The following is a 55,839-nucleotide window of genomic DNA, read 5'->3' on the forward strand; positions in this document are numbered from 1 at the left end:
CGCAGAACCTCCGGCTGGAGGAGGCCGATCTCCGCGGCGCACGGGTTGACCCGACGTTTTGGACGACGGCGGCGCTGCGCGGGGCGAAGATCGACATCGACCAGGCGCTCTCGTACGCCGCCGCCCAGGGGTTGGACATCCACGGCGGCTAACTAGCCGCCCTTGAGTCGAATCTTCCAGCGCACCAAGGTCAGATAGCCGACGCAGATCGCGCCTTGGAAGGCCATGTTCGACCACCACGTGCCTGCGGTGTGCTTCCAATGCTCGTCTTGCGGCGTCAGTGGACCGGGTACGAGTCTGATGAGATCGATCGTCGATGCCGTCGACGCAAAGCCCCACCGGGCCGGGGTGACCCATGACATCTGGTCGAGCACGATGCGACCGGTTACCGGGATCATGCCGCCCTGGAACACCAGTTGCGACATGATCGCGATCACCAATAGCGGCATGATCTGCTCGTTCGACTTGGCCAGTGCCGAGAGCGCCAAGCCGACCATGGCCGCGCCGATACAACAGGCCGCGACGTCGACGTACAACTCGATGGACCGGTTGGGGATTACCGCGCCGCTGGTGACGGCCCCAGCGCCCCAACCCTTTCCGATGATGTTGATGAAGACGACGACTGCGGACTGCAGCAGCGCGAATCCGGCGAAGACGAAGACCTTGGCCAGCATGTATGCGGTCGTGGACAACCCGACCGCCTGCTCGCGAAGGAAGATCGCCCGCTCGCCGATGAGCGCTCGGATCGTCAGCGCGGTGCCCATGAAGATGGCACCCACGTTGAGCAGCACCAGAATCTGTCCTGGCTCGTTCGGCGCTTCGCCGCCCTTGATCGCGGGGACGGGTACGCCGAAGCCGACGTCTCCAGGCACTGACAGTGACAGTGCGCCCATGATGAACGGCAAGAACGCGAGAAAGATGAAGTAGCCGCGATCCGAAATGATGAGTCGCATCTGGCGGCGAGCAATCGTCGAGAACTGTTTTCGCACGCTGGTGCGGACGGGCGAGCCCAGATCCTGAGGCGCCTGTGTCGCTGGCGGCGGCGGCGGTGGCCCGTGGCGCTCGAGGAAGCGCCGCTTTGCACCGTCGGGGTCGCCCGCGACGCCAGAGAAGATGTCGGCCCAGTTGGTGGTCCCGAGTTCGGCACCGATCTGGCTCGGCGCACCGGAGAACGCCGTCTTGCCGCCAGGCGCCAGCAGGAGCACCTGGTCGCAGACGTCGAGGTAGGTCAGTGAGTGCGTCACGACGAGCACCACGCGGCCGGCGTCGGCCAGCTGGCGCAGCATCGTCATGACCTGGCGGTCCAGCGCGGGGTCGAGACCCGACGTCGGTTCGTCGAGGATGAGCAGCGACGGGCCGGTCAGCAGTTCGAGTGCGACGGACGCGCGTTTGCGCTGACCGCCGGAGAGCCTGTCGACGCGGGTGTCGAGGTGTTTGGTCATCTCGAGTTCTTCGAGCACCTCGTTGACGACCTGTTCGCGGTCGGCCTTGCTGGTGTCGGGGGGCAGCCGGAGTTCGGCGGCGTACATCAGTGCCTGGCGGACGGTGAGCTCGCCGTGCACGACGTCGTCCTGCGGCACCATCCCGATGCGGGAGCGGAGCGAGGCGTACTCGGCGTGGACGTCGTGCCCTTCGAACCACACCGTGCCGGTCGTCGGGTGGGTGTACCCGGCGACCAGTCGGGCGAACGTCGACTTGCCTGCCCCCGACGGTCCGATGATGGCCGTCAGCGTGCCTGGGCGCGCCGCCAGCGAGATGTTGTCCAGCAGCGTCTTGTTGCCCTCGATGGTCCACGTGACGCCGTACACGTCGAGGCCGCCGGTGCGGGTGGCGGCCGCGGACTCGTTGCGCCGGGCCAGCGTGCCGCCGGCGAAGACGAGGTCGATGTTGCCGATCGTGACGACGTCGCCCTCGCGCAGCATCGCCGAGTCGACCCGCTGGCCGTTGACGAACGTGCCGTTGATGCTCTTGTGGTCGCGGATCTCGGTGCCTGAAGGGCCGGGGATCAGCGTCGCGTGGTGCCGTGAGGCGAGTACGTCGGGGATGACGATGTCGTTGTCGGTGGCGCGGCCGATCTTGACTCCACCGGCCGGGATCTCCGCCCGGCCCGGCCGCAAGATCTTGAGCATGCTGGTCGCGAGATTGCCCTGGTTGGGCTCGGCTGCGCGCGGCACGGCCGCCGGACCCATCTGGGTGGCCGCGGGTGACGCCGCCGGATATCCGCCCGAGGTGGCCGGAGGGTGATACGCCGCGGGTCCACTCGGCGGCGGGTAACCCTGGGGGCCGCTTGGTGCGTAGCCCTGGGGCCCGCTCGGATGAGGCTGCGGCCCGCTCGGTCCCGTCGGGTAGCGCGGCTGCTGGGCCGACGGGTACACCGGCTGATTGTGGGACTGCGGCGGTGGTGCCTGCGGGTAGGCCGGCGGTGGTGGTGCCGTGGGAAATGATGCGCTGGGCCGCTGGGCGATTGGCACCGATGCAGTCGGCGGCGGTGTGCCTGCCGACCCTTGGTGGCGCCCGACCTCGAACGTCAGCCGCGGACCGTCGGGATTGCCGATGTTCAGGCCGAGCCCATCGGTGATGTCAACCGTCGGGACGCGCTGATTGTGGACATACATGCCGTTGAGGCTGCCGTTGTCGACGGCCATCCAACGACCCTGATCGAAGCGCAGCATCAGGTGTGCTCGGGAGATCAATGGGTGGGCGACGCGGACGTCGGCGCGCAGATCGCGCCCAACTACTACGTCGTTGCCGGGGGCGAAGGTGCGGGCAGACCCGTCGTACTGGACGGTCAGCGCGGGCGGGGCGGGGCGCGTCATCGAAACTGACTCTATCGGGTTGGGTGGCGCCCGTGCCGGTAGTACGGGCCGTTGGCACGCATCAGCCGGGGGAACCGGTGACCACGCAGTGGGTGTGGCTGTAGATGGTGGGCATGCACTTGTTGCAGTGCGTGCACGCCGAACGCACTGAGTGCGCGTCGCCGTCGGCCTTGATGCGGTTGATCAGATCGGGCTCGGCGAGCAGCGCCCGACCCATCGCAACGAAGTCGAAGCCCTCCGCCATCGCGAGGTCCATCGTGTCGCGATTCGTGATGCCGCCCAACAAGATCAGCGGCAACTTGAGTTCGGCGCGGAACTGCTTGGCCTGATCCATCAGATACGCCTCGCGATAGGGATACTCGCGCAGGAACTTCTTGCCCGTCATCCGGATGCCCCACCGGAGCGGGGGCTTGAACGCGCCCGCGAACTCCTTGATCGGGGCGTCGCCGTGGAACAGGTACATCGGGTTGACCAGAGAGCTGCCTGCGGTGAGCTCGAGCGCGTCCAGGCCGCCGTCCTCCTCCAGCCACTTGGCCGTCTGCAGGGCTTCCTTCAGTGGGATGCCGCCGCGCACGCCGTCGGACATGGTGAGTTTCGCTGTCACCGCGATCTGATCGTTGACGGCCTCGCGCACCGCCATCACCGTGCGGCGCGCGACCTTGGCCCGATTCTCCAGCGAGCCGCCGAACTCATCGGTGCGACGGTTGATCAGCGGGCTCAGGAATGAGCTGGCGAAGTAGTTGTGGCCGAGATGAACCTCGACCGCGTCGAAGCCAGACTCGATCGCCAGGCGCGCGGCGTTGGCATGCGCGGCGACGATGTCGTCGATGTCGTCGCGAGTGGCCTTCTTGGCGAACCGCATGGACATCGGGTTGAAGAACCGCACCGGCGCATACGCCGTCGCCTTCGTCGTGCGGGCATTGGCCACGGGCCCGGCATGGCCGATCTGCGCGCTGACGGCAGCGCCCTCGGCGTGGATGGCTGCCGTGAGCTTCTGCAGCCCGGGGATGGCCTCGGGACGCCACCAAATCACGTTGCCCTCGGTGCGTCCCCCTTTTGTAACCGCCAGGTAGGCGACGGTCGTCATGCCGACACCGCCCGCTGCGGGGAGCCGGTGGTAGGTGATCAGGTCGTCCGTGACGAGCGCGTTCGGGCTCGAGGCTTCGAACGTCGCCGACTTGATGATGCGGTTGCGCAGTTTCACCGGACCCAGCTGAGCTGGGCTGAAGACATCGGTGAACACTTTGGGCTGAGTGTCCATAGGGGGAGCCTGCCACAATGGCTGTCGTGGGAGCGATCACTTTGGACGGCAAGGCCACGCGCGACGAGATCTTCGTCGACCTCAAGGAGCGCGTCGCGAAGTTGATCGCCGCAGGGCGGACGCCCGGCCTTGGCACGGTGCTGGTGGGCGACGACCCTGGATCGCAGGCCTACGTGCGGGGCAAGCACGCCGACTGCGCGAAGGTCGGCATCAACTCGATCCGCCGCGACCTGCCCGCCGACATCAGCCAGGCGCAGCTCAACGACACCATCGACGAGCTCAACGCGAATCCAGAGTGCACCGGTTACATCGTGCAGCTGCCACTGTCGAAGCATCTCGACGAGAACGCCGCGCTGGAGCGCGTCGACCCGGCCAAGGACGCCGACGGTCTACATCCGACCAACCTCGGGCGCCTGGTGCTCAACGAGCCCGCGCCGCTGCCGTGTACGCCGCGCGGCATCGTGCACCTGCTGCGCAGGTTCGAGGTGGAGATCGCGGGCGCACACGTGGTGGTGATCGGGCGCGGCGTGACGGTGGGCCGGCCCCTCGGGCTGCTGCTCACCCGCCGCTCGGAGAATGCCACGGTGACGTTGTGCCACACCGGAACCCGGAACTTGCCCGAGTTGGCGCGCCAAGCCGACATCATCGTCGCGGCAGTGGGGGTGCCCCACATGGTGACGCCCGACATGGTGAAGCGAGGGGCCGCGGTGGTCGACGTCGGCGTGAGCCGCGACGCTGACGGAAAGCTCGTCGGCGACGTGCACCCCGGCGTGTGGGACGTCGCAGGCCACGTGTCTCCGAACCCCGGCGGCGTCGGACCGTTGACGAGGGCGTTCCTGTTGACCAACGTGGTCGAGCTCGACGAGGCGAAACTCGCGTGACGCCAAGAGAATTCGCGCACAAGGTGTTCAAGGGCCAGTGGCCGATCCTGGCGGTGGGTGTGGTGCTCCTCATGGCGTTCGGATTGGTGGTGGCGGGCTACTGGCGCCGCGGGGCGCTGGTGATGGCCATCGGTGTGGGGATCGCCGCGGCGATGCGGCTGACCCTGGCCGACGATCGCGCCGGCTTGCTGGTGGTCCGGTCCAGGACCATCGACTTCGCCACCACCGCTTCGGTCAGCGCGGCCATGCTCTACATCGCGTGGACCATCGACCCGCTGGGCACCAGCTAACGCCGCAGAAACCACCAGGGCGATATTGTCGTGGAACGGGCAGGCGTTGCTCGATGAGTCGAGTCAGTGTGAGGCGGAGCGGACATGGCGGTGGCCAAAGCGCCATCAGCGCGCGAGGCGAAGCGCTTGCAAACCCGAGCGCGGCTGATGGGTGCGGCCATCTCCGAGTTCAAGCGATCGGGCATGGCAGAGGCCGACGTGGGGTCGATCGTGGCCGCCGCCGGGGTCGCACACGGCACCTTCTTCTTCCATTTCCCCACCAAGGAACACGTCCTGCTCGAGTTGGAACGACGCGAAGAAGACCGGATCGCTAAACAATTCGGCCAGTTCCTCGAGTCGAACGACGAGCTCGCCGCGGCCTTGGACGAATCCGTCCGGCTAGTCCTGGACTTGGAGCGTCGACTCGGCGAGATACTGTTCAAAGACTTTCTGGCACTGCACTTTTCGCAGACGCGCCCCGCCGCCGAAGGCGGCCAGGACCACTCGCTGATCGTGCTCCTCGCGACGCGTATCGAGCACGCCAGGCAAAGCGGAGACCTCGATCCCGAGCTCAACTCGATGAGCAGCGCGGTCATCTTTCTGCTGGGGCTCTATGCGCTGGCGATCACCACGAACGACCCGGCGCGAAGCGACTTGATCACCGACCACGTCAAGCGAACGCTGCGCAGCATGGCGGTGCCCGGGCGGTAGGCGGGGCGGGCCGCTCGGCGGCTGTCGATCGGTGCGGGCGGCGGGTCCGGGTAGTGCTTGTCGATGCACTTCTTGGATGACTATAGTCAGCCAACGAGTCGTTCGGCGGGCGTCGTGGGAAGCCGCGACTGCGCCGACCCCGCCAGGAGGAGCCATGAACTTGCCGACGCGCAACCTCGGTCGCGACGGACTATCGCTCGACGAGCACATGGAGGTATCGCAGGCCGCACAACGTCAGGCCGATAAGTGGCTAATCTCCGGCAGCTTGCTCATTGGCACTGCGGCCCTTGGCATCTTCGGCCTACCGCTGTTCTTGCGCGGGGTCTGGCTGTTGCGGCGCGCTCAACGCAACGGGCTCTCGGTCCGGCCGATGATCGTGACTCTGATCGGCTACCTCGTCATCATCGACGCTGCCATCAACACCGTTGGGTGGGCGCTCGATCTGGTGGGAAACCACACCCTGCTGGCGCGCGTGCTGCTGAACGGGTGGGGCAACATGTTCGACGCCGGCTACTTCTGGCATTTCAACGAACTGTGGATCGGCGGCGCGGCAGGTCCTGGCGAGAAGGCCTACGAAGTGGGACTGATCCTCACGGTGTTCACCATGCGAATCGCTGCGGCGATAGGGTTTCTGCAGATGAAGCGGTGGGGCCAGCAGTGGATGATCGTCACCTGCTGGATGGGCGTGGTGATCTGGACCGCATACGTATTCAACATGACGATGTTCGCCGACGTCCGGTTCGCGGGCGTGGTCTTTCCGGTTGTCGGTTGGTGGCTCTATGACATCTTCTACATCACGCCCTTCCTTGCGATTCCGTATCTCCATACGGTCAATCGAGAACTGTTCTCCGACTGAGTGATTGGTGATCAGCGCAGAATGTTCATTGACTCCAGTCAGTCAATCCGTTACAAAGGACTGACCATGACGCCACAGGTGAAGGCACCCCGAACTCCGTCAGGTCCCGTCAACGAAGAGGTCAGGCAATGGATTACATCTGGGAGATCCTGCGGTACGTCGCCGCGTGGGGCGGCACCGGGCTCATCATCTGGTTCTGGTACTGGATGTTTTCCAACATCGGCACCTTCTGATCGACACGACGGCGCGTCGGACGGGCACCCGTGATGGCTGACCTCACCGAGGCGACCGCCCTTGCAGTCGAGCGCAGCTGCTCGCTGGCGGCTGTCGCGCTCAGCGCAGAGCGTCGCGAGGGCGTGCGCCTGGTGACCGGTCAACGCCGCGGGTTCAGCCTGAACTCGACAGGCTCGTTCGTCTACGTCCCCTATCCGCTCCCACAACGTGACTGGACGCGGCGAACGTTGACATGTGGCATCGCACTCCAGTGTTCGCCGTCGAAGGACCGACTGGCCGAATATCGATTGAACGAACTCACTGGTCGTGAACTCCAAGCGCTCACGATGGTGGAAGCGACCGTCGCGCTGGGATGGACAGCCGCGAAGTGGCCAGGCCTGATGCCCGAGTTCGGCAGGGTGGTGCCCGACCTCGAGGTCGCGGACGGCGACGTGGACGCCACCGCGATGATCAACCGGGCGATCGAACTTGCCCAGACGCGCGAGGCGCTCATCGAGCACCCACTGCTGGGCCGATTGGCTGCGGCCCACACCGCGCCCGTCGGGTTGGCGGACAAACTGCGCCAACAGTTCGGCAGGATGCCATGGACAACCACGCAGAAGCGGATGCCGCGGCCGTACTCGGTTCCGGTCGGCGGCGACGGCGGGGTGCGCAACCCAAACCTTCCTCCGCCAAGCAGGCCGGAGGACAACGACTTCGACGTGACACCGGACCACCGGCCCGGTATTCCGTACCCGGAGTGGAACGCGTGGACGAAGCGCTTCCTGCCCGACCACGTCGCCGTGCTCGAGCGGGCCAGGGACGCCCGCGTCGGCGACGCGGTGACCACGTCGGCCGAGCTCCGAAAGTGGTTCGAGGAGCCCACTCACCGCGCGATGACCACCCGCCAGGAGGACGGCTCCGATCTCGACGTCGACCAGTACGTGCGCCATCACCTCGACGTGAGGACGGGGGAGGCGGCCGAACCACGGGTGTTCCGCAACCTGCTACCGAGTAGTCGTGACGTCAGCACGGCGCTGCTGCTCGACGGAAGCTCGTCGTTGGGGGTCCACGGGGGTCGGGTCTTCAAGCTCGAACTGGCCTGCGCCGACGCGCTGTCCCGGGCGATGACGCACGCCAGGGAGCGGCACGGCATCTTCGTCTTCACCGGCAATACACGGCACCGCGTTGAAGTGCGCTGCCTCAAGGACTTTCGCGACAGACGGTTCGTGCCGCCGAGTGGGCTTGGCCTTGCGACCGGCGGGTACACCCGACTTGGTGCGCCCATCCGTCACCTGACCAGCCGGCTGCTGGCGCAGCCGTCAGAGCGGCGATTGCTAATCGTCATCGGCGACGGCTTGATCTCCGACGAGGGTTACGAGGGCCGTTACGCGTGGGCCGATGCCGCTCATGCCGTCGAGGAAGCCAACGACGCCGGGGTATCGCTGTACTACGTCGGCGTGGGTCCGACCCGGGTCGACCCATTGCCGGAGGTCTTCGGACCCCGCCGGTCCCAACGCATTCGACGCGTGGAGGACCTTCCCCGCGTACTGGCCCACGTCCACCGTGAGTTGGTGGACGCATGACGGGAACGACACCGACGATGGACACCTACTATTCCAACGGCAACGAAGTCCGGCTCTTCGAGCAATCCTTCGGCCGCAAGCTGCCCGTAATGCTCACCGGCCCAACGGGATGCGGTAAGACCCGATTCGTCGAGCACATGGGTGCGCTGCTAGGCAGGCCCGTCGTCACCATCAGCTGCCACGACGACCTGACGAGTTCGGATCTCGTCGGACGCTTCATGGTGACTGGTGGTGACGTCGTTTGGGTCGACGGCCCGCTGACCAAGGCCGTCAAGGCCGGCGCGATCTGCTATCTCGACGAGGTCGTGGAGGCCCGTCACGACTCGCTCGCGGTTCTGCATTCGCTCACCGACCACCGCCGCACGCTGTACCTCGATCGAGCAGATGAAGTCGTGCGGGCGCCAACGGAATTCATGCTGGTGTGTTCGTACAACCCGGCCTACCGCAGCTCACTGAAGGAGCTCAAGCCGTCGTTCCGGCAGCGGTTCGTTACGCTGCCGATGCGTTATCTGCCGCCCGACCGCGAGGCCGAGGTGATCGTCGCCGAGTCCGGAGTGGAGCTGGCCGTGGCCCGGCGACTGGTGCGCTGTGCCGTCGCCGTTCGCACGGCGGACGAAGCCTTCCACTTCGAGCCGCCGTCCACTCGCGTGCTGGTCACGTCCGCCCAGCTGATCGCCGCGGGCGCAAGCGAACTCGAAGCCGCCGACGCGTGCATCCTCGCGCCACTGAGCACCGACGGGGCGATCTCGGACGGCCTCCGCGAAGTCGCGGCGGCCAGCCTGCTCGTCTCTGACCATCCGAACGCGCCAGCCCACTAGGAAGGAGCCATTCGACGTGGATCAGAAGGAGAAGAAGCGCAAGCGGGCCTTGATCGTCTTCCAGATCGCCATCTACGGCTATCTGTTGACGATGTTCGGTATCCAGCTGTACATGTCGTTCGCGCGAGGCTGGTGGGACTTGTGAAGCGGCCTGTGCTGGGCCGCTATTCGGCTGACGGAAGTGGGGCGGCGCCGTGGTTGCCTCGCCAGTCGGTCTAGACGAGCATCACGACGAATCCCATCTCGCTCAGCGGCGGGCCGACAAGTGGATGATCGTCGGCGCCGCACTGATGGGCATGTGGGCGCCCGGGATCATCGGCTTCCCCATCTTCATGCGCGGAGTCTGGTTGCAACGGCAGGCCTTGCGCAGCGGGCTGTCGGTTCGGCCGATGATCGTCACCCTGATCGGTTATCTGGTCCTGATCGACGGAATGCTGAACAGCCTCGGCTGGGCGTTGGACCTGGTCGCCAACCACACCCTGATCAATCGGGTGCTCATGGTCGGTTGGGGCAACATGTTCGACGCGGGCTACTTCTGGCATTACAACGAACTGTGGATCGGCGGCGCGGCTGGCCCCGGCGAGAAGGCCTACGTGGGCGGACTGATCCTCACCGTGTTCGCGATGCGGGTCGCGGCGGCGATCGGCTTCCTGCAGATGAAGCGGTGGGGCCATCAGTGGCTGATCGTCACCTGCTGGATGGGGGTGGTGATCTGGAGCGCCTACATCTTCAACATGACGATGTTCGCCGACGTGCGATATGCGGGCGTGGTCTTCCCGGTCATCGGCTGGTGGCTCTACGACATCTTCTACATCACCCCGTTCCTCGCGATCCCGTATCTCCACACGGTCAACCGCGAAATCTTCTCCGACTGAACGACACTGAAGGAGCACGACTGTGACCACCCCGTCGCCCACCGAGGAAAGGGATCCCGCGGACGAATTGCCGCCGGGCACCACCCCGTACTACGCCAACATGCACAAGTGGATCAAACGTGCAGTCTTGGTGTGCCTCGTCGCGCTCGTCCTCGAGGGCGCGTTCACGCTGCCGTTCATGGCGATCTACTACGGCTACCCAACCTTGAGCCTCACCCAGATCTGCAGCGAGCTATTGAAGGTCAGGTACTCCGACGACAACCTGGAGTGCAAGTACCCCTACCCGCCGCTGGGACCGCCGGAGGGGGCGGAGGGCAAGGACACCGCGCAGGACGTGTGGGGCATCCAGCCCATACCGAAATACCATCGGCTCGGCTTCCGTGAACTCGTGCGCATTCACGAGGCCCGCGAGGCGCGCAAGGCCGCCGAGCAGCATCCGTGACGCTGCGATAAAATTTGCACGAAGGGCAATATTGCCCAGTGGGCAATTGTCGGCTACCTTGGTGCCGTGACCGAAGTACGTGGACTCGGGCTCCGAGAGCGCAAGAAGGCCGATACCCGCAGGGCGCTGAGCGACGCGGCGCTATATCTGGCGTTCGAGGTGGGCCTCGACAACGTCACGCGTGAGGGCATCGCCAACCGCGCAGGTGTTTCGCTTCGCACCTTCACCAACTACTTCGCAGGCAAGTACGAGGCCATCGCCTATCGACAGGTCGACCGGATTCGCCAGGGCATCGCACTACTTCGCACGCGACCCGCCGACCAGCCATTGTGGGAGGCGATCACCGACGCCCTGCTCGACCCGCTTGAGGAAGACGGGGCGACCGCGCACACGCCCACCCGCGGGCAACTGATCGAACTCCAGAAGCTGTTGCTAGCGCCGGGAATTCGGGCCGCGTTATCGAACGAACTCTTCGACGATTGGGTGGACGCAATAGCCGAGCGTACCGGCACCAACCCCGCGGTGGACATGTATCCACGCCTGGCGGCCGCCGTCATGCGGGCCGTCGTGGAGACCGCGACGGATGCCTACGCGACGGCTGATCCGCCGCGACCCATCACGATGTTTCTTCGCCAGGGCCTGGCCGACGTAGCGGCCGGCCTGCCAGCGCCGAGCAAGGGGAGCAGCAATGCCTGAGCACGTCGTCATCGCAGGGGCCGGCCCCAACGGGCTGATGCTGGCCTGTGAGCTCGCGCTGGCCGGCGTCAGCCCGGTCGTCCTCGACTGGGAGCCGGGCCCGACCTCCGATCCAAAGGCCAACGGGCTTGTTGGACAGGTGATCCGGCTGCTCGACATGCGCGGGCTGTACCACGCCTTCGGCGGTGCCGAGGGTCCGCCCGCACCGGTATACGGGTGGATGTTCGCGGGCCTGACGGCCAACTTCCAGGACGTCGCCGACAACCCCATGTACGCACTACACCTGCAGCAGCCGAGATTGGTTCGGCTGCTGGAGAAGCGGGCTCGCGATCTGGGCGTCGACGTCCGGTGGAGTCACGAGTTCACCGGCTTGGAGCAGACCACGGACGGTGTCACCGTGGCCGTGCGCACACCCGGACGAAGCTACGAGATGGAGGCCAGGTACCTGGTCGGCGCCGACGGCGGGCGCAGCGTCGTCCGGAAGTCCGTTGGCATCGACTTCCCCGGCAGCACCTCGGACTCGGTTACCAGGATCGCGGACGTCCATCTTCCCGACGAATTGCGTTCCGCAGAGGGCGAATACGTGCTGCCGGGGTTTGGCAAGCTACGGCCCGGGCACCAGCGGCTCGATCGTGGCGGCGGCTACGTCTTCTTCCAGGTTCCCGGCGTGCGGACGATGTTCGCCATCACTGAAGCTGGGCGGCTCGCACCAGACGCCCCTCCGATGTCTCTTGCCGACCTTCGGGCGAGCACCAAACGCGTGCTCGGCGTGGATGTCCCGTTCGAGCCGCCGCGGGGGCCTGGTCCGCACGCCATGCGCCGAATGGACGGAATCAATACGCGACTGGCCGAGACCTACCGCTCGGGCAACGTGTTGCTGCTCGGCGACGCCGCTCACGTGCATTCTCCGATGGGTGGGCCAGGCCTCAACCTCGGGCTGCAGGACACGGTCAACCTGGGTTGGAAGCTTGCGGCCGAGCTTGGGGGTTGGGCGCCCGCCGGACTACTCGACACCTACGAGTCCGAGCGCCGCCCCGTCGGCGAGCGCGTGATGATGCAGTCGCTGGCGCAGCAGGCGTTGATGGCGCCGGGGCCGGAAGTCGGTGCGCTGCGAACACTTTTCGGTGAGCTGCTCGACAAGCCGGAGGTCCGCGACCACATGGCGCACCTGCTGGCTGGCTCGGACGTGCGGTACGACGTCGGTGACGCGCATCCGCTGTCCGGTCGGCTCGTCCCAGAGCTGGTGTTCGACGACGGCCGACGGGTGGCCGAGATACTGCACGACGCCCGTCCCATCCTGCTCGACCTTCGCGACGGGGCGGCCGCGTCAGTCGCCGCGGGCTGGGCGGACCGCGTCGACGTCGTCATCGCCGCCATCTCGGGCTCGCCGCTGGCCGCCGTGCTGTTGCGGCCCGACGGCTACGTGGCATGGGCATCGGAGGGATTCGACGCTGCGGATCAGTCGAATCTGGCTGCCGCGCTTGAGCGTTGGTTCGGAGCCGCTAGCTCAGTTTGAGTGCCGCTGCGACGATTGGCCGCGCCCAGGTGGGGGTTTCTCCGAGCTCGGGCGGCCCGACGATTTCGCCGTGATCGACGTGCAGCACGAGCACGGGTCGCGGCGCCTTGCCTGCGGCGGGGTCGGCCGGTGCCGAGTTGTCGTAGACGCGCAACTCCGTGAGTACCGGGAGCAGCCGCACCAAATTCATCCTGCTGTGCCGCCACCGCCGTCGGATGTCGGCCTCCGGGATGTCGTGACCGCCTGCGCTCACTCGGCTATGCACCCGCTCGATGTGTAGCTCGGGGCTGGCCAGCCCGACGTAGAAGATGCGCACCTCGAACCCAGCAGCCGCCGCTTCGGCCAGGACGCGCGTCATGGTGCCGCCTCCGAGTGTGGTCTCGAACGCGAAGTCGAGGCGTTCGGCGACGGCCCGTTCCAGCAGCCGTTTGCCCTGTCGCCACGCTGCCGCGTTCGCCTTGGTCTGTTCGAGGCCGGGGTTGGCGGCAATCAACGACCGGGCCGCTTCGTCGGGGTTGTAGTAGTTACTGCCCGACGCGCGGATCATCGCACCGCCGATGCTGCTCTTGCCTGCACCATTGACCCCGGCCAGGACGTAGATGCGGGGCGGCGCGTTGCGAACCACGGGCAGGTCAGCGGCGCCGGGGGCGGGCGGCCTTGACTGCGGCACGGCCCAATTCCTCGGGAGCGGCGTCGAACGCAGCGGCCACGCCTGCCTTGGCGCGCGTCGTCTGCATGCTTTGCAGCAGCGCGTCGAACTCTTCGGTCAACTCGTCGAGCACGGGTGAACTGGCCCGCGTGAGTGCCTCGAACTCGGCGTACGACAGCAGGACGGCCTTGGGCGTGTTGTGCTTGGTGATCGCGACGGCGCCACCAAGTGCGGCTTGTTCGAACATCGCGCCGAACTCGTTCTTGAACCGCGTGGCGGCGACGGTCGGCACGTCGACCAGTTCGCCCTCGCTGTTGCGGAAGCTGAGCGTAGACATACGTCCATAATAGCCGAAATGGCCATTTTAGCCATTATGTCCGTCGCCACACCGCCGCTCTGGCGTAGCGGTAACCCACGTTCGGCGGGAGGACTAAGCCAGCGTGGCTCGGACGCCCACCGTCACGTAGGGCAAGGCTAATCCAGTGGTGTTGACGAGCGCGGGATGCGTAGCGAGCAGTTCGCGGACTTGGGCGAGCGTGCGGGTTCGCACTTCCGTCGGCGAGGTGATGCAGTAGCTGCGCGATGCCACCAGGTCGATGAGTGCTTGCGGCGTAAGGTAACTCGTCCATTCGACCTGGTGACGCTCGACGTCGGTGAACGGGGCGGGCAGCGTCACCTGCTGGTTGAACGGGTCGTCCTCATGGCCGACGATGCGACCGAGATCCTTGACCCAGCCGAGCCGCTCGTCGCGGGTGTTCCACACCAAGCCCAGCCGACCGCCGGGCCGCAGCACGCGAGCCACCTCGGCGACGGCGCGCTCCAGGTCGAACCAGTGCCAGGCCTGCGCAACCAGCACCGAGTCGACGCTGTTGTCCGGCAACGGGATTTCCTCGGCGGTACCGAGCAGCGCGGGCGTGTCGGGCAGCGAGCCACTCAGCACCTCGAGCATTTCGGGGATCGGATCAACCGCGAAAACGGTCAGCCCGCGCTCGACCAGCCGAATGGTCAATTTCCCGGTGCCCGCGCCGAGGTCGAGCACGTCGCGGGCGCCATTGGGCAGCAACCAGTCGATCGCCTCCGGCGGGTAGGACGGTCTGCCGCGCTCGTAGGCCGCCGCCTCCTCGCCAAAGGACAGGGACCGCTGTCGTTGCGGGGACCGCGCGCCGCTCACCGCAACGCCAGCTCGAGCGTCTGCCGGATGAGCTTGCCAACCGCCTCGGTCTCGACGAGGAAACCGTCGTGGCCGTAGCCGGAGTCGACGACGTTGAGTTCGGGACACGTCGGCAGCAGCGCGGCCAACTCCTCCTGCAGACGCAGCGGGTAGAGCCGGTCGGACGTGATGCCTCCGACGACCACCGGCACCGTGCAACCGGCCAACGCCGCAGGCACGCCGCCGCGCCCGCGCCCGACGTCATGGCTACTCAACGCGTCGGTCAGCACGACGTACGTGCCCGCGTCGAACCGGCCAGCGAGCTTGTCGCCCTGGTGTTCGAGATAACTCTGTACCGCGTAGCGACCACCGTTCGTCGGCTGCTCGTCACCCTGCGCGTCGTTGCCGAACCGGTCGTCGAGTTCCTCCTCGCCGCGGTAGGTGAGGTGCGCGAACCGGCGCGCGAGTTCCATGCCGATCCGAGGCGCCCGTCCGCTGTCGTAGTAGTCGCCGCCCTGCCAATCCGGGTCGGCCTTGATGGCGGAGACCTGCGTGCTCTGCGTGCCGATCTGGTCGGCCGTCGCCCGCGCCCCGACGGCGAGCACCAGTGCCGCACGGACGGTGTCGGGGTGTCCGACGATCCATTCCAGGGCACGCGCGCCGCCCATGGAGCCGCCGACCACCGCGGCGACCTGGGTGATGCCCAACTCCTTGAGTGCGGCCAGGTCGGCGGAGACCTGATCGCGCACGGTGATCGCTGGAAACCTTGATCCCCAAGGCTTTCCGTCTGGAGCCAAGGAACTCGGTCCGGTCGAGCCGCGGCAACCGCCAAGCACGTTGGTGGAGATGGCGCACCAGTGGTCGGTATCGATGGGGGCGCCCGGTCCGGCCACGCCGTCCCACCACCCGGGGGTCGGGTGATCGGGGCCCGCCGGCCCGGTGATGTGCGAGTCGCCGGTCAGCGCATGCAGCACGACGACGACGTTGTCGCGGGCCGGCGAGAGATCGCCCCACCGCTGTACCGCGATGACCACATCGTCAAGGACAGTGCCGTTTTCGAGTGTGAGTGAGCCGATGTTCACCACGCCGAGCTCGCCTTCGGCGGGCAGATTCGTGGTGGTAGGGCTCTCCAAGGTCGTCACTTTGCCGTACTCACACGGACACCGCCGGCTGGGACACCGCGGCGAACGGCTTCGCCGCGGCGAAGCCCTGCTCGAGGTCGGCGAGAATGTCGCCGATGCCCTCGATGCCGACGGCGAGCCGGACCAGACCGGGCGTCACGCCAGTAGCCAGCTGCTCCTCGGGGGAGAGCTGCGCGTGCGTCGTCGACGCCGGATGGATCACCAGCGACCGGACGTCCCCGATGTTGGCGACGTGGCTGTGCAGCGTCAGCGCGTTGACGAAGGCCTTTCCTGCGTCGATGCCGCCAGCCAACTCGAAGGCCAGCACGGCGCCAGTGCCCTTGGGCGCCAGCTTCTTGCCGAGCTCGTACCACGGCGACGACGGCAGGCCGGCGTAGTTGACCGACACGACTTCGTCACGGCCGCTGAGGAATTCGGCGACCTTCTGCGCGTTCGACACGTGGCGCTCGACGCGCAGGCTCAGCGTCTCAAGGCCCTGTGCGACGAGGAAGGCGTTGAAGGGCGCGGCCGCCGAACCGAGATCGCGCAGCAGCTGAACCCGGGCCTTCAGCGCGTACGCGGGCGGCCCGAGTTCGGCGAACACCACCCCGTGGTAACTCGGGTCGGGCTCGGTAAATCCGGGGAAGCGTCCATTCGTCCAGTCGAAGTTGCCGCCGTCGACGATGACGCCCGCGATCGCGGTGCCGTGTCCGCCGAGGTACTTGGTGGCGGAGTGGACGACGATGTCGGCGCCGTGGCTGATCGGCTGGATCAGGTACGGCGTTGCGATCGTGTTGTCGACGATCAGCGGTACCCCGTTTTCGTGCGCCACGGAGGAGACGCCGGGAATGTCGAGGATGTCGATCTGCGGGTTGGAGATGGTCTCGGCGAAGAACGCCTTGGTGTTCGGCGCAACCGCGGCCCGCCAGGAGTCCAGGTCGTCGGGATCGTCGACGAAGCTGACCTCGATGCCGAGCTTGGGGAGTGTGTAGTGGAACAGGTTGTATGTTCCGCCGTATAGCCGCGGGCTCGACACGATGTGATCGCCCGCATTGGCCAGGTTGAGGATCGCGAACGTCTCGGCGGCCTGGCCGGACGCCAGGAAGAGCGCGGCCACGCCACCCTCGAGGGCCGCAATGCGCTGCTCGACCACGTCCTGGGTCGGGTTCATGATGCGGGTGTAGATGTTGCCTGGCTCGGCGAGGCCGAAGAGGGCCGCGGCGTGCTCGGTGTTGTCGAACACGTACGACGTGGTCTGGTAGATGGGCAGGGCCCGCGCGTTGGTCGCGATGTCGGGAGTCTGGCCTGCGTGAACTTGCTTGGTCTCGAACGCCCAGTCGGCGCTCGGGTCATCGGTGCTCATGGATGGTTCTCCTGGAAATGAGAATGGGGTGCCCAAGGGGGCACGAATCAGGTTTGGGGATGGTTCATCAACAAATGCACAACGTGGGCCTCCGCATCAGGTTTCCCTGTCTACTCTGGGGGCCCGTCATGGCGGGCCCGCGCTTGCCGTGTAGCCGGTGACGGCTACTCAACCTGGTCAATCACCCGGGGCACCCCACCGCGGTTGGAGGGTTGCCGGCCAGCGAGCCGGGGCTTGACGCTGGCACTCATGACCGCTTCGAAGCGTAGCGCACACCGCTGATCGGCTGCTACTGGGTTGTTTCGCCTGCGCCGGGGCAGCGGGTATTCACCCCCATCTTGCGCGGACGTAATGGGCAATCGTGGGTCGCCGAAGCTGGCCCGTCGCGAGCGCAGCGGCCCTTGTAGTCTGGCCCGCAAGGCAGACTCACGGGCTCTTGCAAGAGGGGATCGGCACGGCGTAGCAGGACGCGGCCGTTCGACCTCGTGGAGGTGCCCGGTACTTGACTCGGGCCTTACAAGTAGCGTCGTAACTGTCGCAATACCGATAGCCGCCTTGCACCACAGAACTCCTTGAAAATCCGACCGACCGCCGGGAGAACTACATATGAGCGCCGAGCAGCCGACCATCATCTACACCCTTACCGACGAGGCGCCACTGCTCGCGACGTACGCCTTCCTTCCGGTGATACGCGCCTTCGCCGACGCCGCGGGCATTGACGTCAAGACCAGCGACATCTCCGTGGCGGCACGCATTCTGGCCGAGTTCTCCGACTACTTGACCGACGAGCAGCGCGTGCCGGACAACCTCGCCGCGCTCGGTGAGCTCACCCAGCTGCCCGAGACCAACATCATCAAGCTGCCGAACATCAGCGCCTCGGTGCCTCAGCTGCTGGCGGCCATCAAGGAGTTGAAGGCCAAGGGCTACGACCTTCCCGACTACCCGGGAGAGCCGAAGACCGACGAGGAGCGGGCGATCAAGGAGCGCTACGGCTCATGCCTTGGTAGCGCGGTGAATCCGGTACTGCGCGAAGGCAACTCGGACCGCCGTGCCCCCAAGGCGGTCAAGGAGTACGCGAAGAAGCACCCGCACAGCATGAGCCCGTGGTCGCAAGCGTCGCGCACCCACGTGGCGACCATGAACCACGGCGACTTCTACCACGGGGAGAAGTCGCTGACGCTGGACCGTGCGCGCACGGTGCGGATGGAGCTCATCACCAAGAGTGGCGAGACGATCGTGCTCAAGCCCGAGGTGAAGCTGGACGACGGCGACATCATCGACAGCATGTTCATGAGCAAGAAGGCCCTCGTCGAGTTCTACGAAGAGCAGATGGAGGACGCGTACAAGACCGGCGTGATGTTCTCGCTGCACGTCAAGGCGACGATGATGAAGGTGAGTCACCCCATCGTCTTCGGCCACGCGGTGAAGGTCTTCTACAAGGACGCGTTCGCCAAGCACCAGAAGCTGTTCGACGAGTTGGGCGTCAACGTCAACAACGGGCTGTCCGATCTCTACGACAAGATCGAGTCGCTGCCCGCCTCGCAACACGAGGAGATCGTCCGCGACCTGCACGCCTGCCACGAGCACCGGCCCGAGCTGGCCATGGTGGATTCGGCCAAGGGCATCTCCAACTTTCACTCACCCAGTGACGTCATCGTGGATGCTTCGATGCCCGCGATGATCCGCCTGGGCGGCAAGATGTACGGCGCCGACGGACGGACCAAGGACACCAAGGCCGTCAACCCCGAGTCCACGTTCTCCCGCATCTACCAGGAGATCATCAACTTCTGTAAGACGCACGGTCAGTTCGACCCGACGACGATGGGCACCGTCCCCAACGTCGGCCTGATGGCGCAGCAGGCCGAGGAGTACGGCAGCCACGACAAGACCTTCGAGATTTCTGAGGACGGCATCGCCAACATCGTCGACAACGCCACCGATGAGGTGTTGTTGACGCAGAACGTGGAGGAAGGCGACATCTGGCGTATGCCGGTCGTCAAGGACGCACCGATCCGCGACTGGGTGAAGCTGGCCGTCACCAGGGCACGCAACTCCGGTATGCCGGTGGTGTTCTGGCTGGACGTGTGGCGTCCGCACGAGAACGAGTTGCGGACGAAGGTGAACACGTACCTCGCCGATCACGACACCGAGGGCCTCGATATCTCCATCAGGTCGCAGGAACGGGCCATGCGGCACACCATCGAGCGCGCGATGCGCGGGCAGGACACCATCGCCGCCACCGGCAACATCCTGCGCGACTACCTGACCGACCTGTTCCCCATCCTGGAGTTGGGCACCAGCGCGAAGATGCTGTCCATCGTGCCGCTGATGGCAGGCGGCGGCCTGTACGAAACGGGCGCGGGCGGGTCGGCACCCAAGCACGTCAGTCAGCTGGTCGAGGAGAACCACCTGCGTTGGGATTCGCTCGGAGAGTTTCTCGCGTTGGGTGCCAGCCTCGAGGATCTGGGCAACAAGACCGGTGACAAGCGGGCCACGTTGCTTGCCAAGACGCTCGATTTGGCGACGGGAAAGTTGTTGGACAACAACAAGAATCCGTCGCGTAAGACGGGTGAGCTCGACAACCGCGGCAGCCAGTTCTACCTCGCCATGTACTGGGCGGCCGAACTCGCCGCCCAGAGCGAGGACAAGGAGCTCGCCGAACACTTCGCACCACTGGCCAAGACGCTGGCCGAGCAAGAGGACACCATCGTGGCCGAGCTCAACGAGGTGCAGGGCGATTCCGTCGACATCGGCGGCTACTACTACCCGGACCCCGAAAAGGTGACGGCGGTGATGCGGCCGAGCAAGACCTTCAACGCGACGCTGGAGGGCGCGCGGGGCTGAGGCCTTTCGGCGAGCGTGGGCCCTTGTAACGTGGCCGTATGTCCAAAATCAAGGTCGAAGGCACGGTAGTCGAGCTCGACGGTGACGAGATGACGCGCATCATCTGGAGGCTCATCAAGGAGACCCTGATCCTGCCGCACCTCGACGTGAACCTGGACTACTACGACCTCGGCATGGAGCACCGCGACGAGACCGACGACCAGGTCACCGTGGATGCCGCCGAGGCCATCAAGAAGCACCACGTCGGCGTCAAGTGCGCGACCATCACTCCCGACGAAGCGCGGGTCAAGGAGTTCGGACTCAAGGAGATGTGGCTGTCTCCCAACGGGACCATTCGTAACATACTGGGCGGCACCATCTTCCGCGCTCCCATCGTCATCGAAAACGTGCCGCGCCTGGTCCCGGGTTGGACCAAGCCCATCATCATCGGCCGCCACGCCTTCGGCGACCAGTACCGCGCCTTCAACACCAAGGTCGACAGGCCGGGCACCTTCACCGTGACGTTCACCCCGGACGACGGCAGCGAGCCGATGGTGCACGACGTGGTGCAGATCCCCGAAGACGGCGGCGTCATCATGGGCATGTACAACTTCAAGAAGTCGATCCAGGACTTCGCCCGTGCGTCGTTATCCTATGGGCTGCAACAGAATTACCCGGTCTACCTGTCGACGAAGAACACCATCCTCAAGGGCTACGACGGGATGTTCAAGGACGAGTTCCAGCGCATCTTCGACGAGGAGTTCAAAGAAGACTTCGACGCCAAGGGGCTGACCTACGAACATCGCCTGATCGACGACATGGTGGCGTCCTGCCTGAAGTGGGAGGGCGGCTACGTCTGGGCCTGTAAGAACTACGACGGGGACGTCCAATCCGACACCGTCGCACAGGGTTACGGCTCGCTAGGGCTGATGACCTCGGTGCTGATGACGCCAGACGGGCAGACCGTCGAAGCCGAGGCCGCGCACGGCACCGTCACCCGGCACTACCGCCAGCACCAGGCCGGCAAGCCGACGTCGACCAATCCGATCGCCTCGATCTTCGCGTGGACGCGCGGGCTGGCGCACCGCGGCAAGCTCGACGACACGCCTGCGGTGATCGAGTTCGCCGAGACGCTCGAAGAGGTCGTGATCGGCACCGTCGAGGGTGGCCACATGACCAAGGATCTCGCCATCCTGATCGGCCACGATCAGCCGTGGGAGACCAGCGAGGAGTACCTCGGCACCATCGCCGATCACCTCAAGAAGGCCTTGGCCTAGCCGCCTGGTTTCGCCGAAACCCCGTTCCCTGTCGTCAAGCGTCGCGTTCAACGACCATGGCTTCGGTCTGGGCGAGCGTCAGCCCGCGGGCGGCGCCTGCCGCTGCGGCTCGGTGTGCGCGTCAACGAAGTCCGCGATGACCTCGGTGACGATGCCCGGCGCCTCCAGCATCGGGATGTGGCCGAGCCCGGCGAGCCGCAGCACCTGCGTATTGGCGGGCAGGTGGTCGACGAAGTACTGGGTGCCCCGCGGACTGGGGAAGACGCGGTCCTTCTCACACAGCACCAACTGGGTGGGTGCGGCGACGTTGGCGAGCTCCAACAACCCGGGCAGCCGCAGCGTCTTGACCAGCAGCTGAAGGTACGCCGTGCAGTGCGTCGCGTCGTCGACGAGGGCAAGGAGGTCGGGTTGGCTCGGTCCGTCGGCGGGGCCGCTGACCGGCAGCGTCGCGATTCGGCGTGCGAAGGGCAGGTCGAGGATCCGCGGGCCGAGCAGTCGGGCCGCGATCAGCGCCGGACCCCCGAGCAGGAACTTCAGCACCGTCTCGTACTTCGTTGCCGAGTGTTGACCCCAGCCACCCGCAGGGGCGATCGCGGTGAGGCTGCGGGCCCGTCCGCGGCGTTCCAACTCGAAGGCCACCCAGCCGCCGAGCGAGTTGCCGACCACATGCGCCGTGTGCCAGCCCAGCTGATCCATCCGCCGCTCGACGTCGTCGACGAGTGTGGCCGTGTCGAGGAACCACGACCCGGCCCTGGCTCCGCCGTGGTGGCCGACCATCGTGGGCGCGAGTACCTCGAATCGATCGGTCTCGGCCAACTGGTCCGCGACCGTGCGCCACACGTTCTGCGAGCAGAGGAAGGGGTGCAACATGACGATCGGCTCACCGGAGCCGAGGTGGATGGGATCGCGAGTCTCCATGCCGCGACCCTAGGGTGATACCGGCGGTACCGCAAACTGCCTCGATCGCCGGCGATACCGTATGAGCGTGACCGCTGCTGAACACGTTCGGGAGATCGACGCAGGAACTCCGATGTCGCGCTTCGCCCGGGGCTGGCACTGCCTCGGACTGGCGGACGCCTTCCGCGACCGCGAGCCCCACAGCATCGACGCGTTCGGCACCCGGCTGGTGGTGTTCGCTGATACCGACGGTCGACTCAACGTCCTGGACGGCTACTGCAGGCACATGGGCGGCGACCTATCGCGGGGCACCGTCAAGGGCGACACCATCGCGTGCCCGTTCCACGACTGGCGTTGGGGCGGCGACGGCAAGTGCAAGCTGGTGCCGTACGCCAAGCGCACGCCGCGGCTGGCCCGCACTCGCCGCTGGGAGTGTCAGGAAGTCAACGGGCAGCTGCTGGTGTGGCACGATCCGGAAGGCTCAACGCCACCAGTCGATTTGACGCCTCCGACGATCGAGGGCATGGACGCCGGGCAGTGGTCGCCGTGGTCGTGGAGCTCGGAATTGATCGAAGGCTCACACTGCCGCGAGATCGTCGACAACAACGTCGACATGGCCCACTTCTTCTACATCCATCGCGCGTACCCGACGTACTTCAAGAACGTGATCGAGGGCCACACCGCCAGTCAGTTCATGGAGTCGAAGGCGCGGGCCGACACGACCGCGAACTTCGAGAAACTCTGGGAGGGCACCAACCTTCGTTCGGAGGCAACGTATTTCGGCCCGGCCTACATGATCAACTGGCTGCACAACGACGTCGCACCGGACTTCACGCTCGAAGTCGCGTTGATCAACTGTCACTACCCGGTCACGCACAACTCGTTCGTGCTGATGTGGGGCGTGGCGGTGCAGAAGATCCCCGGCCTGCCCGAGGACAAGGCCGCCAAGTTGGCGGCCACGCTGAGCCGGACCTTCGGGGAGGGCTTTCTGGACGACGTCGAGGTGTGGCGGCACAAGACGCGCATCGACAACCCGCTGCTCACCGAGGAAGACGGCGCGGTCTACCAACACCGGCGGTGGTACGAGCAGTTCTACGTCGACGCCGCCGAGGTCACCGAGGACATGGTGGCCCGCTTCGAGCTCGAGGTGGACACCACGCACGCGTACGGACTGTGGAAGCAGGAAGTCGACGAGAACCTCAGGCGCGGCGCCGTCGCGACGTAGCGCTACTCTCTCGGTCGTGATCGTCAGCACCATCAACGTCAACGGCATCCGCGCGGCGGTCAAGCAACGCTCACCGGAGAACGTCGGCCTGCTCGCGTGGTTGAAGGAGACGGCGGCCGACGTGGCCTGCCTGCAGGAGACCCGCGCCGACGACGAACAACTCGCCGAGGCGCTTGCGCCCGCGCTGGCCGACGGCTGGCACCTTGCGTCGGCTGATCCACACCTGAAGGGCCGCAACGGCGTAGCGGTGCTGAGCAGGCACCCGATCACGCGGGTGCAGATCGGGCCCGAGGCCGACGAGTTCGCAGCCCATGGTCGATACCTCGAAGTCGACACCGCGGGCCTGACGGTCGCGAGCGTGTACTTCCCGACCGGTGAGGCCGAGACCGACCGGCAGCGTGAGAAGGAGCGGTTCATGGCGGCCGTCGCCGCACGAATGGAGGTCCTGCGTCGCAAGCGCCGCGACGCCGTCGTCTGTGGCGATTGGAACATCGGGCATACCGAGCACGACATCAAAGCCTGGAAGGCAAATCAGAAGAAGGCCGGCTTCCTGCCGAGTGAACGGCAGTGGCTCACCGACCTGCTGGCCACCGGTTGGGTGGACGTGGTGCGGGTGCTGCACCCCGACGTGCCGGGGCCCTACAGCTGGTGGTCGTGGCGCGGCAAGGCCTTCGACAACGACGCGGGGTGGCGCATCGACTACCAATTGGCGACGGCGAAGCTCGCCGCGCGTGTCGTCGCGGCCAGGGTCGAGCGGGCCGAGGCGTACGCCTTGCGCTGGTCGGATCACGCGCCCGTGACGGTGGAATACGCCTAGACCGGGGCCGGCGTCGGCTCCGGTTCGAGCCTCCGGCGTCGCGACCTCATCGCCCGCGCGATGATGGTGGGGCGCAACAGCGCAGGGGCCGGATCCACCAGCCAGGCGACCCGCATGAACGCCTGCATCGCCAACGGGTCGTACTCAGCGGCGGACAGCACGCACTCGACGTAGGGGTTGGTCAGCCGCGTCGACAATGGGGGCGTGCCCTCGATCTCCGGTAGCGACAAGTCATTTCCCATCACCTGTTGCCAGGCCTGGCGAATCGGCTTGGCACTGGCGCGATAGAAGCGCGACGGTAGGTTCGTGGTGCCGCGTGCCAACGAGTCCCGAAGCGCGAGTGCCTGCAGTGCGGCGACCGTCATCCCTTGCGCGTACACGGGATTGAAGCTGCACACCGCGTCCCCGAGCGCGATCAGCCCGTCGGGATGCCTGCGCAACCGGTCGTAGCGGTACCACCGGCTTGACGGGTAGCCGTACCTCGATGGCATGCCCAGCGGGGTCGCCGAGCGCAGTGCCTCGATCGCGTGGACGGGCAGCATGTCGGCGGCGAAGTCGATGATCCCCTCGAACGTGTCGGGCGGATCGATGCCCGCCATGCCGGCGACGGTGAGCATCCAGGTGTCGTTTTCGCATCGTGCCATGGCGAGCCCCGACGCCCGGCCTGCGACCGCCGTGACGAGGAAGGCGCCTTCGCGCAACGCCTCCTCCGGCAACCGGAACACTTGCGTCGAGTACTTCAGGTGCACGGTGACCTTTTCCTCGAACGGGCGCGAATATCCCAGCCGCTGAAGGAATGCCGGTGTCCGTGCGCCGCGCCCCGTCGTGTCGACGACCAGGTCGGCCGCAAGTTCGTATTCGGCGCCTCCGAGGTGTGGGGCGACGCGCACTCCCGTCACGCGCTCGTGAGATGGAACAGACGTCACGTCGGTGACGTCGTGGCCGTCAAGCAGGGTGATGTTGTCCAGCGCCAGCGCCCGCCGCCTGATGTGGCCTTCTAAGAACGGCCTGCTCGCCCCATAAATGGTGAGTTCCTTCGCGTCACCGGTCCGAACGAGCACGTGTCCGTTCATGCTGAGGTACAGCCGCGACAGATCTGTGCCGTCGAAGCACTCGGCACCCGCGGCGACGAACTCGTCGAGAAACCCTGGAAACAAGTCATCCAGGACCTGCGAGCCACGCATCAACAACCCGTGCAGGTGCCGACCCTGCGGCACGCCGCGTCGGCCGCTCGGCGACTCATCGAGCTCGTCGCGTTCGACTACGGTGACCGACTCGAATTGCTCAGCAAGCACCCTTGCAGCCAACAGGCCCGAAATGCTCGCGCCAAGCACTACCGCGTGCTTCCCCAACATCCTCATGCGACCCCCTCGCGTCAGGGTGATCGTGACGCCCCTGCCGACGATTGGACTAAGTAGTCGACTACGTGATTCGTGCGTCGGTGCTCGCCCAGTCCGGTCGACGGCCGAGGTGGGCCAGGATGCGGTCGAAGTCGTTCGTGCCTGCTTCGACGGCGGGTCCGAACGGCGCACCCTCGCTCGCGCGGTAGTCGCCATCGGGCACGAACATCGCCAGTGGCAGTGCGGCGGTGACGACTTCGTCAGCCAGTTCGTAAGGGGCGCCGAGTGTGGCCGCCACGTCCCAGCCGTGCACGACGTAGTCGATGAAGTGAAAGTCCATGGCGACGGCGCCGGGAAATGTCGCGCCAGGGCCGAAGTCGGGGAGCGCGAACGTGGCCTCCGACGTGCCGTCGGCGGCGAACGCGTCGAGCACGTCGCGGGCGGCGGTCGCATACGTGCCCGCGGGGTCTGCGGTGACGGAGGCGCGCACGGAAGCTGACTGCCAGATGTCTTCGTCGGCACCCAAACCCCTTGCGGCCGCGGCGAATCCCCGGTGCTGGACGGTCATGTGGGCAAGCAGGTCAGCGAGGGTCCAGCCTGCGCATGGGGTCGGTCGGTGTAGATCACTGATCCGAACGGTGTCGACGACGTCGATGGACTTCAGTACGGCGGCGCGGTGGAGCGGGCGGAAGTAGGAAGTATTAGTAGGCATACACGGATGATAAGCGTACGCATACGATAATGCAACGCCTACGATGACACGATGTCCCGTCGCCCCGATCTCGCAGCGATGCTCACGCCGCTGCTTCGGGATCTGTTGGCCGCAGAACAGCCGGTGCTCGATGCGCACGAGCTGTCGATGTGGGGCTACGTTGTCCTGCTGGCGCTCGATCAGTCACCCATGCGGACGCAGGTGGCGTTAGCGGGGGCGATCGGAGCCGACAAGACGCGGATCATCCCCACTCTGGACGAGTTGCAAAACCGGGGACACATCGAGCGCCACCCCGATCCCGACGACCGACGGGTTCGTCTGCTGGCGATCACCGATTCCGGGCGGGCCGTCAAAGATGCAGTTCAGGCCGAGATTCAGCGTGGGGAGGAGCGGTGGCTGGCCGACCTGTCGGCCGACGAGCGCCGCGTGTTCCTGAAGGTGTTGCGGCGCCTGACCCGTGACACCTTCGGATGATCTCCACCGTTGACCGTGGGCGCGTCAGCGTGGGATCGCCGCGTGAAAAGATTGAACGACCATGAGCACTCCGAATCGGCCCGTCGTCTTCTCCGGCGTACAGCCCACGTCAGACTCCCTGCACCTCGGCAACGCGCTGGGAGCGATCAAGCACTGGGTTGGACTGCAGGACGACCACGACGCGTACTTCTGCGTGGTGGACCTGCACGCGATCACGATTCCGCAGGACCCGGCCACGCTGCGTCAGCGCACCCTGGTGACGGCGGCGCAATACCTGGCGCTGGGCATCGACCCTGCGCGGGCCACCATCTTCGTGCAGAGCCACGTGCCCGCCCACACCCAATTAGCTTGGGTGCTCGGATGTTTCACCGGATTCGGCCAAGCGTCGCGGATGACGCAGTTCAAGGACAAGTCGCAGAAGGAAGGCGCGGACGCCACCACGGTTGGCTTGTTCACCTACCCGGTGCTGATGGCCGCCGACGTGCTGCTCTACGACGCCAACCTTGTTCCGGTGGGGGAGGACCAGCGTCAGCACCTCGAACTCGCCCGCGACGTGGCGCAGCGCTTCAACGCTCGATTCCCGGACACGCTCGTCGTGCCGGAGCCGATGATCCCGAAGGCGACGGCCAAGATCTACGACCTGCAGGATCCGACCGCCAAGATGAGCAAGTCCGCGGCCACTGATGCCGGGCTGATCAGCCTGCTCGACGATCCGGCGAAGACGGCCAAGAAGATCCGGTCGGCCGTCACCGACAGCGAGCGTGAGATCCGCTTCGACCCACAAGCCAAGGCGGGGGTGTCCAACCTGTTGACCATCCAGTCGGCCATCACCGGCACCGACGTCGACACGTTGGTCGATGGTTACGTCGGACGCGGTTACGGCGACCTCAAGAAGGACACCGCCGACGCGGTGGTCGAGTTCGTCACGCCGATCAAGGCCAGGGTCGACGAACTTCTTGCGGATCCGTCCGAACTGACCGCAGCGCTGTCAGTCGGTGCGCAACGTGCCAACGAGGTAGCTTCGGCGACGTTGCAGCGGGTATACGACCGGTTAGGGTTTCTGCAAAGCACGCACTAGTCAAACGGGGGGCTGGCATGACGGAACCGGCCAAGCCCGGCGTAATGGACCGGCTGCGAGCCAGATTCAGCTGGTTCGACCGCGTGATGCGCGCCCAGGAGCGCTACAACGACACCAAGGGTGACTTCTACGCCGCCGGCATCACGTACTTCACGATCTTTGCGCTGTTCCCGTTGCTGATGGTCGGATTCGCCGTCGGCGGTTTCGTGTTGGCCAGCAGGCCAGAGCTACTCGACTCCATTGAGCACAGCATCAAGTCGTCGGTGTCTGGCGACCTGGGAAAGCAACTCGTCGATCTGATGGACTCGGCGATCGCGTCGCGTACCTCGGTCGGCATCATCGGCCTGGCGACCGCCGCATGGGCCGGGCTTGGCTGGATGGCCAACCTGCGTGAGGCGCTGACCCAGATGTGGGGCCATCAGCGCGGCGAACCCCCGGGCTTCGTGAAGACGAAGCTGTCGGATCTCTTGGCGCTGGTGTCAGCCTTCGGTGCCATCGTCATCACGATTGCGCTGACCGCGCTCGGCGACGGCACGGTGATGCGAAACGTGCTCGAGTGGTTGGGAATCCCCGACTTTCCGACGCTCGGCGCGATCCTGCGGGTGGGCTCGCTCCTGGTGGCGGTCTTCGTTTCCTGGTTGCTCTTCACCTGGATCATCGCGCGGCTACCGCGTGAGTCGGTCAGCTTTCGCAGTGCGGCTAGGGCCGGCTTGCTGGCCGCGGTTGCCTTCGAGATCTTCAAACAGATCGCGTCCATTTACCTGAAGTCGGTGTTGACGGGCCCCGCGGGGGCGACGTTCGGGCCGGTGCTCGGCCTCATGGTGTTCGCGTACGTCACCGCGCGATTGATCCTCTTTGCGACTGCGTGGGCCGCGACGTCGGCGGATTCCCTGATCGCGGCGCCGGTGCTCCCGCCCGATCCCGCGGAGATCACCACCCGCGTCCAGGTGAAGGAAGGGCTCGGAGTCGGCGGTGTATTCGTGGCTGCAGCGGTGGGTGCCGTTGGTGCGCTTGGGCTTTCGCGGCTGTGGCGGCGGGACTAGGAGCTCAGTCCGATGGCCTGCCGTTGAGCGACCGGGCGCCCATCATCAGCCCGAAGACCACCACGGCTCCGACGACGCCAACCCCGACTCGTACGGGCGTCCCGTCGATGGGCGGCAGGTTGGCTGCGAGGTTCTGGGCGGCAGGGTCGGCGGCGTTGGTAGGGGCCTTCGCCGCTAGGGACGGATCGGGCTCGATGAGCGCACCCACCTTGGTGCCGGGGGCAGTTGCGAACCCGTAGTCCAGTAGATGAGCGGCCTGCTCCCACGGGGCGATGGGCAGTCGCGTGCCATGCATCAGCACCACGACCAGTCGGCGCCCATCCCTATTGGCCGCGCCGACGAATGTCTGGCCCGCGTCATCGGTGTAGCCGGTCTTGCCGCCCATCGCGCCTGGGTAGTTGTCGAGCAGTTTGTTGTCGTTCTCGATCGGATAGCCGGCGTCGCCGCGGCCAGGAAAGTTGAACTCGCGGGTGGACACGATGTCGGAGAAGATCGGGTTCTGCCAGGCATACCGGTAGAACAGGCCCACGTCGTACGCCGACGTGCTCATGCCAGGGCCGTCCAGCCCCGACGGCGTAGCCACCCGGGTGTCGCGGCCGCCGAGCTTGCCTGCCAGGTCGTTGATCTTGCCCAGCGCGGCATCCATGCCGCCGAGCTGCATCGACAGCGCGTGCGCGGCGTCGTTGCCGGAATGCATGAGCAGCCCATGGAGTAGGTCGTTGACCGAATAGTGGCCGTTTTCTCCGACTCCGACCTTGGTGCCCTCGGCGTTGGCGTCGTCCTGCGTTCCGGCGACCACCTTGTGGATGGGGAGGTCCCGGATGGATTGCATGGCGACGAGCACTTTGATGATGCTGGCGGGGCGGTGTCGTCCGTGCGGGTCCTTGGCCGCGATCACGTCGCCGCTGTCGAGGTCGGCGAGTACCCACGCGTCGGCTGACACGTCATCGGGTAGTGGCGGGGTGCCAGGCGCCGCGACGATGCCGCAGCTGGAGAGCGCTTCGCCGCCGAGTGGGGCGGCAGGCACCGGCACTGGAAGCGGCGGGTCACCCGCGGTGGGCACCTCGGACGAGTCGACCGCCGGGGGAGTGGTCACCCGGTACGGGCAGGCGTTGCCGTCAGGCGCCGGTTCCGGGTCAGCTGCGGCGATTGGTGCGCTGAGCAGCGCCGGTGCGGTCAAGAAAGCCGCCGCCACGGCCAGGCAGGCGAGGCGGCGAGACGAGGATCCGAAGGTAGCCATCGTGTTTGCAGGGTAGGAGATCGCGGCCCGATTTCCCGGTAGCCACGCTGTTACAGAAGTGACTATTGCTACCAGTGTGGTGACACGGCTGCGCGTTCGGCGTTACACCTCGAAGTACGCGAGGCTCGGGAATTGGATCGTCGACATCCACACGTTGCCCGCCGATTCGACGACACCGGTCACCACCCCGAAGTCGGGACGCTTGGTCCTGATGCCGCCGACCGCTTCGCCGCTGTCAGCGTCGAATGCCACCACCCAGATCTCGGGGTCAACCTTCGGCTGCAAGCGGGCAGGCATCCGCCAGATCAGCTTGCGGATCCACGGTGCCCGCCGCATCAGACGCTCGCCAGCCGGGTTGGCGGCCGTGAACATCGCGGTCCAGATCCGTCCGTCCGGGGCGGTCGAGATGTTGTCAGGCATGCCGGGAAGGTTCGCGACGAGCGGGGTCACCGATCCAGCTTGAGGTCCGGTCAACCAATACTTCGACAACCGTCGCGCCATCGTCTCGGCGAACACCAGTGCCGACCCGTCGGCGGTGACGGTCACTCCGTTCGTGAAGTACAGGTCGCCGACGAGCTTCGTCACCGTCCCATCGAGAGCCAGTCGAAAGAGGCCGCCAGCCCCTCGGGCCTCCAGAATCGCTCCGATGGCTTCTTCGAAGGCGAAACCGGAACTCGTCGATTCCGTGAAATAGATTGTGCCGTCTTCGGTCTGAGTCACGTTCGAGCAGAAGCCAAGCGGTCGGCCCTCGACATGATCGACGAGGACCTCGAGCGTGCCGCTGCGTGGATCCAGTGCGAGCAGGCCTTTGTCGCAGTCGCACACCAGTATTCGGCCGTCACGTGCCACGTGCATGCCCAACGGCCGCCCGCCCGTGTTGGCGACGACGGTCTGCTGGCCGCCGTCGGGCGAAAGGCGCACGATGCGCCCGTCGACCAGGCCCGTCCAGAGGTTGCCGTCGGCGTCGACGACGATGTCCTCGGGACCGTCGCCTGGTACGGGCACGACCCTGACCGGTCTTTCGGGCAGATTGGGCAGCGGGTCGATGGGCGGTGGCGTCCAACGAACGGGATGAACCGGGGGCTTCACGCCGCCGACCATAACGTCCTGCCTACATCCGACGGCTGGCTTCGCTCAACACGCGGTGCAGGACGTCGTAGATCGCGTCGAACTCCTTCTGCCCACTGATCAGCGGGGGAGCCAACTGCACGACTGGGTCGCCACGGTCGTCGGCCCGGCAGTACAGGCCGGCCTCCCACAGTGCCGGCGTGAGGAAGCCGCGCAGCAGCCGCTCGGATTCCTCGTCGTTGAACGTCTCCTTGGTGGTCTTGTCTTTGACCAGTTCGATGCCGTAGAAGAAGCCCTCGCCGCGCACGTCGCCCACGATGGGCAGGTCGTACAGCTTCTCCAGGGTGGCCCGGAACGCCGGAGCCAGCTCCTTCACGTGGGCATTGATGCCTTCGCGCTCGAAGATGTCGAGGTTGGCCAGCGCGACCGCCGACGACACCGGATGCCCGCCGAAGGTGTAGCCGTGGCCGAAGACGGTCTGCCCGTCGTTGAACGGCTCGAACAGCCGGTCGCTGGCGACCATCGCGCCGATCGGAGAGTAGCCGGACGTCAGGCCCTTTGCGCAGGTGATGATGTCGGGTACGTAGTCAAAGTCGTTGCAGGCGAACATCGAACCGATCCGGCCGTAGGCACAGATCACCTCGTCGGACACCAGCAACACGTCGTACTCGTCGCAGATCTCCCTGACCCGCTCGAAGTATCCTGGCGGCGGCGGGAAGCAGCCGCCGGCATTCTGCACCGGCTCGAGGAAGACCGCGGCGACGGTGTCGGGCCCCTCGAACTCGATGGCCTCGGCGATGCGGTCGGCGCAGTAGCGTCCCCAAGCCTTGGGGTCGGCGCTGTACTGCTCAGGAGCCCGGTAGAAGTTGGTGTTGGGCACACGGAAGCCGCCGGGGGTCGGCGGATCGAACGGTGCCTTGAACGCCGGGATGCCGGTGATGGCGAGGGCTCCCTGGGGCGTGCCGTGATAGGCGATGGACCGCGATATCACCTTGTACTTGCCCGGCTTGCCGGTCAGCTTGAAGTATTGCTTGGCTAGCTTCCATGCGCTTTCGACGGCCTCGCCGCCGCCGGTGGTGAAGAACACCCGGTTCAGGTCGCCGGGTGCGTAACCTGCGATGCGCTCGGCGAGTTCGATGGCGGGCGGGGTGGCGTAGGACCACAGCGGGAAGAAGGCCAGCGTCTCGGCCTGCTTGGCGGCGGCCTCCGCGAGTTCCTTGCGGCCGTGGCCGACCTGCACCACGAACAGGCCGGACAGCCCGTCGATGTACTGCTTGCCCTTGTCGTCGAAGATGTGGACGCCCTCGCCGCGCGTGATGATCGGCGGGGTGATTCCTTCGCCGTGGCGGGCGAAGTGCCCCCACAGGTGGCGGTTGGCCTTGGCGCCGAGGTCGGTGGCGGTGGCGGTGGTTTCTGCGATATCTGTAGCTGTCATCGTGTGCCCCAATTGTATTGCTGTTTAACTAATTTCAGATAAACCAAGGTTTCGGTGGATATCACTCCTGGGACGGAACGGATCTTGGTGTTGAGCAGATCGAGCAGGTCGCCATCGTCCTCGCAGACCACTTCGACGATCGCGTCGAAGGACCCCGCGGTGAGTACGACGTAGTCGACGGACTCGATGGCGGCGAGTTTGTCGGCGACCTTCGTGGTGTCGCCGGTGCACTTGATCCCGATCATCGCCTGGCGGGCGAAACCCAACTGCATGGGATCGGTGACCGCGACGATCTGCATGACGCCGGCGTCGACCATCCGTTGGACCCGCTGGCGTACGGCCGCCTCTGACAGCCCAACGGCCTTGCCGATGCCGGCGTACGACCGTCGGCCGTCCTGCTGCAACTTCTCGATGATCGACTTCGACAACTCATCGAGTTGGAACGCAGCACCTGGCCTTGACTGGCCGATGCGCAACGAGACAGCTTGAAGGGCCGGCTGAGCATCCCTGTCGACCATGCCCACGATTGTGCACGGAATCCGTCGTTACAGGCAACCATCACCATGAAATCGCTCGTTTGACGCGCCTGTCACGGCGGGAATGCGTAACTCGACTTCTGATGGTCGGCTAGCGTAAAAGTCATGCGGATCTCAAGCAGCTGGATCGACGGCGCCGCGGTGAACACCAGCGGCGAGTCACATCAAGTCATCGACCCCGCCACCGGCAAGGTGGTTGCCGAGTGCGCCCTCGCAACGCCTGCCGACGTCGACGACGCCGTGGCATCGGCGCGCGCGGCGTTGTCGGGTTGGGCCACGGCGACGCCGGTGGAACGATCGACGGTGCTCGCCAAGCTGGCGAAGTTGGCGGGCGAGCATGCCGAAGCGCTGGTGGCAGAAGAGGTCAGCCAGACGGGCAAGCCCGTTCGACTCGCGACCGAGTTCGACGTACCTGGCAGCGTGGACAACATCGATTTCTTCGCCGGTGCCGCACGCCACCTCGAGGGCAAGGCCACCGCCGAGTACTCCGCCGACCACACGTCAAGCATCCGCCGCGAGGCCATCGGCGTCGTCGCCACCATCACGCCGTGGAACTATCCGCTGCAGATGGCGGTGTGGAAGGTGCTGCCCGCGTTGGCGGCAGGCTGCTCCGTGGTGATCAAGCCCGCCGAGGTGACGCCGCTGACCACGCTGACGTTGGCGCGGCTCGCCAGCGAGGCCGGGCTGCCCGACGGCGTGTTCAACGTCCTGACTGGGGCGGGTAGTGACGTCGGCACGGCGCTGGCCGGGCACGCGGACGTCGACCTGGTGACGTTCACCGGCTCGACCGCGGTGGGGCGCAAGGTGATGTCGGCCGCGGCGTTGCACGGCCACCGCACGCAGCTCGAACTCGGCGGCAAGGCGCCGTTCCTGGTCTTCGACGACGCTGACCTGGACGCCGCCATCCAAGGTGCCGTCGCCGCGTCGTTGATCAACACCGGCCAGGACTGCACGGCCGCCACCCGGGCCATCGTCGCTCGGCCGTTGTATGACGACTTCGTCGCGGGGGTCGGTGAATTGATGAGCAAGATCGTCGTCGGCGACCCGCACGACCCCGACACCGACCTCGGCCCGCTGATCACGCCCGCCCATCGCGCGAAGGTCGCGGGCATGGTCGAGCGTGCGCCGGGCGAGGGGGGCCGCATCGTCACGGGCGGCACCGCCCCTGATCTACCTGGCTCGTTCTACCGGCCCACCTTGATCGCCGACGTCGACGAGCGCTCGGAGGTCTACCGCAACGAGATATTCGGCCCCGTGCTCGTCGCGCGTTCGTTCACCGATGACGACGATGGCATCCGGCAGGCGAACGACACGGAGTACGGCCTGGCCGCGTCGGCCTGGACGCGGGACGTCTACCGGGCGCAGCGCGCATCCCGGGAGATCCACGCCGGATGCGTGTGGATCAACGACCACATCCCGATCATCAGCGAGATGCCGCACGGTGGCGTTGGTGCCTCCGGCTTCGGCAAGGACATGAGCGATTACTCCTTCGAGGAGTACCTCACCATCAAGCACGTGATGAGCGATATCACCGCCAACGCCGAAAAGGACTGGCACCGAATCATCTTCAGTAAGCGCTAGCTCCCCGGCCTCACCGCTCCTCAAACACCGCAAGTTCGTCAGTACGCTGGACACGTGACCACCGTGCGCCAGACGGACGAGTTCGAGCGGCTCCGCTCGCATCTTTTGGCGGTCGCGTATCGGCTGACGGGCACGTTCGCCGACGCCGAGGATGCCGTGCAGGACGCCTGGCTGCGGTGGAACGCCCTTGGTGCCGAGCGCGACGCCATCTCTGACTTGCGGGCCTGGCTAACGACCGTGGTGAGCCGCATCGGGCTGGACCGGCTGCGGTCTGCGGCCCATCGCCGGGAGGCCTACTTCGGCGAGTGGCTTCCCGAGCCCGTCGTGAGCTCGCTCGACGGCTCCGATCCGCTCGCCGCAGTCGTCGCGGGGGAAGACGCCCGGTTCGCGGCCATGGTGGTGCTCGAACTCCTGACCCCCGATCAGCGGGTGGCCTTCGTGCTCCACGACGGATTCGCGGTGCCCTTCCCGGAGATCGCCGACGTGCTCGGGGTGAGCGCCCCCGCGGCACGCCAAATCGCATCTCGGGCCAGACGCACGGTGGCGGGTGCGTCCGCGCCGGCTCGTGATCCCTCGCACGATGAGGTCATTGGAAAACTGATGGGGGCCATGGCATCTGGTGACATCGCGGCCGTCGTCGCCGTGCTCCATCCCGACGTGACCTTCACCGGGGACTCGAACCGCAAGGCGCCCACCGCCGCCCGCGTCATCCACGGTTCCGACAAGGTCGCGCGGTTCATCTTCGGGCTGGCCAAGCGGTACGGTCCGCGGTTCTTCGAGGTGGGCGAGTTCGCGCTCGTCAACGGCGAACTCGGGCTCTACACCGAGGGCTTTGACGAGCACGAGCAATGGCCGGCGATGCAGCCCCACATCCAGGCGCTGACCGTCCGCGACGGAAAGGTCTGTGCGATATGGGACATCGCCAACCCGGACAAGTTCACCGGTTCGCCTCTGGCGCCTCGGTCGCCCACGGAACCTGGCACGCGTCACCGGAACTGAAGCCCTGCTCGGTGATGCCGAGTGCGGTGTTCATCCTGGCGCGCATGTTCTCGACGCCGATCTGGTAGGTCAACTCCATCACCCCGCTGTCGCCGAAGCGTCGCCGGAGGTCGTCGACCTGCTCATCGGTGACCAAGTGCGGATCCTTCGTCATGGCGTCGGCGTAGGCGATGGCCGCCCGCTCGTCGTCCGTGTAAAGCGGAGAAGTCGCATACTGATCCACGGTCTTGAGCCTTTCGACATCCAGCCCGTCGAGCCGGATCAACATGGCGCCGAAGTCGACGCACCACGAGCAGCCGACGGTCCGGGCAGTCCAGTACACCGCGAGCTCGCGCACATTCGACGGCAGCTTCTTCGAACCGCGTTCCAGCAGCGTCTCGTGGACGGCGTTGGCGACGAGCAGTGGCATGTGGTGGGCACCCACCGCGAACGGGACGGGCACTTCGCCGAAGCGGCGTTTGGCGTAGCGGTACATCAGTCGAGCCGTCAGCGAGGCCTTCTTGGGGGGCAGTGGCTCGATGCGAGGTCGTTGAGTAGTCATACCGATTGGACGAGGCAGCCCACCGATGTGTGACACCTAGTTGGGATTTCGGCGTCGAAACGGGCGCTCAGCGCGTGCCCCACACCGAAATCGCGGGAGCTGCGAGGATGCGATGGTGCGCTTCGGCTTCTACACGCCCAACTTCGACTTCTGCGGAGATGCTCTCGTGCTCTCGGAACTGGCTGGCGAGGCCGAGTCCGCGGGGTGGGACGGCTTCTTCATCTGGGACCACTTGCAGTTCATCGAGCCCGTGGCCGATCCATGGGTGGCGCTGACCGCCATGGCCCTGCGCACCGTGGAGATCCGACTGGGCACGCTGGTGACGCCGCTGCCACGCCGGCATCTCGGCAAGCTCGCTCGCGAGCTAATCACCTTGGACAACCTCTCCAACGGTCGCATCACGCTCGGTGCGGGCGCCGGGTACCCGCACCTTCCCGACTACGTGTCGTTCGGCGACGTCGGCGATCAAATCGAACGAGCGGCCCAGTTCGACGAGGCGCTCGAGGTGTTGTCGGCGTTGCTCTCCGGCGATCCCGTCAACCACGACGGTGCTCACTACCGCGTCCATTGCGACGCGTTTCAGCGCGGAGTCCAGCGGCCGCGGGTGCCGGTGTGGGTGGCCGCAACCTGGCCGGCCAAGAAGCCGACGCGACGCGCTGCGCGGTGGGACGGTGCCGTGCTGGCTGGCGAATTCGGACTGGAAGTCGCTCCCGACGACGTTCGGCGGGCGGTCGACTTCATCGGTGAAATACGTGGTGGAACAGAGGGTTTCGACATTATTCGGTTCGGGCAGACGACCGGACCCGACGACGTCGAGTCCGTCGGTGCGGTAGCCGCCGCGGGGGCCACCTGGTGGATCGAGTACGTCGCGCCCGCGGGGAGTTCGCTGGATGAAGTGCGGGCAAGGGTGCAGGCGGGGCCTCCCCGGCTGGGCTAAGTCAGCGGCACTGAGGTGCTCACGCAGCAAGTTAGCGGGCGAACAACAGCGCGCGCTTGACCTCTTGGATGGCCTTGGTGACCTGGATGCCGCGCGGGCAGGACTCGGTGCAGTTGAACGTGGTTCGACAGCGCCACACACCGTCGACCTCGTTGAGGATGTCGAGCCGCTCGGCGGCGCCCTCGTCACGGCTGTCGAAGATGAACCGGTGTGCGTTGACGATCGCCGCGGGCCCGAAGTACGAGCCCTCGTTCCAGAACACCGGGCAGCTGGTGGTGCAGCACGCGCACAGGATGCACTTGGTGGTGTCGTCGTAGCGGGCGCGGTCGGTCTGGCTCTGAATGCGTTCCTTGGTGGGCGGATTGCCCGTGGTCATCAGGAACGGCTTGACCGCGCGGAAGGCGTCGAAGAACGGCTCCATGTCGACGACGAGATCCTTCTCGACGGGCAGCCCGCGGATCGGCTCGATGGTGATGGTCAGCTGCTTGCCCGGCTTCTTCGGCAGCAGATCGCGCATGAGCACTTTGCACGCCAACCGGTTGACGCCGTTGATGCGCATGGCATCCGAACCGCACACGCCGTGTGCGCACGACCGCCGGAACGTCAACGTGCCGTCGAGATACCACTTCACGTAGTGCAGCAGATTGAGTAGCCGGTCGCTGGGCAGGCTCGGGACGCGAAAGCTCTCGAAGCCTGCGCCGTCGGGGTTTTCGGGGTTGAACCGCGCGATCTTCAGCGTGACCATGACGGCGCCGTCGGGCACCGGAGGCAGCGGCGGGTCGTCGGTTTCGGGCTTGTCTGTGACTTCTGCAACGGGTGTCATCTAGTACTTCCGTTCCATCGGCTCATACCGGGTCTGGACGACGGGCTTGTAGTCCAGCCGGATGTCGGACAGCAGATCAGTGCCTTCCTTGAAGGCCATGGTGTGACGCATGTAGTTGGTGTCGTCGCGGTTCGGGTAGTCCTCGCGGGCGTGCCCGCCGCGGGACTCCTTGCGATTCAGTGCTCCGACGACGGTGACCTCGGCCAGCTCAAGCAGGAAGCCGAGCTCGATGGCCTCCAGCAGATCGCTGTTGTAGCGCTTGCCCTTGTCGTGCACCGTGATTCGGGCGTAGCGCTCCTTGAGTGCGTGGATGTCGGTCAGCGCCTGCTTCAGGGTCTCCTCGGTGCGGAACACCGCGGCGTTGTTGTCCATCGACTGCTGCAGTGCGCCACGGATGTCGGCCACCCGCTCGTTGCCGTGCTCGGAGAGGATGTCGCCCACCCACCCCGTGACCATCGCGGCGGGCTCGGCAGGAAGGTCGATGAAGTCATGTCCCAGTGCGTAATTCGCCGCGGCGATGCCCGCGCGCCGGCCGAACACGTTGATGTCGAGCAGCGAGTTGGTGCCGAGCCGGTTGGCGCCGTGCACCGACACACACGCGCATTCGCCTGCGGCGTAGAGGCCGGGCACCACAGAATTGTTGTCGCGCAACACCTGTCCGTGCACGGTCGTCGGAATGCCACCCATCACGTAGTGGCACGTCGGGTACACCGGCACCAATTCGGTGACGGGGTCGACGCCCAGGTAGGTCCTGGCGAACTCGGTGATGTCGGGCAGTTTGGCCTCGAGCACGTCGGCCCCGAGGTGACGGACGTCGATGTAGACGTAGTCCTTGTTGGGGCCTGCCCCGCGGCCCTCGAGCACCTCGAGCACCATGGACCGCGCCACGATGTCGCGCGGCGCGAGGTCGACGATGGTCGGGGCGTAGCGCTCCATGAACCGCTCGCCCTCCCCGTTGAGCAGGCGGCCGCCCTCACCGCGGACCGCCTCCGAGATCAGGATGCCCAGCCCGGCGAGTCCGGTCGGATGGAATTGGTGGAACTCCATGTCCTCCAAGGGAAGTCCCTTGCGGAAGACGATGCCCAGTCCGTCGCCCGTCAACGTGTGGGCGTTCGACGTGGTCTTGTACATCCGGCCCGACCCGCCGGTGGCGAACACGATCGCCTTGGCGTGGAAGACGTGGATGTCACCGCTGGCCAGTTCGTAGGCGACCACGCCGGTCGCCACCGGGCCGCCGGGCGTGTCCGAGAGCACCAGATCCAACGCGTAGAACTCGTTGAAGAACTCAACGTCGTGCTTGACGCAGTTCTGATAGAGCGTCTGCAGGATCATGTGGCCGGTGCGGTCGGCGGCGTAGCAGGCCCTTCGCACGGGGGCCTTGCCGTGGTCGCGGGTGTGGCCGCCGAAGCGACGCTGGTCGATGCGGCCCTCGGGGGTGCGGTTGAACGGCATCCCCATCTTCTCGAGGTCGAGCACCGCGTCGATGGCTTCGCGGCACATGATCTCGACGGCGTCCTGGTCGGCGAGGTAGTCACCGCCCTTGACCGTGTCGAAGGTGTGCCACTCCCAGTTGTCGTCTTCGACGTTGGCCAGTGCGGCACACATCCCGCCCTGCGCCGCACCGGTGTGGCTACGCGTCGGATACAGCTTCGTCAGCACCGCGGTGCGCGCCCGTGGCCCGGACTCGACCGCCGCGCGCATGCCTGCGCCGCCTGCGCCGACGATCACGACGTCGTAGCGATGTTCAATCAGCATTTCCCAATCACCTGATTCACGAGATGTTCGCGTCGAACGTCAACAACACGTACGTGCCCAAAACCAGCGTGAACACCATCGACAGCACCAACAGGGTGTTGAGCCAGAACTTGGTGGAGTCCTTGCGCGTGTAGTCGGCGATGATCGTGCGCATGCCGTTGCCGCCGTGCAACTGCGCGAGCCACAACAGCAGCAGGTCCCACGTCTGCCAGAACGGCGTGGACCAACGCTGGGCGACGTAGTTGAAGTCGATGCGATACACGCCGTTCTGCCACATCAGCATGATGAAGAGGTGGCCGAGCGCCAGGAAGATCAGCACGACTCCGGAGCCCCGCATGAACAGCCACGTGTACTTCTCGAAGTTGGGCATGCCACTGCGTCGTCGTGGTGCGCGGGGGTTGTCCAGGCCGGCCGGGCGGTCGTAGTTCCGTTGCATGACCGGTGCGGGGCCGCCACGCTCGCTGACGTGGTCGTAGGGGTTCGCGCTGCTCATCGGAACTGCTCCCACATGTGCATGCCGAGTACGCCGAGGGCAGCGATGAATACGGCGATCCAAATGCCAAGTACCACCCAGAGCATCTGGCGCTGATAGCGGGGACCGTGCTGCCAGAAGTCGATGAGGATGACGCGGACGCCGTTGAGTGCGTGATACAGCACCGCGACAACGAGGCCCATCTCCATGAGGCCGACGATCGGCGTCTTATAGGTGTCGATGACCTCGTTGTAGGCCTCTGGGCTCACCCGCACTAGCGCGGTGTCGAGCACGTGGACGAAGAGGAAGAAGAAGATGGTGGCGCCGGTGATGCGATGCAGCACCCATGACCACATGCCCGGATCGCCGCGATAGAGGGTGCGGCGACGTCGCGGTGCCGGTATGTCGGAAGTGACCGTAGTGTCCGCCATGTCTCAGCCGGTTTCCAAGCTGATCATCCTCGACCTCCAACGTCATCGGTGGACGCGCGGGCTCGGCCCATACCCGAACCTGCGGGCGACTCTAATCCCAAATGTGGCACGCAAAGAACTAGCGTGGAGCCATTCGCGGAGGAAAAATCTCGGAAGTTAGGGTTGCCTGGCTAATGACGTGGCCACGAGACGAGGGCTTCGGAATGCATTCAGAATCTGGGCGACAGGGCTGATCTGACGTGGACGTGGACTGGAAACTCCTGCGGGACAAGGCAATCGAAGTCTCCGCGCACGCTCACGCGCCGTATTCGAAGTTTCCCGTCGGGGCTGCCGCACTCGTCGACGACGGGCGGATCGTCGTCGGTTGCAATGTGGAGAATGTCTCATATGGCCTAGGTCTCTGTGCCGAGTGCGCGGTGGCCTGCGCCCTACATTCCGGCGGCGGCGGGCGACTGCTCGCGCTGACGTGTGTGGACGGTTCCGGCCGCCTGCTCATGCCGTGCGGCAGGTGTCGCCAGGTGCTGCTCGAGCACGGCGGCCCGGACATGCTGATCGCCCACCCGTCGGGGCCACGGCCGCTGAGGGACCTGCTGCCCGATGCCTTCGGGCCAGACGACCTGGCTCGGGAAGATCAAAGCCGGTGACGCAGTCCACATTCGACGCGCGTGGCGCATGGTCGCATCTCGATGCTCCGTCAGTCATCAGGACCAAGCGCGACGGTGGGGTGCTTTCGGACGCCGCCATCGACTGGGTGATCGACGGGTACACCCACGGCCGAGTGCACGACGCACAGATGTCCGCGCTGCTGATGGCGATCTTCCTGCGCGGCATGACCTCCGCCGAGATCGCCCGCTGGACACGGGCGATGATCGCGTCCGGTGCGCGGTTCGACTTCGGCGACCTTAGCCGCGACGGCAAGCCGTTGGCGTTGGTGGACAAGCATTCCACCGGGGGAGTCGGTGACAAGATCACCATTCCCTTGGTCCCCATCGTGATGGCTTGCGGCGGCGCCGTGCCCCAAGCGGCCGGCCGCGGATTGGGCCACACCGGAGGCACGCTCGACAAGTTGGAGGCCATCTCCGGATTCACTGCCGAACTGCCGAAAGCGCAAATCCGCCAACAACTCCAAGACGTCGGTGCGGCGATCTTCGCCGCGGGCGACCTTGCGCCTGCCGACCGCAAGATCTACGCGCTGCGCGACGTCACCGCGACCACCGAATCGCTGCCGTTGATCGCCAGTTCGATAATGAGCAAGAAGCTCGCCGAGGGCGCCAACGCGCTGGTGCTCGACGTCAAGGTGGGACGCGGTGCGTTTCTCAAGACCGAAGCGGAGTCGCGCGAGCTGGCCCGCACCATGGTCGACCTTGGGAACGTCTACGGGGTGCCGACGCGGGCGCTGCTCACCGACATGAACCGCCCGCTGGGTCTGACGGTGGGCAATGCGGTCGAGGTCGCCGAGTCGCTCGAGGTGCTCGCCGGTGGTGGTCCTGCCGACGTGGTCGAACTGACGCTGGCGTTGGCCCGGGAAATGCTCGACGCGGCGGGCCTCGACGGTGTGGACCCGGCCCAGACGTTGCGGGACGGCACCGCGATGGACCGATTCCGCGCGCTGGTCGCCGCCCAGGGCGGCGACCTGTCGCAGCCGCTGCCGATCGGGGCACACCACGAGACGGTGACCGCATCCGGCGGCGGCGTGATGGGCGACATCGACGCCATGGCCGTGGCGATGGCGGCGTGGCGGCTCGGGGCAGGGCGCGCCGAGCCCGGTCACCCCGTGCAGTTCGGTGCCGGAGTGCGCATTCATCGTCGGCCCGGTGAACCCGTCGCCGCAGGCGAGCCGCTGTTCACGCTCTACACCGAAACTCCTGAGCGGATCCCGGCGGCGACGGCTGAGCTAGCGGGCGGCTGGAGTGTGGATGCCACCGCGCCCGACGTGGGTGCGCTGGTCATCGACCGCGTGGTGGGCTAACCGGCCAGTGACGGCACCCCCGCACGACGGGCCCTGATGAGGCCGATACGGCAGATCGCGCCAAGCAGGACCCGAAACAGAAGTCGTGACGGCGGCAGGCGATAACCGAGTTTGGTGTGCGGGGAGTACGTGAGCTCACCCGCCTCGTCAGGCGCGGCGAGCCACCCCGTCATGACCGCCTGGCGTTGACCCAGTGTGCCGTCTGAATATTGATGCGCGGTAAGCCCGGCGCGGCGCGCGCCGGTGGGTCGGAGCGCGCCAGGGGCAGACAGTTTGATTCCGTCCGGGGTTGCGCCGGCCACTCGGACCGGTGCGACGACGGGGTATCCGTCGCTGCCTGCCCAGCCGAGCAGCAGATGCGGCATCTGCGTGAGCTGCCGGACGGTACGCCGTAACCCAACTCTTGGCTCGATTCCGTTGCCCGGCGGTTTCTGTCGTGCCGGGAGGTCGTTGGGCAACGGGGTGCCAATGACCGTGGCCGCGCCGCGGCATGCCGAGTCATCGAAGCTCACAAGACGTTCTGCGGTGACCCGGATGGTGACCCTGTTCCAGAAGAACGGCGCGAGCCACCAGTCCCAGAACCGGCCGCCGAGCCGGTTGGGGCCAAGCTCGTTGTCGCCTTGGTCGAGCAATTGTTCGAGCTCATCGCGGTTCGGGTACCAGGAGAACGAAGCTCTACCGTGCAGAAGTAGGTACTGATCTCCCTCGCTGCGCCCTGGTTCACGGACATGAAATACCAATGCCACCTGTGGGTTTCGTTCGAGCCGCTCAAGCTTGCGGTATGCGGCGAGGTCGCTGGTCAAGGTGACCGTCCATGTCTCGGAATCCCAGCCGAAGTTGTTCACCGGGGTCAAGACCACGCCGTGCATCGGCGTCACCTGCGCCAGCATGATGGTCAGGTCACCGGCCAAGATGCCGTCGATGTCGTCGCTGAGTGTCGGCATGTCCGCCCCTCCTCTTTTGCATCAATACTGGACGCTGCGTCCATAAACATAAACATACGCGCCGTCCAGTAACATGGTCAATGTCATTCCGCCACAACGTGTGGGCGCACGGCAACTCCGAAATATCGAACGGCGCGTCTTGTAACGTTGAGGCATGTCGGTACGCGCACCAGGGAGACCGCGCAGCGAGCGCATCCGCCGTGCGGTGCTCGCTGCGGCTACCTCACTGGTCGACGAGAGCGGCTATGGAACGGCCACCATGGAAGCCATTGCCCGGCGCGCCGATGTCAGCAAGCAAACGGTGTATCGGTGGTGGCCATCGCCTGCAGCGATTCTGCTCGAGGCGCTCAACGACGGTGCGGCACGTATCGCGCCCCTCGTGGAAGCCGGTGGTCTGGACAACGACCTGCGGATATTCGTGCGGCGCAGCGTACTTGGCGCGCGCGGGCGGAACGCGAGGTTGCTGACCGCGTTGATGTCGGAGGCGCAGCGCGATGAATCGTTCGCCGAGTCGTTCCGCAACGGCTTTCTGGCCCAACGTCGCGGCGTCATGCGCGAACTGCTGGTGCGGGCCCGCGACCGAGGCGACCTGGCTCCCGGGGTCGACGTCGACGTCGTCGTCGAGATGTTCTTCGGCACACTGTGGTATCGCCTGCTGGCCGCGAGCGGACCGGTCAATACGCGCTTCGCCGACAAGCTCACCGATGCGCTGCTGACGGTGCTGCGCGCCGAGTAGTGGTCACCTTGGGGGCCTAGCGGTTGACACACCGTGAACTGCGCTGCCAAACGCGCGCACGTGCGCGCAAGATGGGTGGATGACCACACCGCTGACTCTGGACTCGATCAAGCAGGCTCCCAAGGCGCTGCTTCACGACCATCTCGACGGTGGACTGCGTCCGGCCACGGTCGTGGAGTTGGCCGCCGAGACCGGGTACGACGACCTGCCCGCCACTGACGTCGAAGAGTTGGCGACGTTCTTCCGCACCGCGGCGCACAGTGGGTCCCTGGTGCGCTACCTCGAGCCGTTCGCCCACACCGTCGGTGTCATGCAGACCCCGGAGGCCCTGCACCGGGTGGCCTTCGAATGCGTGGAGGACCTGGCCGCCGATTCCGTCGTCTACGCCGAGATCCGCTTTGCGCCCGAACTGCACATCGACCGTGGCCTGTCACTCGATGCGGTCGTCGACGCGGTACTGGCCGGGTTCGCCGACGGCCAGAAGGCGGCCGAGGCGGCCGGCCGGACGATCGTCGTGCGCTGCCTGGTCACCGCGATGCGGCACGCCGCCCGCTCGAGAGAGATCGCCGAGCTCGCCATCCGCTTCCGCGACAAGGGCGTCGTCGGCTTCGACATCGCAGGCGCCGAAGCGGGTTACCCTCCCACGCGACATCTGGACGCCTTCGAATACATGCGGAACAACAACGCCCGCTTCACCATTCATGCGGGAGAGGCGTTCGGACTGCCGTCCATTCAGGAGGCCATCGCGTTCTGCGGCGCCGACCGGCTGGGTCACGGCGTGCGGATCGTCGACGACATCGAGGTCCACTCCGATGACGACGCGACGCTTGGTCGACTGGCTTCGATCTTGCGGGACAAGCGGATTCCGCTGGAGATGTGTCCCAGTTCCAACGTGCAAACCGGGGCCGTCGCCAGCATCGCCGAGCACCCCTTCGCCCTGTTGGCACGGCTCCGGTTCCGGGTGACCGTGAACACCGACAACCGGCTCATGAGCGACACCACGATGAGCCAGGAGATGCTGCGCCTGGTCGAAGCGTTCGGCTACGGCTGGAGCGATCTGGAGCGGTTCACGATCAATGCGATGAAGTCGTCGTTCATCCCATTCCGCGAGCGACTGGCGCTGATCGACGACGTCATCAAGCCGCGCTACGCCGTCCTCGTCGGCTGAACCCACCTCGCGATTTCGGCGCGCTAATCGGGACTCACCCCCGAAAGCCGCGCCGAAATCGCAAGTTAGGCCAGCACTTCGCGCAGCCGGTCGGCGAACGCGCCGGGAGCTCCGATGAAGCCGCCGTGGTCGCCGGGAAATTCGACCGGTGCGGTGCCCAGAAGCTCGCACAGCGCAAGCGACGTCCGGCACGTCAGCAGGTGGCCCGAGTCGGCGCCGAGCCCGATCGCCACCCGAGTCGGCCCGTTCTTCAGCGCATCGATGTCGGGGCGAAACGCAATGGTGTCCCGCATTTCGTGGTCGAAGAAGCGCGTCATGTCGGCGAGTCGCCTGGCCTGCTCGTCGGGGGTCGGCTCGGGTCCTACCGGGGCACCGCCGTCGGCCACGTCGAAGCCTGCGTTCGCCATGAACTTCGCCCATGCGGCGGCGGGCCCGTCGCGGTGGAAGGTCTCGATCATGTCCTCGGTGGCGGCCCGTTGCTGCTCGGCGTCGGGGAGTAGTTCGGTGACCGGTGGCTCGTGCGCGACCAGTGTGCGCACGCGGCCAGGATGCTGGGTGACGAGCGCCAGGCCGGTGACCGCGCCGCCACTGGAACCGAACACGTCGGCCGATTCGGCGTCGAGCGCGTCGAGGATGGCGGCGACGTCGTCGGCGCGCAGATTCGGCGTGGCGTCCTGATCGGGGTCGTCGATGGTGCTGCCCGCCAGCCCACGCGGGTCGTAGGTGACGACGGTGTGGTCGACGGCGAGCGCGTGCGCCAAGGGCGCGAAGTCCGCAGCGGGCATCGGTGAGCCGATGACGAAGAGCAATGGCCCGCTCCCGCGCACTTCGTAGTGCAGTCGGGCGCCGGCAACGTCGAGCGAGTGGGAAACGAGTCCGTCAGTCATGGTCATGTGAACGTAGACCGGAGCACCGACGGAAACTCATCACTCCTGGCGAAGCCGCGATTCGACGAAGGCCTCCAGCTTGTCCCACTGTGCGACGGCCTTGGCGTACGGCGTCGGCGGCTTGCCGACCTTGTCCGGCGACAGCACGTGCGCGACGTACCGGCCCAGCGGCTGGTCGATGTCCAGCGCGTCGTCGACGGTGGTGTCCTCCGCGTAATCGCTGACGTCCCTGAGCAATTCGACGGCCAGTTCCAGCTGATCGCGGTCGACGGCGTCGGGGCCATCGGCGAGGTCATCGGAAATGCCCGTCAGCACGTAGATGTTGTCCTCGATGACCTTGATCCGGAGCGAGCCGTCGGTCGCCGCGGTGCGGATGTCCTCGTACGTGCTGAACCCCGACAGGTCGCTCTCGTGTTCGTCAGCGAGGTAGCGCGCCAGCGTTCGTTCGGAGGTGAACACGCTGATGCGGCCGTTGCGGCCGAGGAAGCGCGGGCTGTCATCGAAGTAGCAGCGCAACGTGTGATAGGTGCCGGAGCCCGTCATCACCCGGATCGGGTCGATGCCGACCTGCACCCAGAAGTCTTCGTGGCTTCCCAGCAGCTGGCCCTCGGCCTCGGCGTCGAGCGCCTCGGACTCCGTGTCGGTGTCGACGACGTCGTCGATGACGAGCTCTTCGTCGGCTGATGCGTCCGGCTCATCGAGCTCCGGGGCGGGCTCGGCCAGTTCGGCCTCTGCCTTCTTGGACGCGGCCGCGTCGACGTCGGGCACGGTGACGACCCCGTCGATGGCGTCGACGACGCCGTCCCAGCTGCGCCCGATCACGGCCTCGATCTCGGTCCAGCGCTTGCGTCCAGGGCGACCCGCGAACGCGTCGATGCCGCCGCCGAGCGAGCCGAGCACGGGGTTGCCGTTGAAGAACTTCGCCACCGCGGTCAGGTCGCACACCGACCCGAGCGCCTGCACGACGGCCAACGCCTTCAGCAGCGTCTCGACCGACTCCTCAGTCGGCTTCTCGGCGACCAGTTCGGGCACGCTGACGAGGTCGTGCTGACGGGCCTCCGGCGGATCGAGCAGATGCGCGTTCGCCTCGGTCAACGCCGCCCACGCGGGGTGGTCGGTGAGGTCGTTGTCCTTGCTGGTCCGGACGAACGCCACCAGATCGGCGACCGATTCGAAGGCGTAGAGGTCCTCATCCTTGCCGAGGAAGCCTTGCCATTCGTCCTCGTCGTCGCGCCAAAGGGGAGCCCACAACGTGTAGAGATCACCCTTGGTCAGCCCGAGCCGTACCGGCACGATGTCTGCAGCCATGCGGCACAGCCTAACGACGCCGTCTGGAGGGCTTGGATGCGGTGGCTCAGGGGCGGGCGAAGTAGCGCTCGCCGTCGGCGGCCGCGCGCCCGAACGCCAGCTTGAGTGCCGGAGCCAGCGGCTTGAACGGCCACCTAAGTGCCGCCTTGGGCTCGAGCGCCACCGTCCACGTGTACCGCGTGGCCGCGCCGTCGGACCCCTCCGGTTCCACGACGTAGTCCTCGGCGAACCGCTGGAAGATGGGCAGGTTCGCCTCGTAGACGGCGAACGAGTAGCGATGCCCGTCGTCCCAGTGGAAGAAGCGTTCACGCACCTTGGCCAGCCCAGGTGCCAGCGCCACTTCCCGGGTGGTGCCGACGCCGAAGGGGCGCGGGCTCAGCCAGTTCAACGCGGTGACGCTGGAACCCCAGGCCGATAGCGACTCGTCGGACACCAGCGACTCCCACACCCGTTCGGGTGGTGCGGCGAATCGCTTCGAGTACCGGAACACGTGCGGTGCCGACGTGAAGAAGTCTTCGTCGACGGGGTCCACCGGATACCAGCGCGTCATGACCAACACCATGCCAAATTCAGGCTGCGGCCAAAAGCCGCGGCACTTATTCCTTCTTGCCGGGCGGCGGCCGGTTCGCGACCACCGGGAACTGACCGGTGTAGCCCTCGCGCTCTTGTGCGACGGCCAGCACTCTCGACCGGACGGCGAACCAGCCGACTACCAGCGCCGGGATGATGAGCACCAACAGCCCAACGGTCCAGGTGCCGATCGGCGGGTCGAGGGCCATCAAGACGAGCACCCCGAAGAGGAACAGCAGCGTGAGGTAGCCGGTCCACGGCGTGCCCCACAGCCGGAACGACGGCCGCTGCAGGATGCCCTTCTTCGACCATCGGTAGAGCTGGATCTGACAGATCACGATGGTGCCCCACGAAGCGATGATGCCGAGTGCGGCGACGTTCAGCACGATCTCGAATGCCTGCGCGGGCACGATGCCGTTGAGCAGCACGCCGAACAGGCCGATCACCGCGGTCAGGCATATGCCGCCGTACGGCACCCCGCGTTTGTTCATCAGCGAGGTGAACTTCGGCGCGCTGCCGTTCATCGCCATCGACCGCAGGATCCGGCCTGTTGAGTACAGGCCGGCGTTGAGGCTCGAGAAGGCGGCCGTCAAGACGACGATGTTCATGATGGTGCCCGCACCCTCGATGCCGATCTTCGAGAAGAAGGTGACGAACGGGCTCTCGCCGGACTTGTACGCCGTGTACGGGAGCAGCAGTCCGAGCAGGAAGACGGAGCCCACGTAGAACAGCGCGATGCGGGCGATGACGGAGTTGATCGCGCGCGGCATGATCTTCTCCGGGTTGGCGGTCTCGCCTGCCGCCGTGCCGACGAGTTCGACGGCGGCGTAGGCGAACACCACGCCAGAGGTGACGATGACCAGCGGGAACAGTCCGGTCGGGAACAGTCCGCCGTGGTCTTGGATCACGCTGAAGCCCGTCGACTGCCCCTGGATCTTGTAACGGCCTGCCAGGAAGATCGTGCCTGCAACCAGGAACGTCACCAGCGCAACGACTTTGATCAGGGCGGCCCAGAACTCGAGTTCGCCGAACACCTTCACCGAGATCATGTTCATCCCGAGCACTAGCGCCAGCGCGATCAACGCGATGAGCCACTGCGGGATCGGTCCGAACGCCTTCCAGAAGTGGAAGTAGGTGGCGATGGCGGTCGAGTCGACGATCGCGGTCATCGCCCAGTTCAGGAAGTACATCCAGCCTGCGACGAAGGCCGCCTTCTCGCCGAGGAACTCACGGGCGTAGGACACGAAGGACCCCGACGATGGTCTGTGCAGAACCAGTTCGCCGAGGGCCCGCAGAATCAGGAAGACGAAGATGCCGCAGAACGCGTACACCAGGAACAAGCCCGGACCCGCGCTGTGCAGCCTGCCGCCAGCACCGAGGAACAACCCGGTGCCGATCGCGCCACCGATCGCGATCATCTGGAGTTGGCGAGGTTTGAGGCCCTTCTCGTAACCCTCGTCTTCGGTCGTGAACGCGGAGTTGTCGTACTCCTCCTGCTTGGGGTCTGCGATCGTTGGGTCGCTCGGCTCCGTGGTCACGAGGGTGCTCCGTCCGAGGGGGTAGTCGGTTTCACTGGCGGCGGTTTGGAGGTGTCGTTGATGTCTCGGAACGTGAACGCGAACCCGAACACCCCAAGGATGGCGGCGATCGCATACCCGAGGATCGACCACCACCCCACATGCAAATACGCGGTGACCGCGACGATGAACATCGCGAGGAACACCATGGACATTCCGATCAACGGAATCTTGGCTGTTAGGTCGATGCGTGCCATGAACGTCACCTCGCGCTGTCGAGGGGCCGCAGCGGCCCCGAATCCGAACCTGAACTTCGCGTGAATCGAGTAGATACCCAGATCCTCAGCAAAAACTCAGAAATCGCAGACTCACAGGGAAGCGCAACATTGACGCAACACGCGGCACGATGACTGCATGCGCGCGGTGGTCTTCGAGGAGTTCGGCGGTCCCATCGACGTCCGGTCGGTCGCCGATCCCACGCCGGCGCCCGACGGTGTCGTCGTCGAGGTGCACGCGACGGGGCTGTGTCACAGCGACTGGCATGCATGGGCCGGGCATGACGACGGGGTGGCATTGCCCCACGTACCTGGTCACGAGTTGGTCGGCCTGGTGGCCTCGGTGGGCGCCGACGTCCGACGCTGGAAGATCGGCGACCGGGTCACCACCCCGTTCGTGTGCGGGTGCGGAAGGTGCGAGTGGTGTCGACTCGGACAGGCGCAGGTATGTCCCGACCAGACCCAGCCCGGCTTCACACACTGGGGTTCGTTCGCCGAATACGTTGCGTTGCACGCGGCCGACACCAACTTGGTAGCCGTCCCCGAAGTCGTCGGCGACGCCGCCGCGGCGGCCCTGGGTTGTCGATTCGCGACGGCGTACCGCGCGCTGCATGCCAGAGCCGGGGTCAGCCGCGGCGAGTGGGTCACGATCGTCGGCGTCGGCGGAGTTGGCTTGAGCGCCGTCCAGATCGCGGTGGCTGCAGACGCCAAAGTGGTTGCGGTTGACCGCAATCCAGCGGCGCTGGCCTTGGCGCGAAGCCTGGGCGCCGAACACACCGTGCTCGCCGACGGTCGCGATGTCGCCGCCGAGGTGCATGAGCTGACCGGTGGCGGCAGCCACGTCGCGGTTGACGCTGTCGGCACGGCGGTCACGTGTGCGGACGCCATCGGATGCCTACGACGCCGCGGCCGTCACGTGCAGGTCGGGCTGCTGCCCAGCGTTGGCGGGCACCCTGCGGTGCCGATGGATCGGGTCATCGCCTGGGAGTTGGACGTGCTCGGCAGCCATGGCATGGCCAGCGTCGACTACCCCGACATGTTGCGGCTCGTCGAGGCGGACACGTTGCGCCCGCAGGCGCTGGTCGAGCGCGTCGTCGGACTGGCCGAAGGGGCCCGGCTGTTGCCGCTTGTCGACACTGCGACTCCGGTCGGCGTTACCGTCATCGACCCGCGAATGTCCTGAAAAGCCCGTCCCCAAGCTTTCTTTGAGAAAGCTCCAAGCCGGTCCACAGATGCTGTGTTCGCCCGCGAAGGCCGAACTCATCGATTAGGGACCCACCGCAATGTCTGTCGCGCTACTCACCAAGCCGGACGTCGGCGATGCCCATCAGGTCAGCGACGCCACGGGTATCGCGCCATGCCTACCGCTGTTGCGGCGAATCCTCAAGCACCCGAGCGTGATGCACTACAACCGGCTCGTCGCGCTGGTGATGACGGTCAACCTCGGATCGGCTGGCTATGGCGTCACGGCCGCGAACTGGTGGACATCGGACGGTGCCGAGTTGGGCGCCATCGCACTAGTGGCGCAGACGAATCTCGCTGCCGCCGTGATCTTTCGGCAGCAGTTCGTGCTCAATGCGTTGGCCTGGCTGGTGACCCGGCCGCCGACGTCCTGGCCGCTGCGGGTGCGGTGGACGCTCGGCAAGTACTACCACTTCGGCGGTTTGCACGTCGGCGCCGCCGTTGCCGGGACGCTGTGGTATCTGACCCTCGTGACGTCGATGATCCGCGACGCCGTCGCCGGTGTCGGTGAGGCGTCGAACGCCCACATGATCCTCGGGGCCACCATCGCCACCACGTTCGCCGTCATGGTGGTGATGGCACTGCCGCGGCTGCGCGCCGCACAGCACGATCGTTTCGAGGTGACCCATCGGTTCTGCGGCTGGGCCGCGCTGGTGCTGGTGTGGATCAACACCATGCTGTTCGTCGACGGAGCTCGCGGCGATCGGTCGTTCGGCTCGGCGCTGTTGGGGGCGCCGGCTTTTTGGCTGGTCGTGGTCAGCGTGGCCTTGGCCGTCTGGCCGTGGCTGCTGCTGCGTCGCGTCCCGGTCAGCTGCGAGCGGCCGTCGTCGCACGCGGTGGTGCTGCGGCTTGATCACGGCGTGACCCCTGCCATCGGCACCACCCGGCCGATCAGCCGTCGGCCGTTCGTGGGTTGGCACCACTTTGCAAACGTGCCAAGTGCTCCGGGCACGACCGGGTACCGCATGTTGGTCTCGCGTGCCGGTGACTGGACCTCTGAGCTCATCGACGCACCGCCGACGCATGTATGGGTGCGTGGTATTCCGACGGTGGGCGTGGCCAACGTGCGCAAGTTGTTCACCAAGGTCGTGCTGGTGGCCACCGGCAGCGGCATTGGGCCCGTGCTGGGCCACTTGCTCGACCCATCCGTTCCGGCTCGGCTGGTCTGGGTGACGAAGAACCCGCGCCTCACCTACGGCGACGCGTTCGTCGACGAGATCGAGGCCGCTCAGCCCGACGCGATGATGTGGGATACCGGTGCGCTTGGCAAGCCCGATGTGCTGGCGCTGGCCCATGCGGCATACGTCGAATCGGGTGCCGAGGCCGTCATCTGCGTCTCCAACCGCACCGTCACCTGGCAGGTGGTGCACGGCCTGGAGCGCTGCGGGATACCGGCGTTCGGCCCGATTTGGGATTCCTGAGCTAGGTGGGTTTCGCGAGTATCGTCTGCATCGCCTGAGTATTTGGGCGACACTGCCCTTGTACCCGAAGGGATCAGGGGGTTCGCCGTGGAGTCGCGCGTCGGTACGGCGTTCGGCAAGTACAACATCATCAGCCTGCTCGGCAAGGGCGGAATGGGTGAGGTGTACGAGGCGTACGACACCGACAAGAACCGAACCGTCGCGCTGAAGATACTCGCCGATGGGTTGTCGAACGACGCCACCTTTCGGAAGCGTTTTCAGCGTGAGTCCCACGCGGCGGCAGTGCTGCAGGAACCACACGTCATTCCCATTCACGATTGGGGCGAGATCGACGGCAGGCTCTACATCGACATGCGCCTGGTGCGCGGGCACACGCTCGATGAACTGATCGCGAAGGGTCCGCTGGAACCGTCCCGGGCGGTGGCCATCATCGGTCAGATCGGTGCTGCGCTGGATGCGTCGCATGCCGAGGGGCTGATGCATCGCGACATCAAGCCGCACAACATCATCGTCACCCAGGCCGATTTCGCCTACCTGGTCGACTTCGGCATCGCCGAAACGAGGGGTGACACCCGGTTGACGACCGCGGGGACTCCGATCGGCACCTTCAATTACATGGCGCCCGAACGGTTCTCCGACAAGGACGCCACCCCTGCGGTCGACGTGTACGCGCTGGCGTGCGTGCTGTACGAAGCGCTGACCGGAGACAGTCCGTTTGCCCGTGACAGTCTCGAGAATCTGGTCGCGGCCCATCTCGTCTCGCCGCCTCCGCAGCCGAGCGTCACCAACGCGCGCGTTCCTGCGACGTTCGACGCGGTCATCGCCCGAGGCATGGCCAAGGACCCCGATGACCGGTACGGAACCGCCGGCGGCCTGGTGCGAGCGGCGCAGCGCGCGGTCGACGGTGGCAATCAGACCCTCGTCATGCCGCTCGGCGCAGCGCCTTCAGATCCCGCGGAGGTGCTGGCGGATAGTTACGTCGGCCGTCAGCGACGGGGTTGGCTGCTGCCGAGCGTGATCGCCGTCGCGGCGGTGCTGATCCTGGGCGGCGTGGTCATCGGACTGCTCGCCCAGCAGAAAGGCGGGCCGACTCCGCTGCCCCCGCAGGTGACCGGGTCCGACCAGACGGCCGACGGCGAGCCGCCGTCTCGCGGCGTTGTCTTGCAGCAACCCAGCCTCGAGGTACGGGCCGAGCCAGTGCGCACCGCCACGGTCATCGGCTTCTTGCCGTATGAAACTGACGTCTTCATCGTCTGCACGACGATCGGGGATGTCGTGGAAGGGCCGGGAGTCGGCGGAGGACCGTCGATATCCACCCCGGTATGGAACAAGGTCCGCACTGCCCTGGACGGCGCCGACCTCGGCTTCGTACCCGATGCGTGGGTGGATACGGGCACGGCCCAACCCCAGGCGCGTACCTGCTAGTGGGGACGATGACATCGTGAATTCGAACCCCGTCGGTTTCGGAGTGCTTGGGCCGCTTGAGCTGACTGCCGGGAGCACACCGGTGCCGTTGGGCTCCCGGAAGCAGCGTGCGGTGCTGGCCATGCTGGTGATCAATCGCAATCGAGTGGTGGACAGTGAAGCGTTGATCGACGCAGTGTGGGGAGCGCGGGCGCCGCAGGAGGCCCGCGCGAGCCTGCACACCTACGTGTCCAACCTGCGCCGGTTGCTGAACGACGCCGGCGTCGACGGGCGCACGGTCCTTGCGGCCGCGCCTCCTGGTTACCGACTTAACGTGCCCGACATCGATTGCGATATAGGCCGATTCATCAGCGAGAAGGCTTCCGGTGTACGCGCGGCGGCGGCCGGTCAGTTCGAACTGGCCAGCAGGCACCTGGCGGCCGCGTTGGCGCAGTGGCGTGGCCGGGTACTCGAGGACCTACCCGACTTCGAGTTCGTCGCGTCCTTCGGCGCCGCGCTCGTCGAGGACGAGGTCAACGTACACACCGCCCATGCGGAAGCCGAAATCGCCTGTGGGCGCGCCAATGCCGTGATCAGTGCGCTCGAGCGCCTCACGGCCGAGCATCCTTATCGCGAGCCGCTGTGGGCGCAACTGATCGTCGCCTACTACCTCGCCGAACGGCAATCCGACGCCCTTGACGCCTACCGCCGTTTGAAGACCGCACTCTCCGAAGACCTCGGCATCGAGCCAGGGCCGACGATCCGAGCCCTGCACGAGCGGGTGCTACGCCAGGAAGTCTTGGACGTAAGACGTGCCGCACTCACCGCCGCCTCGGCCACCGCGAGCGTCCTCGACGGACGGATCACGGCGACCGGCAAGCCCGCCGTGGCGCGCCTGCATGCGGGCTCGGGAGAAGTCCATGCCCTGACGGGGGCGGCCACTCGGGTGGGCCGGCTTGCCGACAATGACATCGTGCTTGACGACGCCGACGTGAGCCGCCACCACGCCGTGGTGAGCGACACGGGCACGAGCTTCGTCATTACCGATTTGCGCTCTGCCAACGGCGTTTACGTACAAGGCCGTCGAATCCGAGGCAGTGTCGCGCTCGCCGACCGTGACCAGATCCGGATATGTCATCACGAGTTCGTCTTCGAGCTCGAGGGCTGAGGCCCCAGGTTCAGCAGCCTCCTAGCCTGCCACCACCCGTTCGAAGAACGTCTCGCAGGCTAGCCGCTGGGTCAGTGCTCAGGCCGTCGGCCGCCAGAACCCCTGAAAGCCCTGCCCCGCATTGGTCGTTCGGATCGGCGACAACTTCACGGGATCACCCGCCTCGATCATCTGACCGTTGCCGACGATCATCGCGACGTGGCCATCCCACACTGCGAGGTCGCCGGGCCGCAGTGCGCCCTGGTTGACCGCGGCGCCGATGTCCTGTTCTTGCGCCAGCCGCGGAAGCTCAAGGCCCGCTTCGTGATACGCCCATTGCGTGAGACCGCTGCAGTCCAGGCTGACTCCCGGTGTAGTACCGCCCCAGTGGTAGGGCACGCCGAGTTGGGTCAGCGCGTGGCGGACCGCACTGGCGGCGACGGCGTTCGGGGCGGTGGCCGTACTGCCGTCGGGCAGCGTGATCGCGACGCCGCTGCCGAACACGCCGGGGTCCGCCGTCGGAC

Annotated in this window: 55 protein-coding genes, 1 pseudogene and 1 riboswitch (2 of these 57 cut by a window edge); of the genes and pseudogenes, 30 read left to right on the top strand and 26 right to left on the bottom strand. The window is 66.2% G+C overall.

Annotated elements, in window-relative coordinates; translation table 11 throughout:
• Positions 1–152 carry the 3' portion of a pentapeptide repeat-containing protein gene (locus tag SLQ30_RS08565; RefSeq protein WP_319445825.1) on the top strand. The gene continues 421 nt to the left of window position 1, outside the view, so 152 of the gene's 573 nt are visible here — the last part of the coding sequence; the start codon falls outside the window, past its left edge; its stop codon occupies positions 150–152.
• Here SLQ30_RS08565 and SLQ30_RS08570 read toward each other — a convergent pair whose 3' ends face one another.
• Together SLQ30_RS08570 and SLQ30_RS08575 are read right to left on the bottom strand one after the other, a co-directional pair.
• Positions 153–2,816, bottom strand: coding sequence for an ATP-binding cassette domain-containing protein (locus SLQ30_RS08570; protein WP_319445826.1), 2,664 nt, complete (start codon positions 2,814–2,816; stop codon positions 153–155). It abuts the gene before it with no gap.
• A 61-nt stretch (positions 2,817–2,877) separates the two neighbouring features.
• Positions 2,878–4,077 carry an NADH:flavin oxidoreductase gene (locus tag SLQ30_RS08575; protein ID WP_319445827.1) on the bottom strand — a complete coding sequence of 400 codons (1,200 nt, stop codon included), beginning with the start codon at positions 4,075–4,077 and terminating at the stop codon, positions 2,878–2,880.
• A 26-nt stretch (positions 4,078–4,103) separates the two neighbouring features.
• Between SLQ30_RS08575 and SLQ30_RS08580 the strand changes: the two genes are divergently transcribed.
• The 11 genes from SLQ30_RS08580 to SLQ30_RS08630 all read left to right on the top strand — a co-directional run bounded on the left by SLQ30_RS08580 (position 4,104) and on the right by SLQ30_RS08630 (position 12,940).
• Positions 4,104–4,958: a bifunctional methylenetetrahydrofolate dehydrogenase/methenyltetrahydrofolate cyclohydrolase gene (locus SLQ30_RS08580; RefSeq protein WP_319445828.1), complete on the top strand. Its 855-nt coding sequence runs from the start codon at positions 4,104–4,106 to the stop codon at positions 4,956–4,958.
• Positions 4,955–5,248 carry a DUF3017 domain-containing protein gene (locus SLQ30_RS08585; RefSeq protein WP_319445829.1) on the top strand — a complete coding sequence of 98 codons (294 nt, stop codon included), beginning with the start codon at positions 4,955–4,957 and terminating at the stop codon, positions 5,246–5,248. Before SLQ30_RS08580 ends, SLQ30_RS08585 begins: the two co-directional genes overlap by 4 nt.
• Before the next feature lie 84 nt (positions 5,249–5,332).
• Positions 5,333–5,938: a TetR/AcrR family transcriptional regulator gene (locus tag SLQ30_RS08590; RefSeq protein WP_319445830.1), complete on the top strand. Its 606-nt coding sequence runs from the start codon at positions 5,333–5,335 to the stop codon at positions 5,936–5,938.
• A 154-nt stretch (positions 5,939–6,092) separates the two neighbouring features.
• Positions 6,093–6,794, top strand: a complete 702-nt coding sequence (locus tag SLQ30_RS08595; RefSeq protein WP_319445831.1) for a hypothetical protein — start codon at positions 6,093–6,095, stop codon at positions 6,792–6,794.
• Between the two features lie 266 nt (positions 6,795–7,060).
• A complete protein-coding gene (locus SLQ30_RS08600; protein WP_319445832.1) occupies positions 7,061–8,593 on the top strand; it encodes a MorD protein in 1,533 nt (510 codons plus the stop codon).
• Positions 8,590–9,411 (top strand): CbbQ/NirQ/NorQ/GpvN family protein, encoded by an 822-nt coding sequence (locus SLQ30_RS08605; protein ID WP_319445833.1) that lies wholly within the window; start codon positions 8,590–8,592, stop codon positions 9,409–9,411. Before SLQ30_RS08600 ends, SLQ30_RS08605 begins: the two co-directional genes overlap by 4 nt.
• Positions 9,412–9,427: 16 nt before the next feature.
• Complete coding sequence (locus tag SLQ30_RS08610) at positions 9,428–9,556, top strand: hypothetical protein (protein ID WP_319445834.1); 129 nt, start codon at positions 9,428–9,430, stop codon at positions 9,554–9,556.
• A 124-nt stretch (positions 9,557–9,680) separates the two neighbouring features.
• Complete coding sequence (locus SLQ30_RS08615) at positions 9,681–10,286, top strand: hypothetical protein (RefSeq protein ID WP_319446084.1); 606 nt, start codon at positions 9,681–9,683, stop codon at positions 10,284–10,286.
• A gap of 22 nt (positions 10,287–10,308) precedes the next feature.
• The gene (locus SLQ30_RS08620) at positions 10,309–10,728 is read left to right on the top strand and encodes a hypothetical protein (protein ID WP_319445835.1); all 420 of its coding nucleotides are present in this window, start codon (positions 10,309–10,311) and stop codon (positions 10,726–10,728) included.
• Positions 10,729–10,794: 66 nt separating this feature from the next.
• The gene (locus SLQ30_RS08625; RefSeq protein ID WP_319445836.1) at positions 10,795–11,424 is read left to right on the top strand and encodes a TetR/AcrR family transcriptional regulator; all 630 of its coding nucleotides are present in this window, start codon (positions 10,795–10,797) and stop codon (positions 11,422–11,424) included.
• Entirely contained in the window at positions 11,417–12,940 is a 1,524-nt protein-coding gene (locus tag SLQ30_RS08630) for an FAD-dependent monooxygenase (RefSeq protein ID WP_319445837.1), read from the top strand. The genes SLQ30_RS08625 and SLQ30_RS08630 overlap by 8 nt, the downstream gene beginning before the upstream one ends.
• Here SLQ30_RS08630 and SLQ30_RS08635 read toward each other — a convergent pair.
• From SLQ30_RS08635 to SLQ30_RS08655, 5 genes are all read right to left on the bottom strand, one after another.
• Positions 12,927–13,610, bottom strand: coding sequence for a zeta toxin family protein (locus SLQ30_RS08635; protein WP_319445838.1), 684 nt, complete (start codon positions 13,608–13,610; stop codon positions 12,927–12,929). The genes SLQ30_RS08630 and SLQ30_RS08635 overlap by 14 nt on opposite strands.
• Positions 13,573–13,926 carry a type II toxin-antitoxin system prevent-host-death family antitoxin gene (locus tag SLQ30_RS08640; RefSeq protein WP_319445839.1) on the bottom strand — a complete coding sequence of 118 codons (354 nt, stop codon included), beginning with the start codon at positions 13,924–13,926 and terminating at the stop codon, positions 13,573–13,575. Before SLQ30_RS08640 ends, SLQ30_RS08635 begins: the two co-directional genes overlap by 38 nt.
• Positions 13,927–14,019: 93 nt before the next feature.
• A complete protein-coding gene (locus tag SLQ30_RS08645) occupies positions 14,020–14,760 on the bottom strand; it encodes a class I SAM-dependent methyltransferase (protein WP_319445840.1) in 741 nt (246 codons plus the stop codon).
• Positions 14,757–15,872 (bottom strand): homoserine O-acetyltransferase MetX, encoded by a 1,116-nt coding sequence (gene metX / locus SLQ30_RS08650; protein WP_413467974.1) that lies wholly within the window; start codon positions 15,870–15,872, stop codon positions 14,757–14,759. The genes SLQ30_RS08645 and metX overlap by 4 nt, the downstream gene beginning before the upstream one ends.
• Positions 15,873–15,891: 19 nt before the next feature.
• Positions 15,892–17,223, bottom strand: a complete 1,332-nt coding sequence (locus tag SLQ30_RS08655; RefSeq protein ID WP_319445842.1) for a bifunctional o-acetylhomoserine/o-acetylserine sulfhydrylase — start codon at positions 17,221–17,223, stop codon at positions 15,892–15,894.
• A gap of 134 nt (positions 17,224–17,357) precedes the next feature.
• Positions 17,358–17,478: riboswitch (SAM riboswitch) on the bottom strand.
• 351 nt (positions 17,479–17,829) lie between these two features.
• Between SLQ30_RS08655 and SLQ30_RS08660 the strand changes: the two genes are divergently transcribed.
• Both SLQ30_RS08660 and SLQ30_RS08665 read left to right on the top strand, forming a co-directional pair.
• Positions 17,830–20,067, top strand: a complete 2,238-nt coding sequence (locus tag SLQ30_RS08660; protein WP_319445843.1) for an NADP-dependent isocitrate dehydrogenase — start codon at positions 17,830–17,832, stop codon at positions 20,065–20,067.
• A 38-nt stretch (positions 20,068–20,105) separates the two neighbouring features.
• Positions 20,106–21,323, top strand: coding sequence for an NADP-dependent isocitrate dehydrogenase (locus SLQ30_RS08665; RefSeq protein ID WP_319445844.1), 1,218 nt, complete (start codon positions 20,106–20,108; stop codon positions 21,321–21,323).
• 78 nt (positions 21,324–21,401) lie between these two features.
• Here the strand turns inward: SLQ30_RS08665 and SLQ30_RS08670 are convergent, their stop codons facing one another.
• Entirely contained in the window at positions 21,402–22,241 is an 840-nt protein-coding gene (locus tag SLQ30_RS08670; RefSeq protein ID WP_319445845.1) for an alpha/beta hydrolase, read from the bottom strand.
• Positions 22,242–22,353: 112 nt separating this feature from the next.
• On the opposite strand from SLQ30_RS08670, the gene SLQ30_RS08675 reads away from it, so the two are divergent.
• Complete coding sequence (locus SLQ30_RS08675; RefSeq protein WP_413467975.1) at positions 22,354–23,445, top strand: Rieske 2Fe-2S domain-containing protein; 1,092 nt, start codon at positions 22,354–22,356, stop codon at positions 23,443–23,445.
• Between the two features lie 16 nt (positions 23,446–23,461).
• Complete coding sequence (locus SLQ30_RS08680) at positions 23,462–24,262, top strand: exodeoxyribonuclease III (RefSeq protein WP_319445847.1); 801 nt, start codon at positions 23,462–23,464, stop codon at positions 24,260–24,262.
• Here SLQ30_RS08680 and SLQ30_RS08685 read toward each other — a convergent pair.
• Positions 24,259–25,623, bottom strand: a complete 1,365-nt coding sequence (locus SLQ30_RS08685; RefSeq protein WP_319445848.1) for a 2-polyprenyl-6-methoxyphenol hydroxylase-like oxidoreductase — start codon at positions 25,621–25,623, stop codon at positions 24,259–24,261. The genes SLQ30_RS08680 and SLQ30_RS08685 overlap by 4 nt on opposite strands.
• Before the next feature lie 61 nt (positions 25,624–25,684).
• Positions 25,685–26,314, bottom strand: a complete 630-nt coding sequence (locus SLQ30_RS08690; protein WP_319445849.1) for a TIGR03086 family metal-binding protein — start codon at positions 26,312–26,314, stop codon at positions 25,685–25,687.
• Positions 26,315–26,365: 51 nt separating this feature from the next.
• Between SLQ30_RS08690 and SLQ30_RS08695 the strand changes: the two genes are divergently transcribed.
• The 3 genes from SLQ30_RS08695 (at position 26,366) to yhjD (ending at position 28,909) form a co-directional block, all read left to right on the top strand.
• Positions 26,366–26,788, top strand: a complete 423-nt coding sequence (locus SLQ30_RS08695) for a MarR family winged helix-turn-helix transcriptional regulator (protein ID WP_319445850.1) — start codon at positions 26,366–26,368, stop codon at positions 26,786–26,788.
• 61 nt (positions 26,789–26,849) lie between these two features.
• Entirely contained in the window at positions 26,850–27,866 is a 1,017-nt protein-coding gene (gene trpS, locus SLQ30_RS08700; protein WP_319445851.1) for a tryptophan--tRNA ligase, read from the top strand.
• Positions 27,867–27,883: 17 nt separating this feature from the next.
• Positions 27,884–28,909: an inner membrane protein YhjD gene (yhjD, locus tag SLQ30_RS08705; RefSeq protein WP_319445852.1), complete on the top strand. Its 1,026-nt coding sequence runs from the start codon at positions 27,884–27,886 to the stop codon at positions 28,907–28,909.
• A gap of 4 nt (positions 28,910–28,913) precedes the next feature.
• Here the strand turns inward: yhjD and SLQ30_RS08710 are convergent, their stop codons facing one another.
• From SLQ30_RS08710 to SLQ30_RS08725, 4 genes are all read right to left on the bottom strand, one after another.
• Positions 28,914–30,149: a D-alanyl-D-alanine carboxypeptidase family protein gene (locus tag SLQ30_RS08710; protein WP_319445853.1), complete on the bottom strand. Its 1,236-nt coding sequence runs from the start codon at positions 30,147–30,149 to the stop codon at positions 28,914–28,916.
• Positions 30,150–30,251: 102 nt separating this feature from the next.
• A complete protein-coding gene (locus tag SLQ30_RS08715; RefSeq protein ID WP_319445854.1) occupies positions 30,252–31,250 on the bottom strand; it encodes an SMP-30/gluconolactonase/LRE family protein in 999 nt (332 codons plus the stop codon).
• A 10-nt stretch (positions 31,251–31,260) separates the two neighbouring features.
• Positions 31,261–32,652 carry an aspartate aminotransferase family protein gene (locus SLQ30_RS08720; protein WP_319445855.1) on the bottom strand — a complete coding sequence of 464 codons (1,392 nt, stop codon included), beginning with the start codon at positions 32,650–32,652 and terminating at the stop codon, positions 31,261–31,263.
• Positions 32,649–33,170, bottom strand: coding sequence for an Lrp/AsnC family transcriptional regulator (locus tag SLQ30_RS08725; RefSeq protein WP_319445856.1), 522 nt, complete (start codon positions 33,168–33,170; stop codon positions 32,649–32,651). Before SLQ30_RS08725 ends, SLQ30_RS08720 begins: the two co-directional genes overlap by 4 nt.
• A 123-nt stretch (positions 33,171–33,293) precedes the next feature.
• On the opposite strand from SLQ30_RS08725, the gene SLQ30_RS08730 reads away from it, so the two are divergent.
• Together SLQ30_RS08730 and SLQ30_RS08735 are read left to right on the top strand one after the other, a co-directional pair.
• Complete coding sequence (locus SLQ30_RS08730) at positions 33,294–34,769, top strand: gamma-aminobutyraldehyde dehydrogenase (protein WP_319445857.1); 1,476 nt, start codon at positions 33,294–33,296, stop codon at positions 34,767–34,769.
• 54 nt (positions 34,770–34,823) lie between these two features.
• Positions 34,824–35,768 (top strand): sigma-70 family RNA polymerase sigma factor, encoded by a 945-nt coding sequence (locus SLQ30_RS08735; RefSeq protein ID WP_319445858.1) that lies wholly within the window; start codon positions 34,824–34,826, stop codon positions 35,766–35,768.
• On the opposite strand, the gene SLQ30_RS08740 is transcribed toward SLQ30_RS08735, so the two are convergent.
• A complete protein-coding gene (locus tag SLQ30_RS08740) occupies positions 35,707–36,309 on the bottom strand; it encodes a carboxymuconolactone decarboxylase family protein (RefSeq protein WP_319445859.1) in 603 nt (200 codons plus the stop codon). The genes SLQ30_RS08735 and SLQ30_RS08740 overlap by 62 nt on opposite strands.
• 112 nt (positions 36,310–36,421) lie before the next feature.
• Here SLQ30_RS08740 and SLQ30_RS08745 point away from each other — a divergent pair, with 112 nt between their 5' ends.
• Positions 36,422–37,246 carry an LLM class flavin-dependent oxidoreductase gene (locus SLQ30_RS08745; protein ID WP_319445860.1) on the top strand — a complete coding sequence of 275 codons (825 nt, stop codon included), beginning with the start codon at positions 36,422–36,424 and terminating at the stop codon, positions 37,244–37,246.
• A gap of 31 nt (positions 37,247–37,277) precedes the next feature.
• Here SLQ30_RS08745 and SLQ30_RS08750 read toward each other — a convergent pair whose 3' ends face one another.
• The 4 genes from SLQ30_RS08750 to sdhC are packed head-to-tail and all read right to left on the bottom strand — an operon-like array spanning position 37,278 to position 40,727.
• Positions 37,278–38,069, bottom strand: a complete 792-nt coding sequence (locus SLQ30_RS08750; RefSeq protein WP_319445861.1) for a succinate dehydrogenase iron-sulfur subunit — start codon at positions 38,067–38,069, stop codon at positions 37,278–37,280.
• The gene (gene sdhA, locus SLQ30_RS08755; RefSeq protein WP_319445862.1) at positions 38,070–39,824 is read right to left on the bottom strand and encodes a succinate dehydrogenase flavoprotein subunit; all 1,755 of its coding nucleotides are present in this window, start codon (positions 39,822–39,824) and stop codon (positions 38,070–38,072) included.
• Between the two features lie 16 nt (positions 39,825–39,840).
• Complete coding sequence (locus SLQ30_RS08760) at positions 39,841–40,317, bottom strand: succinate dehydrogenase hydrophobic membrane anchor subunit (RefSeq protein ID WP_319445863.1); 477 nt, start codon at positions 40,315–40,317, stop codon at positions 39,841–39,843.
• A complete protein-coding gene (sdhC, locus tag SLQ30_RS08765) occupies positions 40,314–40,727 on the bottom strand; it encodes a succinate dehydrogenase, cytochrome b556 subunit (protein WP_319445864.1) in 414 nt (137 codons plus the stop codon). Before sdhC ends, SLQ30_RS08760 begins: the two co-directional genes overlap by 4 nt.
• A gap of 239 nt (positions 40,728–40,966) precedes the next feature.
• Between sdhC and SLQ30_RS08770 the strand changes: the two genes are divergently transcribed.
• Together SLQ30_RS08770 and SLQ30_RS08775 are read left to right on the top strand one after the other, a co-directional pair.
• Positions 40,967–41,371, top strand: coding sequence for a cytidine deaminase (locus tag SLQ30_RS08770; RefSeq protein ID WP_319445865.1), 405 nt, complete (start codon positions 40,967–40,969; stop codon positions 41,369–41,371).
• The gene (locus tag SLQ30_RS08775; protein WP_319445866.1) at positions 41,368–42,696 is read left to right on the top strand and encodes a thymidine phosphorylase; all 1,329 of its coding nucleotides are present in this window, start codon (positions 41,368–41,370) and stop codon (positions 42,694–42,696) included. Before SLQ30_RS08770 ends, SLQ30_RS08775 begins: the two co-directional genes overlap by 4 nt.
• Here SLQ30_RS08775 and SLQ30_RS08780 read toward each other — a convergent pair.
• Positions 42,693–43,640 (bottom strand): pyridoxamine 5'-phosphate oxidase family protein, encoded by a 948-nt coding sequence (locus tag SLQ30_RS08780; protein ID WP_319445867.1) that lies wholly within the window; start codon positions 43,638–43,640, stop codon positions 42,693–42,695. The genes SLQ30_RS08775 and SLQ30_RS08780 overlap by 4 nt on opposite strands.
• Before the next feature lie 154 nt (positions 43,641–43,794).
• Here SLQ30_RS08780 and SLQ30_RS08785 point away from each other — a divergent pair, with 154 nt between their 5' ends.
• Both SLQ30_RS08785 and SLQ30_RS08790 read left to right on the top strand, forming a co-directional pair.
• The gene (locus SLQ30_RS08785) at positions 43,795–44,376 is read left to right on the top strand and encodes a TetR/AcrR family transcriptional regulator (protein WP_319445868.1); all 582 of its coding nucleotides are present in this window, start codon (positions 43,795–43,797) and stop codon (positions 44,374–44,376) included.
• Between the two features lie 79 nt (positions 44,377–44,455).
• Positions 44,456–45,544 (top strand): adenosine deaminase, encoded by a 1,089-nt coding sequence (locus tag SLQ30_RS08790; RefSeq protein ID WP_319445869.1) that lies wholly within the window; start codon positions 44,456–44,458, stop codon positions 45,542–45,544.
• Between the two features lie 65 nt (positions 45,545–45,609).
• On the opposite strand, the gene SLQ30_RS08795 is transcribed toward SLQ30_RS08790, so the two are convergent.
• From SLQ30_RS08795 to SLQ30_RS08815, 5 genes and pseudogenes are all read right to left on the bottom strand, one after another.
• Positions 45,610–46,431 (bottom strand): alpha/beta hydrolase, encoded by an 822-nt coding sequence (locus SLQ30_RS08795; protein ID WP_319445870.1) that lies wholly within the window; start codon positions 46,429–46,431, stop codon positions 45,610–45,612.
• A 39-nt stretch (positions 46,432–46,470) separates the two neighbouring features.
• Complete coding sequence (locus SLQ30_RS08800; RefSeq protein WP_319445871.1) at positions 46,471–47,739, bottom strand: primosomal protein; 1,269 nt, start codon at positions 47,737–47,739, stop codon at positions 46,471–46,473.
• A 46-nt stretch (positions 47,740–47,785) separates the two neighbouring features.
• Positions 47,786–48,289 (bottom strand): SRPBCC family protein, encoded by a 504-nt coding sequence (locus SLQ30_RS08805; protein ID WP_319445872.1) that lies wholly within the window; start codon positions 48,287–48,289, stop codon positions 47,786–47,788.
• 46 nt (positions 48,290–48,335) lie between these two features.
• Positions 48,336–49,820 carry an amino acid permease gene (locus tag SLQ30_RS08810; protein ID WP_319446085.1) on the bottom strand — a complete coding sequence of 495 codons (1,485 nt, stop codon included), beginning with the start codon at positions 49,818–49,820 and terminating at the stop codon, positions 48,336–48,338.
• An 83-nt stretch (positions 49,821–49,903) separates the two neighbouring features.
• Positions 49,904–50,083 (bottom strand): annotated as a pseudogene (locus SLQ30_RS08815) (hypothetical protein); the annotation flags it as partial.
• A gap of 157 nt (positions 50,084–50,240) precedes the next feature.
• Here SLQ30_RS08815 and SLQ30_RS08820 point away from each other — a divergent pair.
• From SLQ30_RS08820 to SLQ30_RS08835, 4 genes are all read left to right on the top strand, one after another.
• Positions 50,241–51,284, top strand: coding sequence for a zinc-binding dehydrogenase (locus SLQ30_RS08820; RefSeq protein WP_319445874.1), 1,044 nt, complete (start codon positions 50,241–50,243; stop codon positions 51,282–51,284).
• A gap of 100 nt (positions 51,285–51,384) precedes the next feature.
• Positions 51,385–52,764, top strand: coding sequence for a hypothetical protein (locus SLQ30_RS08825; RefSeq protein WP_319445875.1), 1,380 nt, complete (start codon positions 51,385–51,387; stop codon positions 52,762–52,764).
• 87 nt (positions 52,765–52,851) lie between these two features.
• Positions 52,852–54,189: a serine/threonine-protein kinase gene (locus SLQ30_RS08830; RefSeq protein ID WP_319445876.1), complete on the top strand. Its 1,338-nt coding sequence runs from the start codon at positions 52,852–52,854 to the stop codon at positions 54,187–54,189.
• Between the two features lie 16 nt (positions 54,190–54,205).
• Positions 54,206–55,336, top strand: a complete 1,131-nt coding sequence (locus tag SLQ30_RS08835; RefSeq protein WP_319445877.1) for a BTAD domain-containing putative transcriptional regulator — start codon at positions 54,206–54,208, stop codon at positions 55,334–55,336.
• A gap of 78 nt (positions 55,337–55,414) precedes the next feature.
• On the opposite strand, the gene SLQ30_RS08840 is transcribed toward SLQ30_RS08835, so the two are convergent.
• Positions 55,415–55,839, bottom strand: partial view of a C40 family peptidase gene (locus SLQ30_RS08840; RefSeq protein ID WP_319445878.1) — the 3' portion only. Its footprint extends 667 nt past the window's final position; 425 of the gene's 1,092 nt are visible here — the last part of the coding sequence; the start codon falls outside the window, past its right edge; it ends in the stop codon at positions 55,415–55,417.

It is taken from the genome of Mycobacterium sp. RTGN4, assembly GCF_033804635.1.
In the GTDB taxonomy this organism is placed as follows: domain Bacteria; phylum Actinomycetota; class Actinomycetes; order Mycobacteriales; family Mycobacteriaceae; genus Mycobacterium.

Excerpts from the sequence above, each read along its gene's own strand:
- SLQ30_RS08570 (WP_319445826.1), bottom strand. The coding sequence starts at position 2,816 with ATGACGCGCCCCGCCCCGCCCGCGCTGACCGTCCAGTACGACGGGTCT.
- SLQ30_RS08575 (WP_319445827.1), bottom strand. The coding sequence starts at position 4,077 with ATGGACACTCAGCCCAAAGTGTTCACCGATGTCTTCAGCCCAGCTCAG.
- SLQ30_RS08590 (WP_319445830.1), top strand. The coding sequence starts at position 5,333 with ATGGCGGTGGCCAAAGCGCCATCAGCGCGCGAGGCGAAGCGCTTGCAA.
- SLQ30_RS08595 (WP_319445831.1), top strand. The coding sequence starts at position 6,093 with ATGAACTTGCCGACGCGCAACCTCGGTCGCGACGGACTATCGCTCGAC.
- SLQ30_RS08600 (WP_319445832.1), top strand. The coding sequence starts at position 7,061 with ATGGCTGACCTCACCGAGGCGACCGCCCTTGCAGTCGAGCGCAGCTGC.
- SLQ30_RS08605 (WP_319445833.1), top strand. The coding sequence starts at position 8,590 with ATGACGGGAACGACACCGACGATGGACACCTACTATTCCAACGGCAAC.
- SLQ30_RS08615 (WP_319446084.1), top strand. The coding sequence starts at position 9,681 with ATGATCGTCGGCGCCGCACTGATGGGCATGTGGGCGCCCGGGATCATC.
- SLQ30_RS08630 (WP_319445837.1), top strand. The coding sequence starts at position 11,417 with ATGCCTGAGCACGTCGTCATCGCAGGGGCCGGCCCCAACGGGCTGATG.
- SLQ30_RS08640 (WP_319445839.1), bottom strand. The coding sequence starts at position 13,926 with ATGTCTACGCTCAGCTTCCGCAACAGCGAGGGCGAACTGGTCGACGTG.
- SLQ30_RS08655 (WP_319445842.1), bottom strand. The coding sequence starts at position 17,223 with ATGAGCACCGATGACCCGAGCGCCGACTGGGCGTTCGAGACCAAGCAA.
- SLQ30_RS08660 (WP_319445843.1), top strand. The coding sequence starts at position 17,830 with ATGAGCGCCGAGCAGCCGACCATCATCTACACCCTTACCGACGAGGCG.
- SLQ30_RS08665 (WP_319445844.1), top strand. The coding sequence starts at position 20,106 with ATGTCCAAAATCAAGGTCGAAGGCACGGTAGTCGAGCTCGACGGTGAC.
- SLQ30_RS08670 (WP_319445845.1), bottom strand. The coding sequence starts at position 22,241 with ATGGAGACTCGCGATCCCATCCACCTCGGCTCCGGTGAGCCGATCGTC.
- SLQ30_RS08675 (WP_413467975.1), top strand. The coding sequence starts at position 22,354 with ATGTCGCGCTTCGCCCGGGGCTGGCACTGCCTCGGACTGGCGGACGCC.
- SLQ30_RS08685 (WP_319445848.1), bottom strand. The coding sequence starts at position 25,623 with ATGAGGATGTTGGGGAAGCACGCGGTAGTGCTTGGCGCGAGCATTTCG.
- SLQ30_RS08690 (WP_319445849.1), bottom strand. The coding sequence starts at position 26,314 with ATGCCTACTAATACTTCCTACTTCCGCCCGCTCCACCGCGCCGCCGTA.
- SLQ30_RS08695 (WP_319445850.1), top strand. The coding sequence starts at position 26,366 with ATGTCCCGTCGCCCCGATCTCGCAGCGATGCTCACGCCGCTGCTTCGG.
- trpS (WP_319445851.1), top strand. The coding sequence starts at position 26,850 with ATGAGCACTCCGAATCGGCCCGTCGTCTTCTCCGGCGTACAGCCCACG.
- yhjD (WP_319445852.1), top strand. The coding sequence starts at position 27,884 with ATGACGGAACCGGCCAAGCCCGGCGTAATGGACCGGCTGCGAGCCAGA.
- SLQ30_RS08710 (WP_319445853.1), bottom strand. The coding sequence starts at position 30,149 with ATGGCTACCTTCGGATCCTCGTCTCGCCGCCTCGCCTGCCTGGCCGTG.
- SLQ30_RS08715 (WP_319445854.1), bottom strand. The coding sequence starts at position 31,250 with ATGGTCGGCGGCGTGAAGCCCCCGGTTCATCCCGTTCGTTGGACGCCA.
- SLQ30_RS08720 (WP_319445855.1), bottom strand. The coding sequence starts at position 32,652 with ATGACAGCTACAGATATCGCAGAAACCACCGCCACCGCCACCGACCTC.
- SLQ30_RS08725 (WP_319445856.1), bottom strand. The coding sequence starts at position 33,170 with ATGGTCGACAGGGATGCTCAGCCGGCCCTTCAAGCTGTCTCGTTGCGC.
- SLQ30_RS08730 (WP_319445857.1), top strand. The coding sequence starts at position 33,294 with ATGCGGATCTCAAGCAGCTGGATCGACGGCGCCGCGGTGAACACCAGC.
- SLQ30_RS08740 (WP_319445859.1), bottom strand. The coding sequence starts at position 36,309 with ATGACTACTCAACGACCTCGCATCGAGCCACTGCCCCCCAAGAAGGCC.
- SLQ30_RS08745 (WP_319445860.1), top strand. The coding sequence starts at position 36,422 with ATGGTGCGCTTCGGCTTCTACACGCCCAACTTCGACTTCTGCGGAGAT.
- SLQ30_RS08750 (WP_319445861.1), bottom strand. The coding sequence starts at position 38,069 with ATGACACCCGTTGCAGAAGTCACAGACAAGCCCGAAACCGACGACCCG.
- sdhA (WP_319445862.1), bottom strand. The coding sequence starts at position 39,824 with ATGCTGATTGAACATCGCTACGACGTCGTGATCGTCGGCGCAGGCGGC.
- SLQ30_RS08760 (WP_319445863.1), bottom strand. The coding sequence starts at position 40,317 with ATGAGCAGCGCGAACCCCTACGACCACGTCAGCGAGCGTGGCGGCCCC.
- sdhC (WP_319445864.1), bottom strand. The coding sequence starts at position 40,727 with ATGGCGGACACTACGGTCACTTCCGACATACCGGCACCGCGACGTCGC.
- SLQ30_RS08780 (WP_319445867.1), bottom strand. The coding sequence starts at position 43,640 with ATGCCGACACTCAGCGACGACATCGACGGCATCTTGGCCGGTGACCTG.
- SLQ30_RS08785 (WP_319445868.1), top strand. The coding sequence starts at position 43,795 with ATGTCGGTACGCGCACCAGGGAGACCGCGCAGCGAGCGCATCCGCCGT.
- SLQ30_RS08790 (WP_319445869.1), top strand. The coding sequence starts at position 44,456 with ATGACCACACCGCTGACTCTGGACTCGATCAAGCAGGCTCCCAAGGCG.
- SLQ30_RS08795 (WP_319445870.1), bottom strand. The coding sequence starts at position 46,431 with ATGACTGACGGACTCGTTTCCCACTCGCTCGACGTTGCCGGCGCCCGA.
- SLQ30_RS08800 (WP_319445871.1), bottom strand. The coding sequence starts at position 47,739 with ATGGCTGCAGACATCGTGCCGGTACGGCTCGGGCTGACCAAGGGTGAT.
- SLQ30_RS08805 (WP_319445872.1), bottom strand. The coding sequence starts at position 48,289 with ATGACGCGCTGGTATCCGGTGGACCCCGTCGACGAAGACTTCTTCACG.
- SLQ30_RS08820 (WP_319445874.1), top strand. The coding sequence starts at position 50,241 with ATGCGCGCGGTGGTCTTCGAGGAGTTCGGCGGTCCCATCGACGTCCGG.
- SLQ30_RS08825 (WP_319445875.1), top strand. The coding sequence starts at position 51,385 with ATGTCTGTCGCGCTACTCACCAAGCCGGACGTCGGCGATGCCCATCAG.